Below are 56039 nucleotides of genomic sequence, written 5' to 3'. Positions count from 1 at the left end.
AGGTGAGCAAACCCAGTCGTCTCAGTCGAGACACCTACGTGGTCCTTTCGCCGGGAACAGCGATGTTTCGCTGCCACGGCAAAGACTTCCAAGTCCGGCCGGCGCGGACCATTCGTAGAACTGCGTATGGCCGCCCGCGTCGGCGCCGTTTCTCTGGAGAGTGCGGCGGACACAGATCTGACCGTACGAAGCGCGTCGACGGAGCCGGACTGCGGCCTCGTCCTCGACGAGGCGATTGTGTATTTCGTGCGGTCGACGTTGTTCCACGCCATGTCCTTCTGGCCTGATTTGATACGCTCTTGTCCGACGCGAATCATCGGCGCCGAGCGCAGCGCAATTGTGCCGTTCGCCGACGCACCGGAGATGTTCGGCCATCAGCTTCGCGTTGTCGCCGCCGTGGACTTCCGGACGACCTGCTGGCCGCGCTGGCGCGAGCCTTGCGGCGCTGAGCGATAAACCGGGCGACGTCGACGGCCGTCGCCGCGATACTGGCCGGCGTGACAGAGGTCGAGGTTGTCGTCGCCCATCAGGAGCGGGCGACCCTGCGCGTCGGCGACGTGTTCCTCAAGATCGACGCCGATCAGGCGCGCATCGACGTCGAGGTCGAAGCGATGGCCCTGGCGCCGATCCCGACGCCGGAGGTCCTGTGGCGCAAGCCGCCCGTGCTGGCGATCGCCGCCGTGCCCGGCACGGCACTCGGCCGCCTCGGCGAGCCGTTGACGGCGTCACCGGCGGCCTGGGCCGCGGCCGGCGCGGCCGTCCGGAAGCTGCACGACGCACCGCTGCCGCCATGGCCCGGCCGCAGCCGTGACGAGATCGCCACGGAGCTCGACGTCGAATGCGCCTGGCTCGTGGGAAACGAAGTCCTTCCCACCGACCTGGTCACCCGCAACCAGCGGATCGCCGAGGCCGCGCTCCGCCCGTGGACGCCGGCGTTCATCCACGGCGACCTCCAGCTCTGCCACGTGTTCGTCGCCGACGACGACGTGACCGGCGTGATCGACTGGTCCGAGGCCGCGCAAGGGGATGCCCTGTTCGACCTCGCCATCCTGACGCTGGGGCACGAGGAGCACCTCGGCGACGTCATCGCCGGCTACGGCGGCGACGTCGACCCCGACGTGATCCGCGCGTGGTGGTCGTTGCGCAGCTTGACGGCCATCCGCTGGCTGGTCGAGCACGGCTTCGACCCGTCGGCGCCCGGCTGCGAGGTCGACGTGCTGAAGGCCCAGCGGTAGCTCAGGTCCGGGCGAGGTCGAACGACTGCGTCGGGGAACCGGTGCAGGTGGCCAGGGTCAACGGCGCCGCCCCGGTGGCGGCGGTCAGGCACTTCTGGCCGACCTTGACCCCAATATAACTTAAAGGAGCGGCGTGTTTTCACTAGTGAAATGCCTAACTTATGGTTTGGGCTGTGCGCCCTCGAACAACTCCTGGAACATTGAAAAAACTGGAATTAATTTGTGGAAACCGTCTTTGACTTCGAAGAAAATATGGCTGGCTGTGATCTATAGCTTTCTATACGGGTGCGTGCCTACGCGCGCGCCAGCGTCGGGTCCGGAGGATCTGAGAGATGTTCGATAGGAAAGAAAAGAAAAACCGAAAAAAGCCCATCGGATTGTCACTGCCGTCGAAGCGGGTCGCCTGGATGCCGTCGGCGGTCCAGCCCAGGGAGCGGCCGCCGTTGTCGATCCGCAGATACGGGCCGTCGAGCCAGCGGAACCGGAACCGCTGCGCCGCCGAGCTGCCGCAGGCGTCCGTCCGGACCGGGGATCCGTCCACACAGAAGCCGCTGCCCTGGTTCACCACTCGCAGCCACGCGTTCGGATCGATCTGGTCGGTGGGCGCGTCGGTCGGCGTGCCGCCGCCCAATCAGAGCAGGCCGTCGATGATGAACCGGTCCTGTACCGGGTCCGCGAACGTCGACGACAGCGGCGTGTTCGCCGCGTAGTTCATCGCGTTGTGGCCGAAGTTGGCGTACAGCATCTTGTAGCGCTTGTTCGTCCACAGGATCGGGTAGTAGCCGCTGTACCAGGACTGGGCCGGGTCGGTGCCCACCGGGAAGCTCGACCGGTCGACCGACGCCAGCACCTCGATGTCCGGGTTCTTGCTCAGGTCGAACTGCCAGCTGTACCACTCGCTGACCGCCGCGGTCCACGTCGTGGGCAGCCGCCGCGTGGACGGATGCCGTGCGTCCGTGTGCAGGACGGCGGTGGTCGGGGACCAGGTGTTGTCGGCGTACCGCCCGGCGCCCATGAACGTGGTGTTGAACCAGGGCCAGGTGATGTCCTCGTCGTTGTAGCCCGAGTAGTGGAAGCCGAAGTACGCGCCGCCGTGCTCCACATAGCGCTGGAAGCCCGCGCGCTGGGCGGGATCCGTGGGAATGTCGTCGAGGAACATCACCACGTCGGCCCGGGACTTGGTGATATCGGTCAGCTGTGACCAGTCTTTCGTCTGTTGGTAGCTGAATCCGTAGCGCTTCGCCGCCTGGGGGAACCAGATCGCCGACTCGTTGTCGAACGCGATGTGCGCGGCGTCCGGGCGTCCGGTGTAGAAGGCCAGCACCGTGAACGGGTGGGGATGCTGCTGCACGACCGCCGCGCCCGGTAACAGGGCGAGCAGGGCCAGAATGACCCGCACCAGCTTCGACATCGGACTCCCCAGGCCGGGCGGATCGGACAGCAGCATGATCGCGACTCCGCCGCTCGCCCCGCATCGGCCAAACGACTGACCTGATCACTCCGCTCCGTCACCACACGCCGTCCTTTGTGGATCGGCCGTTCGCTCTGGGGCCCGGCGCCATCCCGGGGCGGTTCGTCCGGCATGCGTTGGGTAGGCACGGTCGTAGCAAGTGCCCTCCACCAGTGATCAAACATCTACGGCGCGACTGCGTGCGCGTGCACCGCGACGCCGACGCAACCACGCTGCCCCACGACATGACCAGCCGCCAGCTCGACGAGCTGGTTCGCTGGATCGACTGGCACTGCCACGCCCGCGGCCGCGACAACGCCGTCCCGCTGGTTGGCGGCCGGCCGTGGAAGCTGAGCGTGACGCAGTTTCGCCGCACTCTGCCTGGCACATCGCGCGGCACGGTCACTTCGAGGGCCAGGTCGTCACCGCACCCGGCGGCTGGCGCGGATCCTGTCCGGCACCTTGGGCTGACCGACACCACTTTCGGTGGCACTTTCCTCACATCTGCGCCGACGTTGCCGCCGCCGGCTTCGCGCGACGGTCCCAGATGGTGACGACGTTGACGATGAGCGAGGCGAGCACGGCCACCGCGCGTGTCTGGCCGAAACGGCGCAGGTCGGCCGGAGACCGCAGGTCGGCGTAGACGCAGAGGAACAGGTAGGTCAGAACTGGCCTGGACGTCGTCCTCCGCGGCCTGTCGATGGTCTGTGGTGACGAGCAGATTCTGGATTGCACCGGGCCGTTGTTCGACGGGCTGTATGAGTTCTGTCGCCGCGCGATGGTGCTGGGCCGGGAGCCCTCCTGACCGAGGGCGTCACCACGCAACTGCGGTCACTGGTCAGCGACGAACCCTGGCCACGACAGCTCGCCACGACCCTGACTTTAAACTGTGCAAGTCAGCTGCCCAGTGTGTCCCGCATGAGCGAGCGTTCCGTCAAGGCGACCGTGTGGGCGAGATCGGTGAAAGCGGCCGCCGCGGGCAGTTGGTAGCGGTCGCGGTGCCAGGCGATGGCGACGATCCGCGGGCTCACGCCGGCGATCGGGACGACCCGCAGCCCCGGCCGGTGCGGGTCGACCGAGAGCCACGAGATGACGGCTGCGCCGACGCCTTCGGCGGCGAGGCCGAGGATGGTGCCGTTGTGGTGGGAGCGGAACACGATCTGGTCCCGCAGCGCGGGATCGCCGAGGCGGTTCTCGATCGCGTGCACGTCACGCATCCGGGCGTAGCTGATCAACGGCTGCGTGGCCAGGTCCCGCAGCGACACCGGACCGCCGTCGAGCCCGAGCGGCGAATCGGGCCGGACCGCGACCACGTACGGATCCGCCAGCAGGTCCATCACCGCGAAGGGCCCGTCCGGCAACGGCAGCACCACGAACGTGACATCCAGCTCGCCGCGCTCGACCTGTTGCAGCAGCCAGCCGTCGTCCTCGTTCTCGGTCAGCTCGACCCGCACCGCCGGCCACCGCGCGCGGAACTCCCGCAGCACGCGGGGCAGAATCCGCACGCCCACGCTCTGGTAGCAGCCGACCCGCAGCGTGCCGGACGTTCCGCCGGCCAGTGCGTCCAGGTCGGCCGCCGCACTGGTCAGCCGAGCCCGGATCGCCTCGGCGTGCCGCAGCAGCACCTCGCCGGCCGCCGTGAGCCGCACCGGCCGCGGCCCGCCGGGCCGCTCGACCAGCGGCTGGCCCACCAGCCGTTCGAGCCGGGCGATCTGCTGGCTGACCGCGGACTGGGTGTACCCCAGCTCCTCGGCGGCCCGGCTGAACGACGCATGCCGGCCGACCGCGGCCAGCGCCACCAGGTGGCGCAGCTCGACACCGAGCGGATCCAGTCCCACGACCTCACTCTAGAAGTGCTGCTGATGGAAACGAGCACAAACCGGACTTGTCCTGATAACGCGGCGTGGTCAGGCTGGACGCACCCCGGAGAGAGGATCCCGACCATGGACCACGCCGACGTTGTCGACCTCGGCCGGTACCCGATCCACGAACTCGACAGCGATCGCGGGCGGGCGCTCGTGTTCGACTGCCGGGCCGAACTCGTCGACACCGGCGTCTGCAACCTGCCCGGCTTCGTCACCGACACGGCGGTGGCCGCAATGGCGGCCCTGGCCGAGCGGATCGCCGACAAAGCGTGGGAAACCGACCGCCCGCACACCGTCTACTTCGAGCCGGTCGACGAGTCCGTGCCGGCCGATCACCCTCGCGCGCACCAGGTCCGGTCGGCCAAGAACGGCATCGCCTACGACCACATCCCGGCCGACGCCCCGCTGCGTCGGCTCTACGAGTCCGACGACCTGACGGCGTTCATCGCCGCCGTGCTGGACAAGCCGGTCCTGCACCGCAGCGCCGACCCGCTCGACGCCTTGCAGATCACCACGTTCCGGCCCGGCCAGGAACTCGGCTGGCACTTCGACCGCAGCGAGTTCTCCGTCACCGTCATGTACCAGCAGGCCGACGCGGGCGGCGACTTCGAGTACGTCCCCGGCCTGCGGTCGGCCGACGACGAGAACCACCCGGGCGTGCGGCGGGTGCTGCTCGGGGACCGGTCCGGGATCCGAGTCCTGCCGAGCGCGCCGGGCACCCTGGCCTTCTTCCACGGTGAGCACGCCCTGCACCGGGTCACCCCGGTCCGCGGCGCCACGCCCCGGATCAACTCGGTCCTGACCTACGGCGAACGTCCCGACATGAAACTCAACGAGCTGACCCAGCAACTGTTCTACGGCCGCACGGCCTGAGCTCGGCTGGTTACGTTTTCCCGCCGCGAGCGATCTATTGCTCCGGGACCGCGGGCAGCGGAGCCGGAGCAGAGGCGGTGTGCGTGGCCGACAACCACGAAGAGGACCGGGACGACACCGTAAACAACCAGATCACCGGGCATGTCGAGGGAAACGTCGTCCAGGCCGGCCACATCGGCGTGGTGAACTTCGGGTCCAAGGTGCCGGTGGCGATGGCCGGCCTGCCGGGCGAGGTGGGCTTCACGGACCGGGAGGCCGAACGGGCCGCGCTGGCCGCGCTGCTCGATCCGGCGACCCAGGGGCAGCCGACCGTCGCGACGATCACCGGGCTGGCCGGCGTCGGCAAGACGGCGCTGGCCACGCGGGTGGCGCACGAAGCGGTGGCGGCCGGGTGGTTTCCGGGCGGGGTGCTGGTCATCGACCTGCTCGGCTACGGCCCGGACGGCACTGTCTCGGCGAACGCGGCGCTGCTGGCGATGCTGGTCGGGCTGGGGGTCGAACGACCGCCGGCCGGTCAGGCCGAGCGGGCGATCCTTTACCGCTCACTGCTTTCCGAGCTGGCCGGCCAGGGACGGCGTGTGCTGGTGTTGGCCGACAACGTCCTGGACTCGGCGCAGGTCGAGGCACTGCGGCCGGGCAGCCCGGCGCATCGGATGCTGACCACCAGCCGGGACAACCTGCCGGTGCCCGGGGCCCGCCGGGTCGAGCTGGGCGTGCTGCGGGACGCCGATGCCGTCGGCCTGGTGGCGCAGGCGCTGGAGACGGCGCTGCCCGGTGACACACGGGTCGCCGACGAGCCGCGGGAAGCCATCAGGCTGGCGCAGCTGTGTGAGGGCCTGCCGCTCGCGTTGCGGATCGCCACCTACTGGCTCACCGACCAACCCGGGCAGCGCATCGGCCGGTTGGCGCGGACCGTCGGCGCGGCCACGAACCGGCTCGACCCGCTCCACTACAACGATTCGATCGCCGTGGGGGCCGCGTTCGACACGTCCTACCGTCAGCTGCCGGCCGCCCTGTCGCGACTGTTCCGGCTGCTGTCCTTGCATCCCGGCTCGCACATCGGCCCGGGCGCGATCGCGGCGCTCGCGGACGTGCCGGAGCCGGAGGCTCAGCGGCTGGCGGAGAGGCTGTGCCGGGCCCACCTGATCGAGCCGTCGATCGTGCCCGACAACTACCGGTTCCACGACCTGGTTCGCTTTCACGCCAGGAAGTGCTGCGAGAACGAGGAACAGCCGGCCGACCGCGCGGAGGCGGTCAACCGGCTGCTGGCGTACTACCGGGCGGCGACAACGGCCGTGGGCACGCATCTCTACTCCCGGACGCCGGCCGAGCAGCGGTCGTGGCTGTTCGCCGGGCGCGGCGACGCGCTGGCGTGGCTGGAGGGCGAACGCCCGAACCTGATTCCCGTGGTGAGCCTGTCGGCCCGCACCGGGCTCGACAACCTGACCAGCGAGGTCGTGTCGGCGCTGCATCCGTTCTTCGAGCTGCGCAACCACCCGGACGAGTGGATCACCCTGGCCAAGTTCGGCCTGGCCGCGGCGCTGCGCCTCGGCGACCGGACGGCCGAGGCGCAGAGCCTCACCGCCCTGGGCCTGGCCCACCAGGAACTCCGGTGGTTCGCCGAGGCGCGCGACTTCCACGGGCGGGTGCTGGCCATCTGCCGGCATACCGGCGACCGGCTCGGGCTGGCCAAGGCCCTGCACAACTTCGGTGGAGTCGGCTACCAGCTCGGGCGGTTCGAGGAGGCCGAGGCCGCGTGGGAGGAGTCCCTGGCCATCGCGACGGAGCAGGAGGATCGCTACCTGATCTCCCGGAGCCTGAACAACCTCGCCTTCCTCGCGGCCGAGCAACGCCGGCACGACGTGGCCGAGGCCCGCTACCGGCAGGCCCTCATCTGCGCGCACGAGCTGGGCGATCCACAGGCCGAGGGCGGCGTGCTGACCAATCTCGGCGCGGTCCTCCAGCAGACCGGACGGGCGGCCGAGGCCGTCGAGTTGCACCGGCAGGCGCTCGAACTGCTGCTCCAGAGCGGGGATCGGCTGCGCGCCGGCCGCGCCCTGCACAACATGGCGTTGGCGTACCAGGAACTTGGGCAGTGGGGTGACGCCCTGGCCTGCCATCTGCGGGCGCTGCCGCTGCGCCGGGAGGTCGGGGACCGGCACGGCGAAGGCCTGACCCTGACCCAGCTCGGACGGATCCACGCCCGGCAGGGGCGGCGGAAGGAAGCCCTTGCCAGCCAGCGACGAGCGCTCGCCGCCTTCGTGCAGACCGGCGCCACCGCCGAGGCCGACGAGGTCCGTGGACTGATCGACGAGCTGAGCTAGCCTGGGCGCCATGCCCAGGACCGACGCCGCATCTCGGGTCATCGCCGCCACGCCGGACCGCGTGTACGCCGCCTTCGTCGATCCGGAGGCGCTGGCGGTCTGGTTGCCGCCGGAAGGGATGAGCGGCCGGTTCGAGCGGTTCGACGCGCGGCCGGGCGGGTCGTATCGGCTGACCCTGACCTACGCGGACGCGTCGCGGGCGCCGGGCAAGGCGACGGCCGACTCCGATGTCGTGGAGGCGCGTTTCGTCGACATCGTGCCCGGAGTGCGGGTGGTGCAGGCGGTCGACTTCGTCTCCGACGACCCCGCCTACGCCGGCACGATGATCATGACTTGGGAGGTCGCCGCCGACGTCGAGGGCACGAAGGTGGAGATCCGCGCCGACGACGTGCCGGACGGCATCTCCGCAGCGGACCACGCCGTCGGCCTGGCGTCCTCGCTGGCCAACCTGGCCGCGTACGTCACGAGGGAAGCGCCTGCTCCAGAGTGATGACCACGTCCAGCTGAGCGTGCAGGCCGGTGGTCATGATCGGGACCCGGGTCGCCCGCGAACCGGCGACCACCAGCAGGCGGGTGTTCAGGCGCCGGTGCTCGTTGTGGGCCTCGATGAGCACCGACAGGCCGGGCGAGGCCATGTAGGTGACGCCGCTGAGGTCGACGACCAGCCGCTCGGTGCTGTCACGGCGCGCCGCCGCCAGATGCTCGCGGAACAGGGGAGCGGTGTCGGTGTCGATCTCTCCGATGACCTGGAGGACCGTGCTCTGCCCTACGGTCTCCCGGCGGAAGTCGAGAACTTCGGGAGATCTTTCGGGCGTCTCAGAGGTCATAGTCGACAGATATAGCCACAAACGCCCGCGGCGAAACTCAGCCGTACGGATCGGTGATGGCCCGCAGCGCGGCGAGGGTCTCCTTGAGCTCAAGCATGCGGGCCCGGCCGAGGGCGGTTTCCCACGCCGCCTCGATCTCGCGGATCACCGGGATGCCGATCTCCACCAGGCTTTCTCCCTTGGCCGTCACGGTGACCAGGCGGGCGCGGGCGTCGTCGGGGTCCGGGACACGTCGCACGTAGCCGGCCGCCTCCAGCTGGTCGACGATCGAGCCGACGGTCTGCTTGCTGAGCTGGGAGGCCTGGGCCAGTTCGCTCAGGCGCGAGCCCTCCGGGTTGATCCGCTGGAACACGCGCGCCTGGTTCAGCGGAAGGTCGTGTCCGTGCGCCTTCAGCTCGGCCAGCACGGCCGACTCCAGGTGGCGGTAGGGGATGAACAGCAGCAGCCCCAGGTTCAGCGGCTCGTCGTCGGGCGTCATGCCCACACCCTGGCAGAAGTCCGAACTCCGGACTACTCTTGGTCCGAAGTTCGGACTAGTGAGCGAGGTGCCGCGTGCGGGAAGACGAGTACTGGACGGCGGTCCGCACCCTGCGGTTGGCCGTCGCCGACCTGCTGGACACGCTGAGCCCGGCCGAATGGGAGACGCCGTCCCTGTGTGAGGGGTGGCGCGTCCGCGAGGTCGCCGGCCACCTGTCGCTCGTGCCGACGATCACCACATGGGAGTTGATCGCGGCGGGGCCGCGCGCCGGCTTCAACCCGAACCGTATCAACACCGTGCTGGCCACCAGGTACGGCTCGCGCGGCCCGGCCCAGATCGTCGCGAGCATCCGTGACCACGCGGCCGATCGACGCACGGCGAAAGCCTTGGACACCAGGAACTCGCTGTTCGACATCATAGTGCACAGCCAGGACATCGCGAGGCCGCTGAACCGCGAATTCCCCGTGCCGGCCGAGTTCAGCCGCGCCGGCCTGGAGCGCGTATGGGCCATGGGCTGGCCGTTCCACGCCCGGCGCCGCCTGGCCGGCGTCACCCTCACGGCCACCGACACCGACTGGACCGTCGGAACCGGCCCGGAGGTCGCCGGCCCGGCGCTCGCCCTCCTGCTGCTGTCCACCGGACGCCTGGCACCGGCGCTCGACGCCCTGCACGGATCGGGGTTGTCCGTTCTGGCGTAGTGACAGGTGAACTGCCGAACGAATGGAGCGAAAAGCCTCACGACTAAACTCGCCGAACCCCTCTGGTCCGTTGTATGAGGGTTACAGGAGTCAGTCAACCAAGGATATGTGCCGGGATGGCCGGCGTGAAGCTGGACAAACTGTGGTCCCTGTTGGCGTGATGTCCTATACCCATAACCGCTTCCTGGCTTCGCTACGGCTCCATCGCACGTCTGGCGGACGCCTCGAGATGCTGGCAGATGAGCATCAAGTGTGGGCAATTTGGCTAATTAAAGATTGACGATCCCCCCAAACGCCACTGGCAATCGCTTCCTCTTACCAGCTAGTCCGCCCGGGCGGACATCTCCCTGTACGTGACATAGTTATTAACATACTCCGCGAACTGCCAACAACTTTTCTACGTGAATGCACCGTCCAATTTACCTCTGAAAGGGGCGGAAGCTAGACAAGGCATCAAGGCGCAATTAGAGACTGGCTGGTCGTTGGGTAAACCATCGCCGTCTCGTGAATTCTACTGCGGTTGTCCTAGAGCGTGGGGAGATATCTATCGTTCAACGGCACGGTCTCTGAGACAGCCGTGAGGACCTCAGGCCGCCCAACTCCTGACTCATTACATACTGATTTAAATCGATTACGGATCTCTAAGACATGCGGGCTCGCTTGAGAGAACGGAAATGAGGATGCTAGCGTGGACCCTACCACGCCTATAGTGAGGCCGGTGACGGATCTTTTTGAGGGTCCGCGTTCCAGATGTAGCCGGCGAGCTTGTCGCCCTGGGCGACGATGCCGACGACATTGCGCGCGTTGTCGATGCCCGTGGCCTCGTCGTTGTCGCCGGCTGCCCTGGGCAGGAGGCTGTACGTGCTCGGCTTGTCGGCCGGCCACACGATGATGCTGGTGTTGTCGACCGTGCCGACGATGTCGCCGCCGGCATTGATGTCCACGGCCTCGGCGTGGCTCGTGCCGGCCGGAACGGGCAGGTCCTGGTAGGCGCCGTTGACGTAGCGGACCGCGTGGGTGCCGGTGCCGTCGCGGTAGTAGCCGGCGGCCACCCCGGCCGCGTTCAGACCCATGATTCTGGTGGGTGAACTGTGGGCGGAACCGAGCAGGCGTGGCGGCGAGTTGCCGTCGATGTTCCACACCGCCGGGCTTTCCGTGATGCCGCTGTCGTTGGTCGCCATGCCGAACACGTGGGACCCGTGGTCGGTGCCGTAGCTGAGCGACTGGACGAAGCCGGGTGCGGGCGGCAGCGTCCGAACGGTCCACGAGCAGGTGGACCGGTCGGGTGCGGCCTGGGCGGTCGTCGCGCTCAGGCCGGCGAGCATTGTGACCGCCACTGCGCCGACCACGTAATGCTTTGCGCGGTAAGGCATCCGATCTCCTTCTCGGTGGGTGCTTGCACCGGGATGACGATCATGTGCCGCGGCCGGTTGTCGGCTTCCCCGTGACCTTTGCGTTGTTCCTGGCAGCCGAGTTGGCCGGTCCTCGGTGGACGGTCACGGGAAAGCCTTGGCCGCGGGGGAGATCCGGTCGACGGCCCAGACGAGCAGGGCCAGCGCGCTGAAGCCGGCGCCGAGCACGCAGACCGCGGCCCAGCCCCAGGCGCTGAAGGTGAAGGTCGCCGCGACCGCGCCGCCGCCGAAGCCGACCGAGTAGTAGACCATGTTGCTGCCGATGAGCCGGCTGCTGGCGTTCGGGTCGAGGCCGACGATCAGGTGCTGGTTGGTCACGTGGATGGCCTGGCCCGCGAAGTCGATGACGACGATGCCGACCAGCAGCGGAATCAGGGTCTGAGGCAACCACGCGATCGGCAGCCACGACACCGTGAACAGGACCAGCGTGACCCCGCTGACCAGCTGCGCCCGGCCGCGATCGGCCAGTGCCCCGGCCCGGGCCGCGCCGAACGCGCCGGCGGCCCCGACCAGACCGAACAGGCCCACGGTGGACGTCGACATGTGCCACGGAGGCCCGCTCAGCGGCAGCGCCATGGAGCCCCACAGGGCGCCGAATCCGGCGAACATGAACAACGTGATCAGGCTGCGGACGCGAAACACCCGCTCCCGCACCGTCAACGTGAACACCGACGTGACCAGGCGTCGGTAGGAGACCTGAGGCCGGTCCGGGCGTTCCGGCGGGAGCTTCAGGCCGAGGACCAGGGCGACGCCCAGCATCAGCACCGCCGACACGACGAACACCGAACGCCAGCCGAGCGCGTCCGACAGCAGGCCGGCGATCGTCCGGGCGAGCAGGATGCCGATCACGACGCCGCTGGTCACGATGCCGAGCACTCGGCCGCGTGACTCGGGGCTGCTCAGTACGGCCGAGTAGGCGATGATCACCTGCTGTACCACGGTCGCCAGCCCGACGACGCCGCTGGCGATGAAGAAGGTCACTGCCGTCGGGGCGGCGGCGGTGGCCAGCAGCGCGGCCGCCGTGATGACGGATCCGATCGGTATGAGCATCCGTCGGTTAACGAGATCGCCCAGCGGCACGATCAGGATCAGCCCGAGGAAGTATCCGACCTGGGTGACGGTGGTGACCAGGCCGAGGTCGGCCTGCGCGACGCCGAGGTCGTGGCCGATCTCCTCCAGCAGCGGCTGGGCGTAGTAGATGTTGGCGACCGCGATGCCGCAGGCGACGGCCAGCAGCACGGCGAACCTCGTGCTGATCCCGGCCGGTTGCTGCCGGACGTCGAGCGAACTCATGACTCTCCCCGAGAAGGACGGCGTGCTGGGAACGAGGTCAACGCTAGGTCGCGAGTGGATCGGGGGTATGGTCCATTTTCATGCCAGGAGCGCGGGCCAATTCGCCGGAAGAGCCGAGCACGCTCGGGGCCGATCTCCACCTCGATCACCTGGGCCTTCGCGGCCAGCACGGGCTGCGCTCGTCCCTCATGGACGCGCTGCGCGAGGCCGTGCGATCGGGCCGCCTCGCGCCCGGCGTGCAGCTGCCTTCGTCGCGGACGCTGGCCGCCGACCTGTCGATCGCCCGGAACACCGTCGCGGAGGCCTACGCCGAACTCGTCGCCGAGGGGTGGCTCACCGCCAAGCAGGGCTCGGGCACCCGCGTCGCTCGGCGGGCCGAACCGCAGAAGCCGGCCGGCGGGCCCGAGCGTGTCGTGCTCGCCCGTCCGACGCCGATCCGTCCGCCCGAGGCCAAGTACAGCCTGCTGCCCGGCAACCCCGACCTGGCGAGTTTTCCCCGGGCGCAATGGCTTTCGGCCGCCCGGCGTGCGCTGACGGCGGCCCCGAACGACGCCCTCGGCTACGGCGATCCGCGCGGTCGTATCGAGCTGCGCACGGCCCTGGCCGACTACCTCGCCCGCGCTCGGGGCGTGCACGCGACGCCCGACCGGATCCTGATCTGCGCTGGCTTCGTCCACGGTCTACGGCTGATCAGTGCCGTGTTGAGCGGTCGTCACATTTGGTCGGTCGCTGTCGAGTCCTACGGCGTCCCGCAGTACTACGACCTGTTGACCGACGGCGGCCTGCACACTCCCGCGTTGCCGCTCGACGAGGACGGCACCCGTAGCGAGGAGCTCGCCGACCTCGGTGTCGGCGCTGTGTTGCTGACCCCGGCCCACCAGTACCCGACCGGGGGCGCGCTTCGGCCGGATCGTCGGGCCGCGGTCGTCGACTGGGCGCGGTCCACCGGGGGCCTGGTGCTGGAGGACGACTACGACGGCGAATTCCGGTACGACCGGCAGCCCGTCGGCGCCCTGCAGGGACTCGACCCCGAGCGGGTCGTGTACTTCGGCACCGCGAGCAAGTCGCTGGCGCCGGGCCTGCGCACCGGGTGGATGGTGCTGCCGCGGTCGCTCGTGCAGGAGGTCGTGGCCGCGAAGGGGCACGTCGACTGGGCGCCAGGGGCGTTCGATCAGCTGACGCTGGCCGAGTTCATCACGTCCGGCGACTATGACCGGCACGTCCGGGCCATGCGTCTGCGCTACCGCCGTCGCCGCGACCAGTTGGTCGAGGCCGTCGCCTCGCAGGCTCCCGGCATCCGCGTGTCGGGCATCGCCGCCGGGCTCCATGCCGTGCTCGACCTTCCGCCCGGCACCGAGCGCGCCGTGATCGGCGCCGCCGCCAAGCTGGGGATGGCCCTCGACGGCTTGGGAGACTTCACTCATCCCTCGGTGGGTGCCACCGGTTCTGACGGCCTCGTCGTCGGCTATGCCACCCCGTCCGACAGCGCCTGGTCCGGTGCCTTGGCCACGTTGTGCCAGGTGCTGCCGCGCTGATTGGCCCAAGCTCGTGGGCGAGAATTGGGCCAAGTACATGGGACGTTGTCGCCCTAGCGTTGAGGGCATGACAACGCACCTTCCCGAGCACAGCCAGCGTCTGGACTGGATGAAGCTCGCCCCCGACGTGTTCAAGGCGCTGCTCCGCCTGGACACCGCCGCCAAGACGAACCTCGACCCCGGCCTGGTGAACCTGGTCAAGATCCGGGCCTCGCAGCTCAACCACTGCGCCTTCTGCCTCGACATGCACAGCAAGGACGCCATCGCCGAGGGCGAGACCGTCGAGCGGATCGTGCAGCTCGGCGCGTGGACGGAGTCGCGACACTTCTACACCGCAAGGGAAATCGCCGCGATCGAGCTCACCGAGGCCGTCACCGTGCTGACCGACGGCTTCGTGCCCGACGCCGTCTACGCCGCCGCGGCCGAGCAGTTCGACGAGACCGAGCTGGCGCACCTCCTCGCCACCATCACCGCCATCAACGCCTTCAACCGCTTCGGCGTCAGCACGCGCATGGTTCCCGGCCACTACACCCCGGGCGCCTGACGGATGAACGCCAAGATCAAGATCGGCCTGGCTGCGCTGCTCGCGTTCGGGAGCGTGGTGGCTTGCGGCAGTTCGCCGGCTTCCTCCAACGGCACGCAGACCAAGGCCGGCGCGATCACACGCCTGATCACGCAGAGCCTGCCCGACATCGAAGGAAAGGAGGGCATGGTCGAGATCGTCGACTTCGCGCCCGGCGAGGCCTCCCAGGTGCACCGCCACAACTGCGACCTGTTCGTCTACGTGCTGTCGGGAACCGTGGAGACCCAACTGAAGGGCGGCCGGCTCCAGACCGTCCACACGGGAGGGACGTTCTCCGAGTCCCCGACCGACATCCACGTCGTGAGCCGCAACGCCAGCGGTTCCGAGCCGGCCAAGCTGGCCGTGTTCTACGTCAAGGCGAAGGGGACTCCTCCCACCGAGATCCTCCCTGACGGGGCCAAGTAGCGGCCGTTGTCAGACGGGCTGGGTATTGTCGCGGCGTGACTGACTTCGGGCAGATCCAGCGGCGTGAACTCGGGGCGCTCGCCGAAGACCTGGGCGGGCTCGACCCGCAGCAGTGGCGGGCGGCGACGTTGTGCGCCGACTGGGACGTCGAGGAAGTCGTCGCCCACCTCGGGGCGGCGACCAGGTTCACCCTGGCGACCTGGTTCCTGAGCATGCTCGGAGCCCGGTTCGACGCGGACGTCCACAATCGACGGCGCCTGGCGGAGTTCCGGGGCGCCACCCCACAGGAGACGCTCGAACGGTTCCGGCAGGTCGGGACCATCAGGCTGCCGACGAAGTGGTCGCCGTTCGGGCTGAGCGAGGTGATCGTGCACGCCGAGGACATCCGGCGGCCGCTCGGGCTCCGGCACGCCTACGATCCCGCCGGCCTGCTGGAGGTGGCGCGTTTCCTCGCCGGCCGGGACTTCGCCGTCAAGAGCAAGACCCTGGTCAAGGGCCTGGCGCTGCGGGCCACCGACGCCGACTTCCGGACCGGTGCCGGCCCGCAGGTCGAAGGTCCGTTGCTGTCGTTCGTGATGGTGATGTCCCACCGGCCGGCGTTCCTGGCCGATCTCGGCGGTGACGGGGCGCCCGAGCTGTCCCGACGGCTGGCTCCCTGAGAGCCGGGGACCGTGTTCGCCCTGACGCTGATCCTGCTGGCCGGCCTGGCCGGTCCGCTGCTGGCGACCCCCACTCGGTGGCGGCTGCCGATCGTGGTCGGCGAGATCCTGCTGGGGGTGCTCATCGGGCGCACCGGCGTCGGATGGGTGCACCCCGAGGACCCGGTGCTGACCTTCCTGGCCAGCCTCGGTTTCGCCCTGGTGATGCTGATCGCCGGCAGCCACGTGCCGCTGCGCAACCCCGCGATGCGGGCCGGCCTGCGCCGGGGTGCGCTGCTCGCGGGCCTGGTCGGGGTGCTGGCCGTGCCGGCCGGGCTGGGCATCGCCGCCCTGGTCGGCACCGGCCACGGCCTCGTCTACGCGGTGCTGCTGGCCTCCAGCTCGGCGGCGCTGGTGATGCCGGTGCTCGACGAGCACGAGCCGACCACCTCGGCGGCGCTGGCCACCATCGTGCACGTCGCGATCGCCGACACCGTCTGCATCATCGTGCTGCCGCTGGCCGAGGAACCCGCTCGCGCCGGGCCCGCCGCTCTCGGCGTGCTGGCGGTGATCGCGGCCGGCGGCCTCTGGTACGTGGGGATGCGGCGGCTGGGCGTGCTCGGCGTGCGCTCCCGGCTGCACCGCCTGAGCAAGGCCCGCGACTTCGGGTTGGAACTGCGGATCGAGCTGATCGGCCTGTTCGGGCTGGCCGGCCTGGCTCAGCTGCTGGGCGTGTCGGTCATGCTGGCCGGCTTCGTCAGCGGCCTGGCCCTGGCCGCCCAGGGCGAGCCGCGGCGGCTGGCCCGGCAGCTGTTCGCGGTGGCCGACGGGTTCCTGGGCCCGGTGTTCTTCGTGTGGCTGGGAGCGTCGCTGGACCTGCGTGAACTCGGCGACCGGCCGCTGATGCTGGCCCTGGCCGGATTGTTGGTGCTGGGCACGGTGGCCGTGCACGCCGCCGCTCGGCTGGCCGGCCAGCCGCTGCCGCTGGCGGTGCTGGCCGGCGCCCAGCTCGGCGTGCCCGTGTCCGCCGTGACGATCGGTACCGACCAACACCTGCTGGCCCCCGGCGAGGCCGGGGCGATCCTGGCCGCCGCCCTGATCAGCGTCGGTGTTACTGCCCTGGCCGCATTCCGGCTCAGAGCCGCTACGGGAACTACGTAGCTGCCATGTCGTGGGTACGGCGGTTCACGACGACGCCGACGGCCGTGAGCGCGAGGCCGATCACGCCGAAGGCGACGCCGGCTGCGGCCGGGGCGCGGTAGCCCAAGCCCGCCCCGATCACCACGCTGCCCACCGCCGCGCCCAGGCTGTTGGCCACGTTCGTGGCCGACTGGTTCAGTGCTGCGCCCATCAACTGTGCGCCCGGGGCCGCCGCGATGAGCCGGGCCTGCAGCGCCGGGGCCAAGAACAAAGTCGTTGCGCCGACCAGGAAAGCGCCGACGAACAAGCCCGCAGGCTGACTGCCGACCAGCCAGACGAGCGCCGTCGCGAAGATCATGCCCGTGAAGCCGAGCAGCATGGCGCGCTGCGGCTGCCGGTCGGCGTACCAGCCGCCGACCACGTTGCCTGCCGTCATGCCCAGGCCGACGGCGACCAGCACCCAAGCGACCGCGGTTTGCGGCAGCCCGGTCACCGCAGTGGTCATCGGGGCGATGTAGCTGGTCGCGGCGAAGAATCCGGAGAACCCGAGCGCGGCGGTCACGGCGACCAGCCACACCTGCGGCCTTCCTAGCGCGTGTAGCTCCGCGGCCGGCGACCCGCCCGCGGTCGACGCCTTCGGCGCCGTCGCGGCCACGGCGATCAGCGCCAGCACGAAAACTCCGGCGATCACCACGTAGGCGACACGCCAGCCCGCGTTCTGCCCGAGCAGAGTGATCAGCGGCACGCCCGCGACATTGGCCACTGTCAGTCCACTCAGGACGATCGCGAATCCCCGGCCTTCGGTGCCCGGCCCCATCATCGACGCCGCCAGCAGCCCGGCCGCGCCGAAGTACGCGCCGTGCGGCAGGCCGGCCACGAACCTGGCCACCAGCACCAGTTCGAACGTCGGCGCCACCGCCGAGCCGATCGTGCCGAGCACGAACAGCACCAGCAGTCCGATCACCAGCCGGTTGCGGCGCACCCTCGCCGTGACCACGGCGATCAGCGGGGCCCCGACCACCACGCCCAGCGCGTAGGCCGTGATCATCCAGCCCGCGTGGGCCACCGCCCGGGACGGCTCCTGGGTGTACTCCGCCCCGAGCACGTCCTGGGCGATCTGGGGCAGCAGTCCCGACGGCACGAACTCCGTCAGTCCGATCCCGACCGAGCCGAGCGCCAACGCGAGCAACGCCGGCCAGCGGCGGGGAGCATCCACTCCGGCCACTCTAGCCGCTCGTTGACTAAACGGAGAGTTCTCCGCTAACGTCGACGGCGTCCACGGTGGACACGAACGGAGAGAGCGATCATGGCTGAAGTCCTGGTGACCGGCGGTTCCGGCTACATCGGCAGCTGGTGCGTGCTCGACCTGCTGGCCGCGGGGCACTCGGTGCGCACCACCGTCCGCGACCTCGCGAAGGAGCCCGCGCTGCGCGCGATGCTGGCGCGCGGCGGGGCCGAGGGTCCGCTTCGGGTGCTGCCGGCCGACCTCCAGAGCGACGCCGGCTGGCGCGAGGCCGTCGACGGCTGCGACTACGTCCTGCATGTGGCGTCGCCCACCCTCACCAGCGTGCCGCGCCACGAGGACGAGATGATCGTGCCGGCCCGTGACGGCGTCCTCCGGGTGCTGCGGGCCGCCCGCGACAGCGGCGTTCGGCGCGTCGTGCTGACCTCGGCCATCGGCGCCGTCGCCTACGGCCATCCCGATCGCTCCACGCCGTTCACCGAGGACGACTGGACCGACGTGGACGCCGGTATCCCGCCGTACCAGAAGTCCAAGACCCTGGCCGAACGCGCCGCCTGGGCCTTCATCGCCAGCGAGGGCAACGGTCTCGAACTGGCCGCCGTCAACCCCGTCGGCGTGCTCGGTCCCGTGCTCGGCCCCGACTACTCGCCGTCCCTCGGACTCCTCAGGCGCATGCTCGACGGCGAGGTGCCGGCCAGCCTGAAGTTCGCCTCCGGCTACGTCGACGTGCGCGACGTCGCCGACCTTCACCTGCGCGCCATGACCGACCCGGCCGCCGTGGGGGAGCGGTTCATCGCCCAGTCCGGGCCCAGCCTGTGGGTGCGGGACATCGCCCGGATCCTTCGGGAAAGGTTGGGGGAGCGGGCGAGCAAGGTCCCCACCCGTGAGCTCCCCATCTGGCTCACGCGCACCGTGGCCCGCGTCAATCCCGAGCTGCGGCTCATCGTTCCCCAGCTGGGCAAGAACTTCGACGCCACCTCCGCCAAGGCCCGGCGCCTCCTCGGCTGGCAGCCCCGGCCCATCGAGCGGACCATCGTCGAGACCGCCGAGAGCCTGCTCGCCCTGGGCGTTCCCGCCTAGCCCGGGCCGTACGATGACGGCCATGCCCCAGCGCAGCGACGCCCAGGCCAACCGTGCCCGGATCCTCGAGGTCGCCCGCGATCTGCTGACCTCCGACGGCGACGCTTCGCTCAACTCCATAGCCAAGGCCTCCGGCGTCGGCCCCGGCACGCTCTACCGGCACTTCCCCACCCGCGAGGCCCTGGTCCTCGCCGTCTACCGCGCCGAGGTCCAGCGCCTGGTCGACTGGGCCCCCGAGCTGGTGGCCACCGAGCCCCCGCTCACCGCCCTCCGCCGCTGGTTCGAGCGCCTCGCCTCGCAGATCCGCCTCAAGCACGGCCTCGGCGACGCCCTGAGCGCCGCCGCCCAGGACTCCGTCACCAGCGAGACCTACGCCCCCGTCATCGGCGCCATCTCCCTCATCCTCCAGGCCGGCGAGCGGGACGCCTCCATCCGCCCTTCCCTCGACCCCGACGACGTCCTCATGCTCATGAGCTCGGTCTGGCGCACCCCCCTCACCCCCGCCGGGCAACGCCAGTCCTCCCGCCTCCTCGACCTGGTCGTGGACAGCCTCCGCTCCTGACCCGCGCCGAGGCGGATGATGGATCGGCTGCACGGGCAACCTTCGGTGGTCTTTCCGCCGGCGCGAGGCCCACGGCTGAACATGGTCATCGCCTGCCCCGTGTGAAGCGGCACAGTCCTGCACACGAGGAGGAGGTCACCGTGAACCCGGGCAGATTCCGGTCCCTCGACCTGCTTCGCGCCGTCGCCGTGTGTCTGGTCGTGTACTGCCACCTGGTCGGCATCTGGCTGCACCAGCACGACATCCACTCGGTCACGGCCGCCGTGTTCGAGGGGTTCGCCGTCGATCCGCTGGCCGTCGCGCTCAACGTCGGCAACCTCGGCGTCGTGATCTTCTTCCTGGTGAGCGGCTTCATCGTGACGCACACCGGTTTCGCCGAAAGTCCACGGCAGTACGCGATCAAGCGCCTGCTGCGGATCTACCCGATGCTGACGGCCGCGGTCCTGGTGTCCGCGGCGCTGTTCACCGTCGGCCTCCAGCCGTTGTCCACCGGGGACGGCACGTCGGTCGACCCGGTGAGCCTGCTGACCAACATGTCGCTGGCCAACTACCTCATGACGCCACGGGTCGTGCTGGTCGACGTCGGCTGGACGCTGATCATCGAGGTGTTGTTCTACACACTGCTGTTCGTGGCCCTTCCGCTGCTGCGTCGGGCGACCTCACCGGCCATCCTCGGCGAGCTCGGCGCCGTCGCCGCTGTGCTGGCATCGGCGCACCTGGGCGGACCGTCCTACGCCCTGCTCGCCGTCGACGTCGGCTACCTGCCCGCGCTTCTGCTCGGCCAGGTCGTCTGGGCGGTGCGCAGCCGCCGCATTCCCCCGTGGGCGGGATCGGTGCTCGGCGTCGTCGCCGTCTCGGAGTACGTCTGGGCCGGGCTGCCCGGAATGGGGCGCCAACCCACCGTCTACCACTACAACCTGACCCTCGCGCTCGGCTTCGCGGTGTTCCTGGCCGCGTTGCTCGCCGAATCGAAGCTGCGCCCCATCGCCTTGATCGGATACCTGGCCGACCGCAGCTATTCCCTGTACCTACTGCACGGTCTGCTCGCAGTGGCGCTTATGAACGTTCTGTACCCGCTGGTCGGGTACCCGAGCGCGCTTGTCGTTGGCCTCGCCGTCACCGTGTCGGCCGCGCACGCGAGCCACCGCTGGGTCGAGCGTCCAGCGATGCGCCTCGCGCGCCGGATGACCAGCACAAAACGGCGAGCTCAGGCCCGCGGCTCCTCATCGAGCGTGCCGACCTCGTCCGGAGCGGGCATGTGACGGATGCTGTCGCTGCCCTTGTGGTCATGGGCCCGGCTGTATCGCGTATCCAGAACCTTGCCCAGCTTGTGCGCCGCCCCGGAGTACGCGTCGTCCACCGTGGCCGCGTGGTGGGTGACCGCGACCGGTTGCTTACCCCCGGGCCGCGCCTCGATCACGCACTTCATGTCCTCCGGCTTGCCGCCGCTGTCCTCGCTGAGGTGCACCTCCACCCGGGTCAACCACCCGTCGAACCGGGACAGGCTGCCCTCCAGGTCGGTGGTCACGAAGGCGGCCAGGCGCTCGCCGCCGTGGATGTTGTGGTCGGTGTTGACCTGGATCTGCATGAGCACCCTCCGAAGCGGGACAATGATGAGCTCGGTCTATACCACGGGGGCGGCCGGCTCAAACTCGCCGCGCTCACCGGCCTCGATCGGTGATCAGCTCGCGACGAAGCGGCGGTTCTGGAGCGTGACCAGGCGCTCCATGTAGGCGACGCCGCGGTCGCCGACGGTGAAGGCGGCGTCGGCCCAGTCCTCGGTGATGTCCATCAGCTCGGCGCGGGTGATGGCCAGGACGCGGTTGCGGGTGCGGACCAGCGCCTTGACGCTGTTGAGGCGGGGTCGGAACCGGTCGAGGAGCGCGAGGGTGGCGCGGTGGCCGTCGCCCGGCTCGGCGACGGTGTCGACGAGGCCCCGGTCGGCGTGCCACCGCACGGGCCGGCGCGCGCCGTGCACCAGCAGCTGCTCGGCGGCGGGGATGCCGGCGCGCCGGGCGATCAGGGAATACGCCCCCATGCCGGCGAAGTGGTTGAACCGCATCTCCGGGAACGCCATCGTGACGCCGTCCTCGGCGACCAGGAAGTTGTGCGCCAGCGCGCATTCATAACCGCCGCCCAGCGCGTCGCCGTCGACCAGGGCCACGGTCAGGGCCCCGATGCCGAACCCGGTCATCAGCTCCCAGACCACGTCCACGGCCGCCCGGGCGTACGCGCGCAGCACCGCGTGATCGCCGTCCTTGATGGCCCGGGCGAACAGCGGCAGGTCGCCGCCCGCGTTGAACATGCCGGGGCAGGACGACGCCGTCATCCAGAAGTCCACGTCGAGGCCCGAGTCCCGGACCAGTCGCCCCAGCCGCAGGATCTCGTCCAGCAGCCCGGGGTTGAAGGTCGGTCGCGGATGCGCCCGCATCACCATCCACAGCGCCGCGCGCTCCTTGTCGAACCGGACCTCCAGCTGGGTGAAGTCGTTCGTGCCGGGCAGCGCGGGCATGTCGGCCAGGTCGTCGGTGTTCAGGGACCTCTCCTTCCAACGGGTGCCGTCGGGACTGATCGCGGGCGGTATCCGCGGGGTTACGACACGGAAGGATGAACCCGATCGGCGGAACCCTGGCCACAGCGGAGATCGAGGTCCGTACCGGCGTCTAGCGCCTCCAGGCGTGCCGTATCGCCATGTACGCGATGACGCCGCAGCCCACGCCGACGAACAGCAGCGCGTACATGACCGCGAGGAACGAGTCGCTCGGCTCCTGGCCGGCGACGCTGGCAGCTTGGACGAGGAGGGCATTCATCTCGCCTGGGTGCCCGTCGGGGCGCGCGTTACACGCGGCAAAGGGGCTAACGCGGATGCCGTCGGACGCGATCTACTACAGTGATGTAGTAGTCATGTCTCGAACGAAGGCGAGGACAATGTCCGCACCGAGCTACCTGGAGATGGCCGTCGTCGGCCTGCTCCAGGGCGTCAGCGAGCTCTTCCCGGTCTCCAGCCTGGGCCACTCCGTGCTGCTGCCGGCCCTGATCGGCGGCCACTGGGCCACCGACCTGGACATGTCCACGCAGGGCTCGGCCTACCTCGACACGCTGGTCGCCATGCACGTGGCCACCGCCGCGGCGCTGGTGATCTTCTTCTGGCGCGACTGGGTCCGCATCGTCGGCGGACTGCTGACCTCCGTTCGGGACCGCCGGATCGCCACGCCCGACCAGCGCCTGGCCTGGCTGCTCGTCGCCGGCACCATCCCGGTCGGCATCGGCGGCCTGGTGCTGGACAAATTCATGCGCGAGCACCTGGGCAAACCAGTGCCGGCGGCGGCGTTCCTCCTGCTCAACGGCGTCATTCTCTTCGCCGTCGAACGGCTCTACCGTCGCCAGCGCCGCGCGGCGCGAGACCCGGAGGCGACGATGGTCATGTCCGCGGCGCCGACCGAGGCGATGGCCACTGTGCCCAGCGAGGTCGCGAGCGACGTCCGCCTGTCGAAGCTTGGCGTGTGGGAAGCGGTGGGCGTCGGCGCCAGCCAGATCCTGGCCCTGTTGCCCGGGATCAGCCGCTCCGGCGCCACCATCGCCGGCGGCCTGCTGCGTGGGCTCCGCCACGACGACGCCGCCCGCTTCGCGTTCCTGCTGGCCACGCCGGCCATCGCCGGCGCCGGCCTGCTCAAGCTGCCCGAGCTGGCCCGCCCCGAGATGCACGACGCGATCGGCCCCACGATCGTCGGCAGTGTCATCGCTGGCGTCGCCGCCTACATCTCGGTGCGATTCCTCGTGCGCTACTTCGAAACCCGCACCCTCACGCCGTTCGCGATCTACTGCGTGCTCGCCGGCCTGGGCTGCCTCGGCTACTTCGCGCTCGTTCAGCCCTGACGTCGGCGGGCCCGCCGCAGTTCGAGGCCGACGGGGATCAGGGACACGATGACGACCAAGGCGATGATCGGCAACAGGTACTGGTCGATGCCGGGGATGCTGGTGCCGAGGGCGTAGCCGGCGAGCGTGACGCCGATCGTCCACACGAGACCGCCGACGACCTGCCAGAGCGTGAAGACCTTGGTGGGAATGGACAGGACGCCGGCGACCGGGTTGAGCACGGTGCGGACGATCGGGATGAAGCGAGCGAGCACGATGGCCTTGCCGTGGCCGTACCGCTCGAACATCTCCTCCGCGCGGGCGATTCCCTTGGCGAGGTGGGTGTTGTGGCTGCGGGCGAGCAACGCCCGGCCGCCGCGTCGGCCGATCTCGAAGCCGACCTGGGCCCCGGCGAGCGCGCCGACGGCCGCGGCCAGCAGCACCAGCGGCAGGGACAGATGCGTGGCGCCGCTGGTCGCGCACAGCACGCCGGCGGTGAACAGCAGCGAGTCGCCGGGCAGGAAGAAGCCGATCAGTAGCCCGGTCTCGGCGAAGGTGACGATCAGGACGCCGAGCACGCCGAGGCTGCTCAGCCAGAACGACGCGGACAGGAAGGCCAGACTCACGGTTGACTCCACTGTGGACGGGTGTGTTCACGGGCGAACAGGCCGATGCCGAGGGTGCTGGCGATCATCGCGAACCACGTCGACCGCGTCGGCCGAGCCCCGGCGGAACGCGCGGCCAGTGCAGCCGTCAAGGCGATGGCCAGCCAGATCAAGGGGTGATCCTCCCGTCAGCTACTACAGTCGTGTAGTAACTGCCGCCAATCTACTACAGTGGAGTAGGAGGTGGATCCATGCCGCGTCGAACCAAGGGCAGCCTGGAGCGAGAGGTGCGCGCCGTGCTGACGGCCGCGTCGCAACCGCTGACTCCGGGGCAGGTGCGGGACGCCCTCGGCGGCGACCTGGCGTACACCACGGTGTTGACCGTGCTGTCGCGGCTTTTCGAGAAGGGCGAGGTCGCTCGCGAGACGCTCGGCCGCGGCTACGCCTACACCGCGCCGTACGACGCGGCCGAGCTGGCGGCCCGCCGGATGGCGCTGATGCTCGACGACGAAGCCGATCGGGAAGCCGTGCTGACCCGGTTCGTCCACGGCCTTCAGCCCGAGGACGAGCACCTGCTGCGCGGGTTGCTGAGCCAATGACCACGTCTGTCGTGGCCGCGCTCGCGGCGATGCTGCTGTTCGTGGCCTTCGGCCCGAGGCTGGGTGACCGGCTGCCACCGGCGGCTGCCACCGTCGTGCTGACCGTAGGCAGCGTGATCGTCGCCGGGTCGACCGGGCTCGTCCTCGCGGTGCTCGCGCTGACCTGGCTCGGGCAGGTGCCGCTGATCGCCTCCATGGCCGACTGGTCGGCGGCCGAGTTGGACGCCTCCAGCCCGATACCCGAGTTCATCGCCGTCGGCGGGTTGGCGTTGCTTCTGGCGGCCGGCCTGCGGCTGCTGATCCGGGCGGTCGGACGTGGACGCGCGCTCGTCGAGGTGCGGCGTGCTCATCGAGGGGCGCCGGCCCTGGTGATCGTGGTGGACAGCGATCGCCCTGACGCCTTCGCGACGCCTTCGCCGGGCGGCCGGATCGTCGTCACCTCGGCGTTGACCGAGGCGCTGTCTCCCGCCGAGCAGCGGGTGGTGGTTGCCCATGAGTGGGCGCACCTGCGGCTCGGGCACACGTGGTGGCTCCTGCTGGCCGATCTCGCCGAGGCGGTCAACCCGTTGCTGCGCCCGACCACTGGCGTCGTGCGGCACGCCGTCGAGCGCTGGGCCGACGAACACGCCGCGCGTGAGGTCGGGAATCGCGAACTTGTCGCGCGGACGATCGCCCGCGTCGCTCTGCTCCGCCACGACGCCGGCAACCCCGCGGTGATCCCGGCCGCCACTGGCGGCCAGGTGCCTCGACGGGTTCGGGCGCTGCTCGCGCCGAGCCCCGGCCGCCGACCGTGGCTGGCCGCCGTGCTGGTGGTGCTGTTGATGTGCAGCGCCGTGACGACGGTCGCCGTCGAGCGGACCGGAGATGCCCTTTTCGATGGCGTCGGGACCGTCCAGGAACGTTGACCTGGCGTCATGGCGTGTGCTGGACGACCACCTGTGGGTACGGCGTCGTCCGACCGGCAAGCAGGGGTTCGGGGTGTCCGCTGGTCACTTGCCGGACGAACGCGGCCAGGTAGGCGTTCGTGATGGCCAGCGCGTCGTCGCCGTCGATGGCACCGAGCGCGAGTTGTGATCGGACCGGAGCGGCGATGTAGTAGGCGCCGTAGTCGCTGAAGTTGAAGTGTTCGGCGCCGTTGAGCTGGTAGCACCACGTCGGTCCGCTGCTGGCGGCCACCAAGGTTCGGGCGGTGTCGAGGCTGGACCGGTCCGATGCGGTCGTGGGTTGGCAGGTTCCGGTGATGCAGGAGTTCTCGCTGGCCACGAGGAGCATTGGCTTGATCAGTCCGGTGTGGACGACCGGGCCGTACTGCGTGCCGTCGAGGTCGGCGGCCCCGACGCAGTGCTGGTCCGTCCGGCAGGCCTCAAGCGCGGCGGCACCCCCGAAGGAATGGCCGAGGTAAACGACTTTCGTGGCGTCGACGTGTCCGGCGAAGCGGCCGGCGTCGGCCTGGACCGCCGCGAATCGGTCGTCGGCCGCCCACACCTCGATCAGTCGGTCGCCCGCGGCCTGGGCCTGGCCCGCGTGCTCATCGGCTCCGTCGAACGCCTTCGGATTGCCGGCCTCGGTCGTGGACACGGGTTCGCCGCCCAGAACGGTCAGGTTCGCGCTGTAGGTGGGCGTGACACCGACGACGAGATATCCGTTGCTGGCAAGGCTTTCCGCGAGAGCGGTGTACTGCGGCGCGGCGAACCCCAGGCCGGGTTCGAGCACGGCGATGGGGAACCGGCCCTCGGCCACGGGGGCGTCGGTGAACGCGTGCGCATGCACGTGGTCGAAGCCGGTCTCGGCCAGTCCGACCGGCCAGCTCAGGTGGAGGCCGGCCCAGGCGTCGGGTGCATAGGCCGCGGGAGTGGGGGAGGGGCCGGGCGCTGCGGGGTACCAAAGCCAGGCGGACAAGCGCCGAGGCGCGCCAGGTTGCGGGGCGAGCGGATCGACGCGGGCGCTGTCGGTCCATTGGACCGTGGCTCGGCCGACGGGATACGGGCCGGTAGGTGCGGGCAGTGTGACCGGTTGGGCCGACCTGACGGCGACGTAGGCGACATAACCGCCGGCTGCCAGGACGACCGTGAGTGCCAGCACGAGCAGGTGACGCAGCCATCGCCTCATGCCGCCCATAGTACGCACCGCGTACTACGTGTCACGTACTATGCTGGGATCGGCACGAAGGAGGCGCATGCGCGGCAACGACGCACAGATGCTGGTACTGACCGTCCTCGCGGCGGAACCCCTGCACGGCTACGCCATCAACACGGCGATCGAGGCGCTGACCGGGAGCCGGCTCGGGGCGGGCAGCCTCTACGGCGCGCTCGCCCGTCTCGAATCCCATGGCCTGATCGAGCCGGACTCGGCGGACACCGACGAACGGCGGACCGTTCGCATCACCGACGCCGGGCGGAACACCCTGCGGGCTGAACTTGAGCAGATGGCCCGGGTCGCCCAGGCCGGCCTGCGCGCGCTGGGCTTCGCATGAGAGTGTCGACGGCGTTGGTTCGGCTCTACCCGCCGGCGATTCGTGAGCGGTGGGGCAGCGCCATCGCCGAGGAGGTCGGCCGCGCCGGCCCGCGCTCATGGCTCAACAGCGCCATCGGGGCCGGCAGGCTGTGGCTGCACCCCGGTGACTGGCCGGAGACCACCGAGGGGGAAACGTCCCGTGTTGTGGCCACTGCGCTCGTCGCCGTCAGCGTGGTGCTGACGCTGTGGTTGCGCGCGGCCGGTGTCGGCTCGCTGTCCGCGACCGTTGACCGGCCCGCGAGCAGTGCCTGGCTGGTTCCGATCTTGGCCGGGTTCGCCCTCGCCACGCCACTCCCGCGGCGCTCAGGGCTCGGTCGCCTTGTCACGATCGTCATCCGCACCCTGGCCGCGCCGGCCCTCTCGTTCGGTTTCCTGTGCCTGCTGGCCAATCTCGGCGCATTCGACCACCCGGCCGGCGTGACGCGCGTCCTGTTCGTGGGCTGCTACTGGGCGACGCTCTTCTTCGGCGGGATCAGGATCTGCGTGCTCGTGGCGCGCGCCGGTCGCGTCGTGGTCATGCCGAGCGCGCATCGGCTGCACATCGCTCTGCTTCTCGTCGCGACCGGGTTGGCCTTCGCGGCGGCGCAGTCTCTTGCCTTGGCGCTGCGTACATCTTTTGACCTGGGTTCCGTGATGCTGATCTGCGCCCTGGCCACGTCGGCGGCCGCGCTGCTCGTCACCGGCCTGGACCTCCGCCGCCGGCGGCCATGAACCTGCTGGCAGGTAACCGGACCTTGTCCCGTCGGTCCGCGTCTGCCTTGTCACCACGCCCCGGTCGATTGCCACAGAAGCGTTGTCCGCACTGACATTCGTTATCTCCTCGATACGCTTCGTTGGCTCGGCGCAACGCAGTGATAGACGCTTTCGAAGCGGTCGAGCGTCTTTTCCATCGAGTGCTCGGCGATGAGGTCGCGGCCGGCGGCTCCCATCCGGACTCGGGCCGGTCCGTCCGCAAGGAGACAGCGCAGTCGGTCGGCGAGGGCGGCGACGTCGCCGGGCGGGTAGAGCCAACCGGTTTCGCCGGGTCGCACCAGATGTGGCAGCGCCATCGCGTCGGCGGCGACGACCGGCTTGCCGGCGGCCAGCGCGTCCATCGTGGCCAGGCTCTGCAGCTCGGCGACCCCCGGCATGCAGAAAACGTCGGCCCGCTGATACGCCGCGATGAGCGCTTCCTCGTCGACGTAGCCGTGGAAGGTGACGGCGCCGGCGATGCCCAAACGGCCGGCCAGTTCCTGCCAGGCGCGGCGACACCTCCCGTCGCCGACGATCTCGACGCGCACCCGGACGCCATGGCGGATCCGGTGCACGGCAAGGAGAAGGTCCCCGACCCGCTTCTCCTCGTCCAGCCGGCCGACGAACAACACGTGCGGAACACGCCGGCCGGCTGCCGGCGTCGTGGTGGCGAAGCGGTTGAGGTCGATCCCGCACGACACTGCGATCGCCCACGGAATTCCCTGGTCCGCCAACAGTTGCACGGCCCGCGGCGTCGGGGCGGTCACGACCTGGGCGTGGCGGAGCACTCGTCGCAGATCCCACCAGCCCAGCTTCGAGACGAGCGGTTGCAGGGCTTTCGGCAGATGGAGGTAGCCGTGCAGGTTCTCAGGCATGAAGTGGTTCGTGGCGACCAGCGGGATGCGGCATCGACGTGCGGCGGCGGCAAGCCCGCGGCCGACCAGGAAATGCGCCTGGATGTGGACGAGGTCGGGCGCGAGCTCGTCCACTAGGGCCTGCGCGGCCCGGAATGCCCGTGGTGGGCTGCATATCCGAAACGTGGGGTGCACCGGTGTGAGCATGGACGCGATCCGGTGCACCGTCACATCGCCGACGGCCGCAGTGTCCGATCGTCCGGTCGTCGACGGGCACAACACGTGCACGTCATGACCACGCTCGGCCAGTCCGGCGGCAAGCCTCGCCGCGAAGTTCGCCGCGCCGTTGACATCGGGCGGATAAGTGTCGGCCCCCATGACGATCCGCAGCTGCGGCACCGGGGTGGTGGCGCCGGCCGGCCCAGCCGAAGCGAGCGAGGTCATGCCGGCCAAACTACTACGGCAATGTAGTAGTTTGCTGTCCGCGCGCTGTCGGTTCGAGCAGCTTCCCCGAATGGGAACCCAACCCCAACACGGGAAACCCGCTGGGAACCGACTCGGACGAGGACCTGAGGCCGGCCCACCAGACGATCCACCGAACGGCCGCCTGTCCGAGCCGCATCGTGCTGCCGGTCATTCCGCGCTAGAAAGCCGTGCGAGCCATCAGGTCTGGCGCGGGCACTGCCGTCGCCCGCGATCGAATCAGTCCCAAGTGGACAGTCGGGCGCGCGGCAGTCACGGTCGGTCGCGGCCGCACCGCGTGTCTCACGTCGTCTTCCCGGGCGGGCAGGGCGGGAGCACGATTCGAAAGATTCGGAGACAGCGTCGAAACTACGTCCGGTCGCCGGTTCGCGTCAAGGGGGCCGGTCCGGCCGTCGATGGCCTACCATCCGATGCCATGGGTGTCGAGGAAACCGGTTCCACAGCCGAGGTTTCGGCGGCCTCGGGCGGCCTCCCGAGGCTGGCCGACATCGCGAGGACGGCCGGGGTCAGCACGCCGACAGTTTCGAAGGTGCTCAACGGCCGGGCTGACGTCGCTCCCGGCACGCGGGCCCGGGTCGAGGAGCTGCTGCGCGCGCACGGCTACCGGCGCAGGCGCGGCGGCGCGCAGTCGTCGAAGCTGTTCGACCTGGTCTTCCACGAGCTGGAGAGCGCGTGGGCGATGGAGGTCATCCGGGGTGTGGAGAACGTGGCCCGCCGCGAGGGCATGAGCATCGTGCTGTCCGAGTCGGCCGGCCGCCTCACCCCGGGGCAGACCTGGGTGGACGGCGTGCTGGCCCGCCGGCCCGGCGGCGTGGTGCTGGTGCTGTCCGATCTGGACCGGACCCAGCGGGCCCAGCTGACCAGCCGGGACATCCCGTTCGTGGTGCTGGACCCGGCCGGCGACCCGGCCGACGGCGTGCCCGCGGTCGGTGCCAACAACTGGCTCGGCGGCCTGACCGCCACCCGGCACCTGATCGAATTCGGCCACCGGCGGATCGCCATGCTCGGCGGGCCGTCCCGGATGATGTGCAGCCGGGCGCGGGTCGACGGCTACCGCACGGCGCTGGAGACCGCCGGGATCGGCGTCGATCCGGCGCTGGTGCGGGAGGGGAACTTCCACCACGAGGCCGGCTACGCTGCCGGCCGGGCGCTGCTGTCCCTGCCCGACCGGCCGACCGCCGTCTTCGCCGGCAACGACCTGCAGGCCCTCGGGTTCTACGAGGCGGCCCGTGAGCTGCGGCTGCGCATCCCCGACGAGCTCAGCGTGGTCGGCTTCGACGACCTGCCGCTGGCCCGCTGGGTCGGTCCGCCGTTGACCACGGTGCGCCAGCCGCTGGTGGAGATGGCCGAGACCGCCTGCCAGCTGGCGCTCGACCTTGGCCGGGGTCACCGGCCCGCGGCCACCCGGGTCGACCTGGCCACCACGCTGGTGGTCCGCAACAGCACCGCGCCGCCGGCGGGCCGCTGACACCCGCGACACGAGCGTCGAAACTTTCGATCGTCCGGCCCGACCAGCCGGACGACCACAGTCCAGTGTGGACGAAAGCTGGATTACCGAAATATCAACGAAAGTTGTTGCCCACGCGACGTGACCGGGTCGACACTGCTCGACACCACACGGTTTCCTCACTGAGGAGGAACATCGCCCATGGACCACAACCCTCCGTTTCCGATCGGTCGCCGAGCCGTGCTCACCTCGGGGGCGCTGTTGGCCGTCTCCGCGCTGGCGCTGCCGGTCACCGCGAACGCCGACACCACGATCACCACCAACCAGACCGGCACCAACAACGGCTACTACTACTCGTTCTGGACCGCGGGTGGCGGCTCGGTCGCGATGACGCTGTCCGGCGGGGGCAGCTACCGCACGACCTGGAGCAACTGCAACAACTTCGTCGCCGGCAAGGGATGGAGCAACGGCGGACGGCGCAGTGTGCAGTACTCGGGCAGCTTCTCGCCGTCCGGCAACTCCTATCTGTCGCTCTACGGCTGGACGTCCAATCCGCTGGTGGAGTACTACATCGTCGACAACTGGGGCACGTACCGGCCGACGGGCACGCACAAGGGCACGGTCAGCAGCGACGGCGGCATGTACGACATCTACGAGACGACCCGGTACAACGCCCCGTCGGTCGAGGGCACGCGCACGTTCAACCAGTACTGGAGCGTTCGGCAGAGCCGGCGGACCGGCGGCACCATCACCACCGGCAACCACTTCGACGCGTGGGCCCGCGTCGGCATGAATATGGGCAGCTTCAAGTACTACATGATCCTCGCCACCGAGGGCTACCAGAGCAGTGGCAACTCGTCCATCTCGGTGAGCTGAGCCGTGATGCGAACGACCACGCTGCTGCTCGCGGCGGCCCTGACCGCCTTGCTCACCCCAGGAATCGCGCACGCCGCGCCCTGCTCCGGCTATGTCGGGCTGACCTTCGACGACGGCCCGTCGAACGCTCACACCCCGGCGATCCTCAATGCCCTGCGACAGAACGGGTTGCGGGCGACGATGTTCAACGAGGGCCAGTACGCCGCCGCCTACCCGGCGCAGGTCCGCGCCGAGGCCGCGGCCGGCATGTGGATCGGCAACCACAGCTACACCCACCCGCACCTGACCCAGGAGAGCCAGGCGCAGATGGACAGCGAGCTTTCCCGCACGCAGCAGGCGATCGCCGCCGCCGGCGGCGGCACGCCGTCGCTGTTCCGTCCGCCGTACGGGGAAACCAACTCGACGCTGCGGGCGGTCGAGGCCAGCCACGGCCTGACGCAGATCATCTGGGACGTCGACTCGCAGGACTGGAACGGCGCGAGCGTCGACGCCATCGTGCAGGCCAACGCCCGGCTGACCAACGGGCAGATCATCCTGATGCACGAGTGGCCCGCCAACACCCTCGCCGCGATTCCCCGTATCGCGCAGGGACTCACCAGCCGTGGCCTGTGCGCCGGGCGGATCTCGCCGCAGACCGGCCGCGCCGTCGCCCCATAACCACGTCATCCCGCCACGCATGAGGGGACCACTGTGTCCAGAACCAGCAATGTGCTCGCCGCCACCGCCGTGCTGGCCGTCGGCGGGCTGCTGCTCGCCGGCGTGACCGACCCGGCCGGCGCGGCCGGCACCGGACTCAAAACCCTGGCCGAGGCCAAGGGGATCTACTTCGGCACCGCGCTCACCCAGTCCAACCTGAGCAACGGCACCCTCACCGCCGTGGCCGGCGCCCAGTTCGACATGGTCACGCCCGGCAACGAGATGAAGTGGGACACCACCGAACCGTCCAACGGCAGCTACAACTTCGGGCCGGGCGACCAGATCGTCTCCTTCGCACAGTCGCACGGCATGCGGGTGCGCGGGCACAACCTGGTGTGGCACAGCCAGTTGCCGGGCTGGGTCAGCAGCCTGCCGAGCAACCAGGTGCAGGGCGCGATGGAGGCGCACATCACCACCGAGGCCACTCACTACAAGGGCAAGGTCTACGCCTGGGACGTGGTCAACGAGCCGTTCAACGAGGACGGCAGCCTGCGCGCCGACGCTTTCTCCAACGCGATGGGCAGCGGCTACCTCGCCGACGCGTTGCGCACCGCGCATGCCGCCGACCCGAATGCCAAGCTGTACCTGAACGACTACAACATCGAGGGCCAGAACGCCAAGAGCGACGCCATGTACCGGCTGGTGTCGCAGTTGAAGTCCCAAGGCGTGCCGATCGACGGCGTGGGGCTGGAGAGCCACTTCATCGTCGGCCAGGTGCCGTCGAGCATGCGGGCCAACATGCAGCGCTTCACCGCGCTGGGCCTCGACGTCGCCGTGACCGAGCTGGACGATCGCATCCAGCTGCCGGCCAACAGCGGCACCCTGGCCCAGCAGGCCACCGACTACGCGGCCGTGGTGAACAACTGCCTCGCGGTCAGCCGCTGTGTCGGCGTGTCCCAGTGGGGCGTCGGTGACGCCGACTCGTGGATCCCCGGGACCTTCCCGGGTCAGGGCGCTGCGACCATGTACGACAACAACTACCAGCCCAAGCCGGCCTACGATGCGACGTCGACCGCCCTCGGTGGCTCGACCACGACAACGACGACAACGACGACAACGACGACAACGACGACAACGACGACAACCACCACGACGACCTCGCCACCGCCGAACTCCACGTGCACGGTCACGGATTCGGTGAACGCCTGGAACACCGGCCTCACCGAGAGCGTCACGGTCACCAACACCGGCACCGCGGCGATCAACGGCTGGTCGTTGGCCTTCACCCTGGCCGGGGGCCAGACGGTCACCTCGGCGTGGAACGCCACGATCAGCCCGGCCGGCGGCCAGGTGACCGCGAAGAACGTGGGCTACAACGGGTCCGTGGCCCCCGGGGCCTCCGTCTCGTTCGGTTTCCAGGCCACTCACACCGGCAACACCTCCGCGCCCGGCGACTTCACCCTGAACGGAACTCGCTGCGCCTGAACGGGATCCGGCCCCGACCGTCGCGGTCGGGGCCGGTCCAGCTCAGAACGAGGCGAAGTGGGCCCGGATGCCCGCGCCGAACGCCGTGGGCGTGCCGTCGTACGAGGTGATCAGCGCCGGACCGGTCGAGCAGTCCCAGGTGTTCCAGGTCCACGCCAGGTAGGAGGCGGCGTGCCGGTCCAGCCAGCTCATCAGACCATCCACATAGGAGTGACCGCAGTCGTTCTCGCCGATCTCGCCGGCGACCAGCGGCACCTGGGCCGCCACCGGCGCGATCTGGCTGTCCCAGCAGGACGACGACGAGCAGGTGTTGAAGTTGTAGGAGTGCCAGGACGCGGCCAGGTTGTGCCGCGGGTCGGTGGGCGCGTAGGTCAGCCACTGGGAGAGGTCGTTGGTGTACGCCAGGCCGCCCACCATGATCACATTGTCGGCGCCCGCCGCCCGCACGGCGTTGACCAGGGACTGGGTGCCGGCGACGGAGTAGGTGATGCCCGGGCAGGTTCCGCCGTCGCGCAGGCAGGTCCAGCCGTTGGCGGTGGCGCGGTCCGGGTACGGCTCGTTGAACAGGTCGAACACCGTGGAGTCGTCGCCCTTGAAGGCCGTCGCGACCTGGCTCCAGAACGTCGGCGCGTACTGCGCGTCCGGCATCGGCTTCTGGCAGGTGGCGTTGACGTCCGAGCAGCCGGCGGAGTTGCCGGTGTACTGGCCATGGGTCCAGTGCAGCTCGACGATCGCGGCCAACCCGTTCTGGTGCAACAGGTTCACATAGTCCTTGATCGCCTTCTGGTACGTCGCCCCGGCGTACTGAGGCTTCACGTCGGACAGCGCCAGCCAGCAGTCCTCGTTGAGCGGCACCCGCACGGCGTTGGCGTGCCAGCTCTTGATGGCCGCGACCGACGCCGCGTCCACCGGCCCGTCGAAGATGCCGTTGCCCTGCACGCACGCGAACTCGGCGCCGGACCGGTTGACGCCGTGCAGCGTCACGGTCTTCCCGTCGGCGTCCACGAAGTGGTTGCCGGACACCTGTAGCGCCGGGGCGGGACCGTCGGGCGGTGGGGGAGGGGCGGTTCCGTTGCAGGGGCTGCCGTTGACGGCGAAGTCGGTCGGTTCGGCGTTGCTGCCGCTGTAGGCGAAGTTCGCGCCGGTGGTGACCGAGCCGCTCGGCGGCACGGTCGCGTTCCAGGGCAGGCCGGCCACCGTGACCGCCTGGCCGGACTGTGACCACGTGCCGTTCCAGCCCTGCTGGAGGGTCTGGTTGCCGGCGTAGGAGTAGGTCAGCCGCCAGCCGTTGATCGGCGAGCCGCCGAGGTTGCCGATGGTCACCGAGGCGGTGAAGCCGGCGCCCCAGTCGTTGACGGTGTAGTCGACCTTGCAGGCAGGCGTGCCGTCGGCGCCGGCGGTCGGCGCGGAGATGCCGACCAGTGCGAAGGTCGCGGCGAGCAGGGTTGTCGCGGTGGTGCCCAATCGCATTGTTGCTCCTCGGTGGCAGGGGACACCGACTGGGAGCGCTTCCAGAGTAGCGAGAGCGTAACGCTGGCACGACTGGCTGTAAACGAATCTCGGCCGTACGGCGTAAAATGGGGCCGACGAATGACGGAAGTCTGCGGTATGTGTGGTGAATGTGAGCTCGGAATCTGGCGATCAGGTTGCTTGCTCGTTACAGTCGGCTCCGACTGGAAGCGCTTCCAGAGCGATCGGTCAGCACTCCCTCAACGCCGCGAGGAGTACTCCGCACATGCCTGCAACCGCATCACCCGGCTCCCGTCGCACCCGCCTGATCTCCGGACTGTCCGCGCTCACGGCACTCGGACTCACCGCGGGCTTCCTGGTCGCCACCGGCGGCGCGGCCGCGGCCGCGACCGCCTGCAAGGTCGACTACTCGGTCAACCAGTGGAGCACCGGGTTCACCGGCTCGGTCACCGTCACCAACCTCGGCGACGCGATCGGCAACGGCTGGACCGTCGGCTGGGACTTCGCCGGCAACCAGCAGGTGCAACAGGGCTGGAGCGCCACCGTCACGCAGTCCGGCCAGCACGTCACCGCCGTCGGCCCGGATTGGGCGAAGTCCCTGGCCACCGGCGCGTCCGCGACGTTCGGCTTCAACGCCGCCTACTCCGGCACGAACGCCGCCCCTGCCTCCTTCACGCTCAACGGGACCACCTGCACGGGAACCGCGCCACCCACCACGACGACGACAACAACCACCACCACGACAACCACCACGACGACCGGCAACCCGCCGCCGCCCGGAACCCACGTCGACAACCCCTACGCCGGCGCGAAGGGCTACGTGAACCCGGACTGGTCGGGCGAGGTCACCGCCGCCGCGGCGACCACGGGCGGCACGCTCGGCGGCAAGATGGCCAAGGTGGCCACCACCTCCACGGCGGTGTGGCTGGACCGGATCGCGGCCATCGCCGGCACCGCCAACCAGCGCGGACTGCGGGCCCACCTGGACGCGGCGCTCGCGCAGGCCACCGGCGGCACTCCGGTGGTCGCCCAGTTCGTGATCTACGACCTGCCCGACCGTGACTGCGCGGCCCTGGCGTCCAACGGCGAACTCCAGGTCACCCAGGACGGTCTGAACAAGTACAAGTCGCAGTACATCGACCCGATCGCCGCGATCATGGCCGACCCGAAGTACGCCGCCCTGCGCATCGTGGCCATCGTCGAGCCGGACTCGCTGCCCAACCTGGTCACGAACACGTCGATGGCCAAGTGCGCGGAGGCCCAGTCCAGCGGCGCCTACGTGCAGGGCATCCAGTACGCGCTGAACAAGCTGCACGCGGTCAACAACGTCTACAACTACATCGACATCGCGCACTCGGCCTGGCTGGGCTGGGACAGCAACCTTCAGCCGGCGGTCAACCTGATCACGCAGACCATCAGGGGCACCACGGCCGGTGTGAACAGCGTGGACGGCTTCATCAGCGACACCGCCAACGACACGCCGGTGACCGAGCCGTACCTGACCGACCCGAACCTGACCGTCGGCGGGCAGCCGCTCAAGTCGGCCACCTTCTACCAGTGGAACCCGTACTTCGACGAGTCCCACTACGACACCGCGATGTACAACGCGTTCGTGGCGGCCGGCATGCCCAGCAGCATCGGCATGCTGATCGACACCTCCCGCAACGGCTGGGGCGGCTCGGCCCGGCCGACCGGCGCCAGCGGGTCCACCGTGGACTCCTACGTCAACTCCGGCCGGATCGACCGGCGGCTGGCCCGCGGCAACTGGTGCAACCAGGACGGCGCCGGCCTCGGCCAGCGACCCACCGCCAGCCCCGCGCCGCACTTCGACGCCTACGTGTGGATCAAGCCGCCGGGTGAGTCGGACGGGGCCAGCACGTCGATCCCGAACGACGAGGGCAAGGGCGCGGACCCGATGTGCGACCCGACGTTCCACGGCAGCCAGCAGGCCAACGGCGGCAACCTGACCGGGGCCCTGCCCAACGCGCCGCTGTCCGGGCACTGGTTCCAGGACCAGTTCGCGCAACTGGTGACCAACGCCTATCCGCCCGTGCAGTAGAGACCGCTCCCGCCCCGGGCGGCCCCCGGGGCGGGAGTTTCCATTCCCGGAAAGGAATCCCTGCGCATGCGTCGACGACTGCGGGTCGCCCTCGGCACCGCGGCGGCGCTGATCGCCGCCATGATCACCCCGACAACCCCCGCCAACGCGGCGGCCGTGGCCTGCACGGTCGTCTACACCACCAACGACTGGTCCAACGGCTTCACCGCCAACGTCGCACTGACCAACAACGGCCCGGCGCTGACCAGCTGGTCGCTGGGCTGGACGTTCCTGGACGGCCAGCAGATCCAGCAGGGCTGGAACGCCACGGTCACCCAGTCCGGCGCCAAGGTCACGGCGAACAGCCTGAGCTACAACGGAAACCTGCCGACGGGTGCGTCCACGTCCTTCGGCTTCAACGCCAGCAAGGGCTCGGCCAACCGGCCGCCCACGGACTTCGCCGTGAACGGCACCGCGTGCACCGGGGCGAACCAGGCCCCGACGGTGTCGCTGACCTCGCCGAAGTCCACCGACTCCTACAACGCGCCGGCGACGATTCCGCTGGCCGCCACGGCGTCGGACAGCGACGGCACGATCAGCAAGGTCGAGTTCTACGCCGGCGACACGCTGCTGGCCACCGACACCACCGCGCCGTACGCCGGCAGCTGGACGACCGTGCCCGCCGGCACGTATTCCATCACCGCCAAGGCGTATGACGACAAGGGCGCGTCGACCTCCAGCAGCCCGGTGTCGGTGAAGGTGTTGTCCGGACCGACGATCGTGGCCTCGCCGGCGGCGGTCAACGTCAAACAGGGCTCGACGGCCACCTTCGGCGTGAGCCTGGCCAGCGCCCCGACCGGCAACGTCACGGTCGGCGTCGCCAGGACCTCCGGCAGCGCCGACCTCACCGCGTCCCCGAGCAGCCTGACGTTCACGCCGTCGAACTGGCAGACCGCGCAGAACGTCACCGTCACCTCGGCCGACAACGGGGGCGACCTCGGCTCCGCGGTGTTCACCGCGACGTCCACCGGGTACGCGGCCGGCACGGTCACCGTGACCGAGGTCTCGAAGTCCACTTCGGACTATCAGGTGGAGTTCCTCAAGGAGTACAACAAGATCAAGGATCCGAACAGCGGCTACTTCCGCAAGTTCGGCAACCTGCTGGTGCCCTACCACTCGGTGGAGACGCTGATGGTGGAGGCCCCGGACTACGGGCACGAGACCACCTCCGAGGCGTTCAGCTACTACCTGTGGCTGGAGGCCTCCTACGGCCGGATCACCCAGGACTGGGCCCCGTTCAACGCGGCCTGGACCTCGCTGGAGACCTTCGCCATCCCGTCGGACGCCGACCAGCCGACCAACTCCGGCTACAACGCCAGCAAGCCGGCGACCTACGCGGCGGAGTACCCGAGCCCGACCAAGTACCCGTCGCAGCTGCAGTCCGGTGTGGCGGTCGGCAGCGACCCGATCGCCGGCGAGCTGAAGTCCACCTACGGCACCAGCAGTGTCTACGGCATGCACTGGCTGTTCGACGTGGACAACATCTACGGCTTCGGCCACTGCGAGGACGGCACCAACACCACGCCGGCCTTCATCAACACCTTCCAGCGCGGCTCGCAGGAGTCCGTGTGGGAGACCGTCACGCAGCCGTCCTGCGACATGATGAAGTACGGTGGCAAGAACGGCTATCTGGACCTGTTCACCGGGGATTCCAGCTACGCCAAGCAGTGGAAGTACACCGACGCGCCGGACGCCGACGCCCGCGCCGTGCAGGTGGCCTACCAGGCCGAGCAGTGGGCCAAGGCCCAGGGCAAGTCCTCGGCCGTCGCCGACGTCGTCAAGAAGGCGTCCAAGATGGGCGACTACCTGCGCTACTCGCTGTTCGACAAGTACTTCAAGAAGATCGGCAACTGCGTCGGCCCGAGCACCTGCCCGGCCGGCAGCGGCAAGGACAGCGAGCACTACCTGATCTCCTGGTACTACGCCTGGGGCGGCTCGGCCGACACCTCCAACGCGTGGGCGTGGCGGATCGGCGACGGCGCGGCGCATCAGGGCTACCAGAACCCCCTGGCGGCGTACGCGCTGTCGACCGACCCGGGTCTGAAGCCGCTGTCGGCGACCGGCTCCAGCGACTGGGCGACCAGCCTGGGCCGGCAGCTGGAGTTCCTGCAGTGGCTGCAGTCCAGCGAGGGCGGCATCGCCGGTGGCGCCACCAACAGCTGGGACGGCCAGTACGGCACGCCGCCGTCCGGCGACCCGACCTTCTACGGCATGTACTACGACCAGCAGCCGGTCTGGCACGACCCGCCGAGCAACCAGTGGTTCGGCTTCCAGACCTGGGGCATGGAGCGGGTCGCCGAGTACTACCAGACGACGAAGGACCCGCGGGCCAAGAAGGTGCTGGACAAGTGGGTGCCGTGGGCGATCGCCAACACCACCGTCGGCGCCGGGGGCTCGTTCCAGATCCCGTCCGACCTGACCTGGACCGGCGCCCCGGACACGTGGAACGCCACCAGCCCGGGCGGCAACACCGGGCTGCACGTGGCCGTGAAGAACTACACCCAGGACGTCGGTGTGGCCGGTTCGCTGGCCAAGACGCTGATGTACTACGCGGCCGGCTCCGGTGACACGAAGTCGAGGACCGTGGCCGAAGGGCTGCTGACGGCGCTGACCGCGCACGAGGACAGCCTGGGCATCGCGGTGCCCGAGACCCGCACCGACTACAACCGCTTCGACGACACCTACGACGCGGCCGCGGACCAGGGCCTGTACGTGCCGCCGGGCTGGACCGGGACGATGCCCAACGGCGACCCGATCAACTCGAACTCCACGTTCCTGTCGATCCGGTCCTTCTACAAGAACGACCCGGACTGGTCCAAGGTCCAGTCCTACCTGAACGGCGGGCCCGCGCCCACGTTCACCTACCACCGGTTCTGGGCGCAGTCGGACATCGCGACCGCGTTCGCCGTCCACGTCGAACTGTTCGGATGAGGTAGGCATGAAGCGATGGCTCGCTGCCGTCGCCGCCGCGGTCGGGCTCGCCGTCGTCACGGTGAGCCCGGCCCCAGCGGCGCCCAGCAGCACTGATGCCGGCACCGGTAGTGGCTACTACCACACGGTCGGCTCGCAGATCGTCGACTCGACCGGCGCGCCGGTCCGGATGACCGGCCTGAACTGGTTCGGCGCGGAGACCGCCAACTACACCTTCCACGGCCTGTGGTCGCGCAACTACAAGGACATGGTCGACCAGATGGCGTCCCTGGGCTACAACACCGTCCGGGTGCCGTACTCCGACCAGCTGTTCGACCCCGGCTCCACGCCCAACAGCATCGACGCCAACTCCAACCCGGAGCTGATCGGCCTGTCCGGCATCCAGGTCCTGGACAAGGTGATCGACTACATCGGCCGCAAGGGCATGCGGGTGGTGCTCGACCAGCACCGTCCGGACAGCGGTGCGCAGTCGCCGCTGTGGTACACCGCGCAGTACCCGGAGAGCCGCTGGCTCTCCGACTGGACCATGCTCGCCCAGCGGTACAAGGGAAATCCGACCGTGGTCGGCATGGATCTGCACAACGAGCCGCACACGATCCAGGGTGGTGGCGGCGCCTGCTGGGGGTGCGGCGCCACCGCCACGGACTGGCGGCTGGCCGCCGAGCGGGGCGGCAACGCCATCCTCGCGGTCAACCCGGACGTGCTGATCATCGTCGAGGGCATCGACTGCGTGTCCGGCACGGGCGATCCGCAGTGCGGCTGGTGGGGCGGCAACCTCTCGGCCGCCGCCCAGTACCCCGTTCGACTGTCCAAACCGGACAAGCTGGTCTACTCGGCGCACGAGTACGCCACGTCGGTGTTCCATCAGACCTGGTTCGACGACCCGACGTTCCCGGCGAACATGCCGGCGCTGTGGGACCACTTCTTCGGCTACCTGGTCAAGCAGCACATCGCGCCGGTGCTCGTCGGCGAGTTCGGCAGCACCCTGTCCGATCCGAAGGACAAGGTGTGGCTGCAGAACCTGTTGGCGTACATGGGAACCGGGCCGACCGGGATGAGCTTCACGTACTGGTCGTGGAACCCGGACTCCGGCGACACCGGCGGGATCCTGAAAGACGACTGGAAGACCGTCGACCAGAACAAGCAGTCGATCCTCCAGCCGTACCTGATTCCGCCGGTCGGGGGCGGAGGCGGCTCCACCCCGCCGCCGCCACCGGCCTCCTGCACGGTGGCCTATCACGTGGACAGCAGTTGGAGCACCGGCTTCAACGCCACCGTCACGCTGAAGGACACCGGCAGTTCGCCGCTGACCAACTGGAGCCTGGCCTGGACCGAGCCCGGCGGCGTGCAGATCGTCAACGGCTGGAACGCGACGGTGAGCCAGAGCGGCCCGACCGTCACCGCGAAGGCCCCGGCGTGGGCGCCGACCCTGGCCGCCGGGGCCAGCGCGTCGATCGGCTTCCAGGCCAACGGATCCTCCTCGGCACAACCGACCGGTTACGCCGTCGACGGCACCACCTGCGAGGTGAACTGACGTGAAGATGTGGAAGTCGCTCGCCGTGCTGGCGGCGAGCCTGGGCCTGGTGCTGCTGGGGGCGGGACCCGCCTCGGCGCACGGCGCGATGATGAAACCGGGCAGCCGCACGTTCCTGTGCTGGCAGGACGGGCTCAGCTCGACCGGCCAGATCGTGCCGCAGAACCCCGCCTGCTCGGCGGCCGTGTCCGTCAGCGGCGCGAACTCCCTGTACAACTGGTTCGCCGTGCTGCGTTCCGACGGGGCCGGCCGCACCCGCGGCTTCATCCCCGACGGCAAGCTGTGCAGCGGCGGCAACCCCAACTACGCCGGCTTCGACCAGGTCGGCGACTGGCCGATCACCCATCTCACGGCCGGCGCGAACTTCGACTTCGCCTACAACGCCTGGGCGGCCCATCCCGGCTGGTTCTACACCTACGTCACCAAGGACGGCTGGGATCCGAGCAAGCCGCTGACCTGGGACGAGTTGGAGGACCAGCCGTTCCTCAGCGTCGACCACCCGCCGGTGACCGGGCAGGTCGGCACCGTGAACGGCCAGTACGACTGGTCCGGGGCCCTGCCGGCGAACAAGACCGGCCGGCACATCATCTACTCGGTGTGGAAGCGGTCCGACAGCACCGAGACCTTCTACGGCTGCTCGGACGTCACCTTCGACGGCGGGCACGGCGAGGTCACCGGCGTCAAGGACGCGCCACCGCCACCGCCGCCCGGCGACGGCGACCACGGCTGCATGGCCGAGTTCGACATCACCAACCAGTGGAGCGGCGGCTACCAGGCCACCGTCCAGGTGATGAACCACGGCACCGCGCCGATCAACGGCTGGACCGTCAGCTGGACGCAGCCGGCGGGGCAGACGGTGGGCAGCGTGTGGAACGGGACGATGACGCAGGCCGGCTCGCTCACGGTGGTCCGCAACGCGGACTGGAACCGGACCGTGCCGGCCGACGGCTCGACCACGTTCGGGCTCACCATGAACGTGACCGGGTCCAATCCCGCTCAGCCCACGGTGAACTGCTCCTCGCCGTGACGAGACCGACGCCCCCGGCACCCCGGCCGGGGGCGTCACCTCGACGCTGTCACTTCGGATTCAGGCCCCGGTCGTGCAGCCAGGCCAGCTGCGTGGCCGGGTTGGAGCCATAGCCGCCACCGTGGTCGGCGAAGGGCCAGACGGTCATGGTGCGATCCGCGCCCGTGTAGTTGTTGAAGGCGGCGTAGACGGTGGAGGGCGGGCAGATCGGGTCCATCAGGCCGACGCTGAACAGCGCCGGCGCCGTCGCCCGCGCCGCGAAGTGCACACCGTCGAAATAGGACAGTGTGGCGAAGGCCGGCACCACATTGTGCCGGCTGTGCCAACGCAGGTACTTGGCCAGTTCCACATACGGCCCTTCGCCGGTGATCTCCACCGCATGGCGGAAGTGGCACAGGAACGGCACATCCGGCATCACCGCGGCCACGCGGTCCGGCGCCAACCCGGCGACGGCCAGTGCGAGACCGCCGCCCTGGCTGCCGCCCGCGATGATCACCCGATCCGAATCCAGGCCCGGCAGTTGCGGGACTGCGTCCACGGCGCGGACGCAGTCGGTCATCAGGCGCCGGTAGTAGTAGTGGTCGGGGGAGTCGATGCCGCGGGTCATGAAGCCCCCGGCCCACTGCGTGCCGTCGCCCTCGCCGCGGTCCGGGGTGTCGTGCCCCTGTCCGCGGCTGTCGACGACGAGCTGGGCGTACCCGGCGGCGGACCACAGCAGGTGGTCGGTCGGCAGCCCGCGGCCGCCGCTGTAGCCGATGCACGTGACGACGACCGGCAGCGGACCGTTCGCGTCGCGGGGGCGCAGCAGCCATGCCGCCACTGGTTCGCCGTTCCAGCCCGGGAAATGCACGTCGTCCACCTCGACGGTGCGCAGCCGATGCTGGTCGGTGACCCGGTCGGCTTTGACGGCCCCGCCGTGGGCACGCGCCTCGGCGAGCGTGCGGTTCCAGAAGCCATCGAAATCCCGCGGCGCCGGGATCGTGGGGCGGTAGTCCACGAGTCCGTCGAGAGGGGAGTCGGTCAAAGGCATTGAGTTCCTCAGCTGGCCGAAGTGAACCGGAAGGCGGTGAGGCGGAAGTCACCGTGCAGGGTCAGTCGGAGATCGTGGACGCCGGCCAGCGGCGCCGGCAGCTCGGCGGCCACGGTCGACCATGCGTAGCGGCCGCCGGTCACCGGCACCTCGATCTCCGCCACGAGCCGGTCGCCGATGCGGAATTCCAGGCAGGCCAGGCCCGAGCCGGCGTTCTCCCGGCTGACCTCGGCCTCGACCCGGACTGCGTCGGACAGATCGGTGGAGTGGAACCACAGCGTCCCGGCTCCGGCGACCGCGTCGCCGGTTTCGCGAGTGGCGTCGACGATGGTGATGTCCGCGTAGTCGTCGAAGTCGACGCCCAGGATGCGGCGATCCACGACACGCCGGGGCCCGGGAGCCGGGCCGCTCACCGCGAGCGGCGCGGTGAGCACGACATCACCGGCGGAACGGGCGACCAGCACCTCGTACCCGCCGGGATCGGCCGTGAAGGCGTTGGTGGCGACGTCCCAGTGGGCCAGCGCCTCGGCCGGCAGGTGGAAGGTCAGCTCGCGGCTCTGGCCGGGGTCGAGCCGGACCTTGCGGAAGTCGGCCAGTCGCAGGTGCGGCGCCTGGTAGCGGGCATCCAGGGCACGGACGTAGAGCTGGACCACCTCGCTGCCGGCCCGGGAACCGGCGTTGGCCAGCGTCACCGCGACGTCCACGGAACCGTGCTGCCCCATGACTTCGCTGGACAGGCGGAGCTCGCGGTAGGCGAAGTCGGTGTAGGACAGACCGTGGCCGAAGGGATACAGCGGGGTTGCCCGGTGGTACTGGTACGTCCAGCCCGCCTTGACGATGTCGTAGTCGAGGGAGTCCGGGAGCTCGTCGTCGCCCCGGTACCAGGTCTGCGGCAGCCGGCCGGCCGGGTCGGCCTGGCCCAGCAGGACGGCGGCCAGCGCGCTGCCTGATTCCTGCCCGCCGTGGGACATCCACACCACGGCGGGCAGGTGCTCGTGTGCCCAGTCCAGGGCGAAGGGGTAGCTGCTCATCACGACCAGCGCCGTTTCCGGGCGGACCTCGGCGACGGCGCGCAGCAGCGCCTCCTGGCCCGCGGGCAGGGCGATCCCCGCGCGGTCCTGCGTCTCGCGGCCGTTGACGAGCGGGTGGTTGCCCAGCACGACCACCGCGACATCGGCCGCCTCCGCCGCGGCCCGTGCCTCCGCGATGCCGTCGCGCAGCAGTTCACGGTGCCAGCGCTCGGCGTCCGCCGGCGTCTCGGCCGTGACGGTGACCCGGCCGTCGCCGTCCACGGCGGCATAGCGTCCAGTGAGGACACTGCGCAGCAACACGGCGTCGCCATCCCGCTCCAGACGGAAGGTTTCGCGCACCTCCCAGCTCTTGAGCAGCTCCTTGTCGGCGGCGAGCGTGGAGTCGTCCCGCAGGCTCAGGTAGCGGCCCGTGTCGGCGTCGCGCAGGGTCAGGGCCTCACCGCCCCAGTCGACGACGTCGAAGGTGCCGAGCGGCTCGCCGGACGTGCTCGACCGCAACGTGATCCGGTCCGATCCGTCCACACAGGACACATCGTCGAGCTCCGCGCGCAGGCCGTCGGCCACGGTGATCCGGTACGGCAGGGTGCCGCTGTACCAGTCCTCGCACAGCATGTCCGCGAGTGGGCCGATCACCGCGACCCGTGGCGCGGCAAGGGGCAGCAGGCCGTCGTTGCGCAGCAGCACGATGGATTCGACCGTCGACCGCCGGGCCAGGTCCCGGTGCTCGGCGCAGTCGATCACCTCCGGCCCGATGCCCGCGTACGGGTCGAGGTCCGGGTCGAACTCGCCGAGCCGGAACCGGATCGACAGCTGTCGCCGCACGGCTCGGTCCACATCGGACTCGTCGATCAGGCCGCGCCGCAACGCCTCACGCAGCCGGCCGATCGGCACGCCGCTGTCGTCGCCGTGGTCGGTGAAGCTGTCGATGCCGGCCTTGAGCGCGGCGGCGTGGGACTCGGCGTGGTCGTCGAAGTAGTGCTCCGGGTCGACCAGGTTGGACGGCGCCTCGGCGTCGCTGACCACGAACAGCTCCTGGTCGGCCCAGCCGCGGAGGGTCTCGATGAGCGGGGTGACGTGGCAGGGGCGCCCGTTGACCAGGTTGTACGCGGCCATGGCGCCGGTGGCCGCACCGGATTCGACCACCGGCCGGAAGGCGGCGAGGTCGTACTCGTGCAGCACCCGCGGCCGCACGCCGGAGGAGGTGGTGCAGCGGTCGTCCTCGTTGTTGTAGGCCAGGAAGTGCTTGAGCACCGGCGCGGTGCGCAGGTACCGCGGGTCGTCACCGGTGAGGCCGCGGCAGTAGGCGATCGCCAGGCGCGCGGTGTGCACCGGATCCTCGGAGTAGCCCTCTTCGTTGCGTCCCCAGCGCGGGTCACGCAGCAGGTTCACCACCGGCGCCCATGCCTGCAGGCTGTGCGGCCCGTCGCCGACCAGGGGTGGGCGGTGGTGGTGGAAGGCCCGCTGCTCGACCGACACGGCTTCGGCGACGGCGCGCAGCAGCTCCTCGTCCCACGTCGCGCCCAGGCCCACGGCCTGCGGGAACACCGTCGCCGGTCCGAGCCAGGCGACGCCGTGCAGGGCCTCGGTCCCGGTGCGGAACGCACCGAGCCCGAGCCGGGGCACCGCCGGCGCGTACTGGTGGAGCATCGCGATCCGCTCGTCGGGCGTGAGCCGGTCGACGAGATCGTCGATGCGCTTGTCCAGCGGTAGCGCCGAGTCACGGAAAAGCAGGCGGTCGGTAGTGGGCACGGCCGGGGAACTCACGTGGCAAACCCCTCGTCGCAAACCGGAATTTAAGCGGTTCGAACCGTGACATGCGGCCGCGACGCTGTCAACGCCGCTGGTAGTGGGTTTTTCGGACTCATCGAAATGGTTGTCGAACGCGGATGTGTGTCGCTAGTCTCACCGTCAATTCAAGCGCTTCGACACTTCAACGCAGAAGGATCGCCGCCACCATGGGTAACGAGTTGAGCCGCAGACACTTCCTGGGTGCCGCCGCCGCCATCGCGGGGACCGCGGCGGCGACGCCGCTGCTGTCCGCCTGTGGCGACGGCGCGCAGCAGACCACCGGCGCGAACAGCGAGGCCGGCCTGAAGGCCGCGCTGCCCGCCTACGTGCCGAACACGCCGGTCAAGCCGGACATCCCGTCGGTGGCGGGCGGACCGGACGTGCTGACCGATCCCGGCTTCCTCAGCTACCCGGCCAACCCGGTCGCCACCGTCTCCGGCAAGCCGGGCAAGGGCGGCAGCTACACCGCGGTCACGCCGCTGTGGGGCACCGTGCCGACCGCCGACAACTCCTTCTACCAGGCCATGAACGCGGCGCTGGGCGTCACCCTCGCGATGAAGCCGGCCGACGGCAACAACTACGCCACGATCATCCCGACCATGACCGCGGCCCGGAAGCTGCCGGACTGGATCCAGCTGCCGAGCTGGTGGAACCCGAACTTCAACGTCGGCGAGCTGGCCGGCACGCAGCTGGCTGACCTGACGCCGTACCTGGCCGGCGACAAGGTCAAGAAGTACCCGAACCTGGCGGCGATTCCCAGCGGCGCGTGGCGGGCCGGCGCGTGGGGCGACAAGCTGTACGGCATCCCATCGTTCTCCAGCGGCTTCGCCGTCGCCGGTGTCGTCTTCCACCGCCGCGATGTGCTGGAGGCCAAGGGCATCACCGCCGACCAGGTGCGCTCCGCGGCCGACCTGATGAACCTGGGCAAGGAGCTCACCAACGCCAAGGCCGGCGTGTGGGCCTTCGACGACGTGTGGACGTACATGTTTCCGTCGTGGAACCTCCCGCTGAAGTGGGCGGTCGACGGCGGCAAGCTGGTGCACAAGTACGAGATGCCGGCGTTCCTGGACGCGATGGAGTGGCACTACACGCTGGCGACGTCCGGGTACCTGCACCCGGACGCGATCGCCGGCGACAACGCGAACGCCGTCACCCGTTTCTATGCCGGCAAGACGCTGATCGGGGGCGGCGGCGCCGGCGCGTGGAACCTGGCCGACCACCAGTCCGGCGTCGCCGCGAACCCGAACTACCGCCGCGGCGCGTTCAACGCGCTCGCCGCCGACGGGAAGTCCGCGCCGCGCATCTTCCTCGGCGCGTCCACCAGCGAGATCAGCTACCTGAACGCGAACCTGAAGCCGGCGCAGATCGAGGAGCTGCTGGCGGTCGCGAACTACCTGGCCGCGCCCTACGGCACCGCCGAGTACACGATGGTCAACTTCGGGGTGGAGGGGCAGCACTACACCCGGCAGAACGGCGTGCCGACGGCCACCGACGAGGGCAAGAAGGACGTGCAGGCCCAGACCTTCCCGTTCCTGGCCTCGCCGTCGGCGGTGGTCAGCAACCCGGGCGGCGACGTCGTCACCAAGGACTACACCTCCTGGCAGATCGCCAACGTGAAGGCCTTGACCAAGCCGGTGTTCTGGAACATGAACATCACCATGCCGCAGTGGGCGTCCACCGCCGACGCGGCGCAGGCCGTCGAGGACACCGTGAAGGACTGCTACCACGGCAAGAAGAAGGTCTCGGACGTGCAGGCGGCCATCAGCACCTGGAAGTCCAGCGGCGGCGACCGGCTCAAGCAGTGGATGACCGACAACGTGCTGAACAAGTACGGCACGGGCCAGTGAGCACCAGCTCGATGAGCTCCGGTCCGATGAGCACCGGCCGGCCGCGGTTGAGCCGGCTGACCCGGCTGCGGCGCGACCGGTCGCTGCTGCTGATGACCGTGCCCGCGGTCGTGCTGCTGCTGGTGTTCAACTACGCGCCGCTTTTCGGGCTGGTGACGGCGTTCCAGGAGTACGACCCGCTGATCGGCGTGTGGCACAGCGGCTGGGTCGGGCTGGAGCAGTTCGGCCAGCTGCTCGGCGACCCGCTGTTCTGGGAGTCGACGGTCAACACGCTCTACCTGAGCTTCGTGCAGCTGGTGCTGTTCTTCCCGATCCCCATCGCGCTGGCCCTGCTGCTCAACTCGGTGCTGTCCGAGCGGCTGCGCAACTTCGTGCAGTCCGTGGTCTACCTGCCGCACTTCTTCTCGTGGGTGCTGGCCATCACGATCTTCCAGCAGATGCTGGGCGGCGCCGGCGTGCTCAACCAGTTCCTGCGTGGCCACGACATCGGCACCTGGGATGTCATGACCAACCCGCACACCTTCGCGCTGCTGGTCACCTCCCAGGCGATCTGGAAGGAAGCCGGCTGGAGCATCATCGTGTTCCTGGCCGCGCTGGCCGCGATCAACACCGACCTGTACGAGGCGGCCGCGGCGGACGGGGCGGGGCGGTGGCGGCGGATGTGGCACATCACCCTGCCGGGCCTGCGCGGCGTGGTCGTGCTGATGCTGGTGCTGCGGCTGGGCAACGCCCTGTCGGTGGGCTTCGAGCAGTTCCTCGTCCAGCGCGACGCCGTGGGCCACGACGCGGCCGACGTGCTGGACACCTTCTCCTTCTACTACGGCATCGCCACCGGCAACTACAGCTACGGCGCGGCGGCGGGTCTGTTCAAGAGCATCATCTCGCTGCTGCTCATCTGGGGCGCGAACAAGCTGGCGCACGCCTTCGGCGAGGACGGGTTGTACCGAAAATGACGATGACGATCGAACGCGGTCCGACGACGTCCGCCGCGCCCCGGGCCGTGGCGCGGCGCGGGAACCGGGCGCCGTGGGAGGAACCGCCGACCACGGTCGGCCAGGCCGCCAAGGGGCTGACCCTCGGCACGATGCTGGCGGTGGTCGTGGTGCCGCTGTGGATCATCGTGGTGACCAGCCTGTCCACGCCGGGCGCGGTCAATCGCGCCGGTGGCCTGGTGATCTGGCCGGACGGGCTGACGCTGGAGCCGTACCGGGAGATGCTCGGCGATCCGACCGTGCGCACATCGCTGCTGGTCAGCCTGGGTATCACCCTGGTCGGCACCCTGGTGTCGATGGCGGTGTCGGTGCTGTGCGCCTACGGCCTGTCCCGGCCCCGCTCGCTGGGGCACCGGTTCCTGTTGTTCCTGCTGATCGTCACCATGTTCGTCAGCGGTGGCCTGATCCCCAGTTTCCTGGTGGTGACCGGCCTCGGCGGCTACGACCAGTGGTGGGCGCTGATCCTGCCCAGCGCCGTCTCCGTGTTCAACATCCTGGTGCTGCGGTCGTTCTACTCGAGCACCTCGGCCGACCTGGTCGACGCGGCGCGGATGGACGGCGCGGGGGAGTGGCGGATCCTGTGGTCGGTGGTGCTGCCGACCTCGCGGGCGGTGACCGCGGTGATCGCGCTGTTCTACGCGGTCGGCTACTGGAACTCCTTCTTCAACGTGATGCTGTACATGCCGACCGACAGCGCCAAGTGGCCGCTGCAGTACGTGCTGCTGACGTTCGTCAACCGCGGCAACGGGCTGCCGGGCTCGGTCAACTCCGGTTTCGGCAGCACCCACGCCCAGACCGCGCCGCTGTCGCTGCAGATGGCGGTGGTGGTGTTGACCCTGGTGCCGCTGCTGATCGTGTATCCATTCGTGCAGAAGCACTTCCGCGCCGGTGTGCTCACCGGCGCGATCAAAGGCTGACCCGAGGAAGCAGGAGCACCACCGATGGCGACACTCGCCGATGTGGCCAAGCACGCGGGCGTCTCGGCCAGCACCGTCAGCTACGTGCTCAGCGGCAAGCGCTCGATCTCCGAGCAGACCCGCCGCCGGGTCGAGCAGTCCGTCATCGAGCTGGGCTACCACCCCAACGCCGGCGCTCGCGCGCTGGCCGCCCGCCGCTCGCACATCGTCGCCCTGGTGGTGCCGCTGCGTGCGGACGTGTACGTGCCGATCATGATGGAGATCGCCATCTCGGTCACCATGGCGGCCCGCCGGCACGGCTACGACGTGCTGCTGATCACCAACGACGAGGGCGTCGACGGGGTGCGGCGGGTCGCGGCCAGCGGGCTGGCCGACGGCGTGATCCTGATGGACGTCGAGCTGGACGACGAGCGCATTCCGGCATTACGGGCCCAGGGCACGCAGGCCGCGCTCATCGGACTGCCCGACAACACGGCCGGCCTTTCCTGTGTGGACCACGACTTCACCGCCGCGGGCGCGCTGTGCGCGGATCACCTGGCCGACCTCGGCCACCGCGAGATCGCGTTCATCGGCTACGGCGCGGGCGTCTACCACCGGCATGCCGGCTACGCCGAGCGCACGCTGACCGGCTTCCGCACCCGGGCCGATCAGCGCGGCCTGCGGTTCCTGCACCGGTCCTGCGAGGGCACCTACGAGAGCACGGCCGGCACGCTGGCCCGGATCCTGGCCGACCGTCCGGACACCACCGGTTTCGTGGTGCAGAACGAAGGCGCGATCGGCCCACTGCTCAACCTGCTGCGCGGAATGGGCCGCACGGTGCCGGAGGACGCCTCGGTGGTGGCGCTGTGCCCGGAGCAGCTGGCGGAGCAGTACTCGCCCCGGCTCACCGCGGTGACCGGGCCGACCAAGCAACTCGGCCGCGTCGCCGTCGAACAGGTGCTGGGCCGGATCGCCGCCGCCGGCCGCGGCGACCGGCCCGGCGACGAACTCGTCCTGCTCACCCCCGTCCTGACCGTCCGCGAGAGCACCGGCCCCGCCCCGCGCTAGAGCCGCACCGCAAGACCGTGCCGGGCGCACGGTCTGGTTCCGCGCGCCCTGAACAAGGAGCACCACATGCACTTCCGCGACCTCGGCGACGCCCTCGAATGGCGGGCCCACGGCGAGACCCTGCGCATCGAGCCCTGGGGGCCCGACGCCGTCCGGGTCCGGGTCGCCTACGGCGGACCGCTCGTCGACGACCTACCCGGCGCCCTACTGGCCGCCCCACCGCACGGCGGCAAGGCGGAGATCTCCGTCAACGAGCACTACGCCGCTGGCCAACGGCGCCTTATCACGAGTGGGGGGGTATGCAAGATAGCACTCGTTTCTATATTGCTAGGGGTACGCAACGTTCGGTGCGATCCACGAGTTCAAGCCACACAACCTAAGCAGTAGTGGAAGGGTGGTAGAATGAAACTTTCATTCTGCTGGTTTTCTTAGCTTCGAACCTAGGTATTATAGGTCATCACATTAGACTCAGAACTTCCTTCCTGCGCACCGAGGACGGCAGTGAGCTGCTGGCCGAGCAGCCCGCCCACTTCTGGTGGCCCGGCCCCCGCCTGGCCACCGCCACCGGCAACGGCTACCACCGCCTCGAACAGCGTTTCCAGGCCTACCCCGGCGAGCGGCTGTACGGGCTGGGCCAGCACACCCACGGCCGGCTCGACCAGAAGGGCGCGGTTGTCGACCTCGTCCAGCGCAACGGGGAAGTGACCATCCCGCTGCTGGTTTCCGACCGCGGCTACGGGCTGCTGTGGAACTCGCCGGCCATCGGCCGCGTGGAGCTGGCCGAGACCGGCACCCGCTGGGTCGCCGACAGCGCCCGCCAGATCGACTACTGGATCACCGCCGGCCGGCCCGCCGACGTGCTCCGCCGCTACGCCGACGCGACCGGCCACGCCCCCGAGCTTCCCGAGTGGGCGGCCGGGTTCTGGCAGTGCAAGCTGCGCTACCGCACGCAGGAGGAGCTGCTGGAGGTAGCCCGCGAGTACAAGCGCCGCGGCCTGCCGCTGTCGGTGATCGTCAGCGACTTCTTCCACTGGACGCATCTGGGCGAGTGGCGCTTCGACCCGGCCGAATGGCCCGATCCGGCGGCCATGGTCCGCGAGCTGGACGAGCTGGGCGTGAAGCTGATGGTGTCGGTGTGGCCGTCGGTCTCGCCGGGTAGCGACAACTTCCACCCGATGCTGGACCGGGGCCTGTTCATCGGCTCCGAGTACGGTCCGGTCGCGCACGCCGACTGGCCGGACAAGGGCCTCGGCGCCTACTCCGCGCAGGTCGCCTTCTACGACGCCACCAACCCCGAGGCCCGGGACTACGTCTGGGAGCAGATCCGCCGCGGCTACCACGAGCTCGGCGTCAAGGTCTTCTGGCTGGACGCGTCCGAGCCGGAACTCAAGCCCGGCCACCAGAACGGCCTGCGCTACCACGCCGGTCCCGGCCTGGAGGTGGGCAACCTCTACCCGCGGGAGAACGCCCGCATGGTGCACGACGGCCTGCGGGCGGCGGGGGAGACCGAGATCGTCTCGCTCAACCGCTCGTCATGGGCCGGCGCGCAGCGCTACGGGGCGGCGCTGTGGTCCGGCGACATCGGCACGGACTTCGCGTCGCTGCGCACGCAGATCAAGGCCGGACTGAACGTGATGATGTCCGGGATCCCTTGGTGGACAACGGACATCGGCGGCTTCCATGGCGGCGACCCGGACGACCCGGCCTACCGCGAGGTGCTGGTGCGGTGGTTCCAGTACGGGACCTTCTGCCCGCTGTTCCGCCTGCACGGCTTCCGCGGCCCGTCCCAGGTCCTCGAACCGGCGATGACCGGCCTGCCCAACGAGGTCTGGTCCTACGGCGACGAGGCCTACGAGATCCTCGCCGAGCACATGAGGCTGCGCGAGCGCCTTCTGCCGTACGTCATGGCCCAGATGCGGGCCGCCGCCGATACCGGCCTTCCGCCGATGCGCCCGCTGTTCCTGGAATTCCCGGACGACCCGGGGGCATGGCTCGTCGAGGACGCCTTCCTGCTCGGCCCCGACCTGCTCGTCGCGCCGGTCACGGCGGCCGGCGTCCGGGACCGGGCCGTGTATCTGCCCGGTGGCGCGCGTTGGACGGACGCGTGGACGGGGGCGGAGCACGAGGGCGGCCAGATGGTCACCGTGGCCGCTCCGATCGACCGGATCCCGTTGTTCCTGCGCGATGACGCCCGGCTGCCGATTCGGGTGGAGTCATGACGACGCGGCGTCTGGTGCGGCGGCTCGGCGGGCTGGCGTTCGGCGGGGACTACAACCCCGAGCAGTGGGACAAGGCCGTGTGGGAGGAGGACGACGAGCTGATGCGCCGGGCCGGGGTCAACCTGGCCACGGTCGGCGTCTTCTCCTGGGCCCTGCTGGAGCCGACGGAGGGCCACTTCGACTTCGGCTGGCTCGACGCCCACCTGGATCGCCTGCACGCCAACGGGATTGCCGTCGACCTCGCCACGCCCACGGCATCCCCGCCGCCGTGGTTCACGCTGGCCCACCCGGACGCGCTGCCGGTGAGTTCCGACGGCACGAAGCTGGTGCACGGCAGCCGTGACACCTACTGCCTGGCCGCCCCGGCCTACCGGGGCGCTGCCCGGCGGGTCGCCCTGGCGCTGGCCGAGCGCTACGGCGACCACCCCGCGGTGGCGATGTGGCACGTCCACAACGAGTACATGACCCTGTGCTGGTGCGACCACGTCGCGGCGTCGTTCCGCGTGTGGCTGCACGCCCGACACGGCTCGCTCGACGCGCTGAACGAGGCGTGGGGCACGGCCTTCTGGAGCCAGCACTACACGAGCTGGGACCAGGTGCTCCCGCCGCGTGCGACGCAGTGGCACCACAATCCCGCGCAGACACTGGACTTCAGCCGGTTTTGGTCCGACGAGGCCCTCGCCGCCTACGTCGACCAGCGCGACGCCATCCGGGCCCACAGCGACCGGCCGGTGACCACCAACCTGATGGTGCCCGGCTATCAGAACCTCGACCTGTGGGCGTTCGGCCGGGAGGTCGACGTCGTGACCATCGACCACTATCCGATCGCGCCCGGCGTCGACGCGGCCGCCGACACCGCGTTCGGGGGAGACCGCGCCCGGTCGTTCGGCGGCGGCCGGCCGTGGCTGTTGATGGAACAGGGCACGAACACCGTCTACGCCGGCGATCGGGTGCTGGCCAAGGAACCGGGCGAGATCCTGCGGCACAGCCTCGGCCACGTCGCGCACGGCTCGGACGGGGCGCTGTTCTTCCAGTGGCGGCAGTCCCGTGCCGGCGCCGAGATGTGGCATTCGGCGATGGTGCCGCACGCCGGCGCGGACAGCCGCATCTTCCGCGAGGTGACGGCGCTGGGTTCGGCCCTCGGCCGGCTCGGGGAGCTGGCGGGGTCGACCGTGCGGGCGGAAGTGGCCGTGCTGCACGATTCCGACTCGTGGTGGGCCATGAACAGCGACGGCCTGCCGTCGGCGGAGCTCGACTACCTCGGCGCGCTGCGCCGTGCGCACCGAGCGCTGTGGGATGCCGGCGTCACCACGGATTTCGCCCGTCCCGACGACGAACTGAGCCGGTACCGACTGGTGCTGGCACCGGCGTTGTTCCTGCTTTCCGATGCCAGCGCGGAAAACCTGCGCCGCTACGTCGCCGGCGGCGGCACGTTGCTGGTCCAGCACTTCAGCGGCGTTGTCGACGCCCGCCTGCACGCCCGCCTCGGTGGCTATCCCGCCGCGCCTCTGCGTGCGGCGTTGGGCATCCGCGTCGATGAGTACCGTCCTCTGGGCCGTGGCGAGCAGGTCGTCCTCTCCGACGGCTCGCACGGCACGGCCTGGAGCGAATCCGTGCGCCTCGACGGGGCGGAGGCCGTCGCCACGTACACCGGCGGCATGCTGGCCGGCGGCGCGGCGCTCACCCGGCATCGCTTCGGCGACGGCCACGGCTGGTACCTGTCCACCCGGCTCGACGACGCGAACTACGCCGTGCTGGTCGACCGGCTGCTGGCCGGGACCGGCGTCGGGCCGGATCTGCCGGACCTGCCGTTCGGCGTCGAAGCCGTCACCAGGCACGCCCAGGACGGCCGGCGGTGGCTCATCGTGCTCAACCACACCGCCGATGTCGTGCCCCTGCCGGCGCCCGGCCACGACCTGCTCACCGATGCGACGGCGCATGAGCTGCCGCCCGGCGGTTGCGTCGTGCTGCGTCTGCCCTGAGTTCTCCGGCCCGGCTCGCGAGAAAGGCTGCCGTGACCAACACGATCCACTGGGGCCACAACGCCCTGGAAGTCGAGCTCGGCATCGACGAGGACAACGCCGTGCGCCTCAGCCTGCCGGGAGGCGAACAGGCCGCCGCGCCGCTGCCGTTGGTGGAGGTCACGGCGGCCGGCCACGGGCGGCGCTGGTCGAGCGATCGACTGGTGGACACGGCCATCGGCGCACGGCTGCGGTACCGGACGCACAGCGCCTTCCGTGACGGCGACTGGCATGTGCTGACGGTCGATCTGCACGACCCGCTCACGGGCCTGGCGGCGCAGGTGGTGTTCCGGTCCCCGGACGGGATTCCCGTGCTGCGCGGCGAGGTCGTGCTGCGCAACGAGGGGGAGTCCACCCTGC

Annotated in this window: 54 protein-coding genes and 1 pseudogene (1 of these 55 cut by a window edge); 35 read left to right on the top strand and 20 right to left on the bottom strand. The window is 69.9% G+C overall.

Features of this window, described 5'->3' with window-relative positions:
- Positions 1 to 34, bottom strand: the 5' end (the start) of a protein-coding gene (locus KUTG_RS03910; protein ID WP_157494315.1) for an RICIN domain-containing protein. The gene continues 497 nt to the left of window position 1, outside the view; 34 of the gene's 531 nt are visible here — the first part of the coding sequence; it begins with the start codon at positions 32 to 34; the stop codon falls past the left edge of the window.
- A 92-nt stretch (positions 35 to 126) separates the two neighbouring features.
- On the opposite strand from KUTG_RS03910, the gene KUTG_RS03905 reads away from it, so the two are divergent.
- Together KUTG_RS03905 and KUTG_RS03900 are read left to right on the top strand one after the other, a co-directional pair.
- Complete coding sequence (locus KUTG_RS03905) at positions 127 to 456, top strand: hypothetical protein (RefSeq protein ID WP_043714958.1); 330 nt, start codon at positions 127 to 129, stop codon at positions 454 to 456.
- A 41-nt stretch (positions 457 to 497) separates the two neighbouring features.
- Entirely contained in the window at positions 498 to 1235 is a 738-nt protein-coding gene (locus tag KUTG_RS03900; protein ID WP_043714956.1) for a phosphotransferase family protein, read from the top strand.
- 277 nt (positions 1236 to 1512) lie between these two features.
- On the opposite strand, the gene KUTG_RS03895 is transcribed toward KUTG_RS03900, so the two are convergent.
- From KUTG_RS03895 to KUTG_RS03880, 4 genes are all read right to left on the bottom strand, one after another.
- Positions 1513 to 1866, bottom strand: coding sequence for an RICIN domain-containing protein (locus KUTG_RS03895; RefSeq protein WP_043714954.1), 354 nt, complete (start codon positions 1864 to 1866; stop codon positions 1513 to 1515).
- Positions 1867 to 2682, bottom strand: coding sequence for a ThuA domain-containing protein (locus KUTG_RS03890; protein ID WP_232240645.1), 816 nt, complete (start codon positions 2680 to 2682; stop codon positions 1867 to 1869).
- Between the two features lie 501 nt (positions 2683 to 3183).
- Entirely contained in the window at positions 3184 to 3420 is a 237-nt protein-coding gene (locus tag KUTG_RS57970; RefSeq protein ID WP_157494314.1) for a hypothetical protein, read from the bottom strand.
- 161 nt (positions 3421 to 3581) lie between these two features.
- Positions 3582 to 4523, bottom strand: a complete 942-nt coding sequence (locus tag KUTG_RS03880; RefSeq protein ID WP_052393882.1) for a LysR family transcriptional regulator — start codon at positions 4521 to 4523, stop codon at positions 3582 to 3584.
- Between the two features lie 105 nt (positions 4524 to 4628).
- On the opposite strand from KUTG_RS03880, the gene KUTG_RS03875 reads away from it, so the two are divergent.
- The 3 genes from KUTG_RS03875 to KUTG_RS03865 all read left to right on the top strand — a co-directional run bounded on the left by KUTG_RS03875 (position 4629) and on the right by KUTG_RS03865 (position 8237).
- Positions 4629 to 5423 (top strand): HalD/BesD family halogenase, encoded by a 795-nt coding sequence (locus tag KUTG_RS03875; protein ID WP_043714950.1) that lies wholly within the window; start codon positions 4629 to 4631, stop codon positions 5421 to 5423.
- Between the two features lie 83 nt (positions 5424 to 5506).
- A complete protein-coding gene (locus tag KUTG_RS03870) occupies positions 5507 to 7747 on the top strand; it encodes a tetratricopeptide repeat protein (protein WP_043714948.1) in 2241 nt (746 codons plus the stop codon).
- A 10-nt stretch (positions 7748 to 7757) separates the two neighbouring features.
- On the top strand, positions 7758 to 8237 hold the full coding sequence (locus KUTG_RS03865) for an SRPBCC family protein (RefSeq protein WP_043714945.1): 480 nt from the start codon (positions 7758 to 7760) through the stop codon (positions 8235 to 8237).
- Here KUTG_RS03865 and KUTG_RS03860 read toward each other — a convergent pair.
- Both KUTG_RS03860 and KUTG_RS03855 read right to left on the bottom strand, forming a co-directional pair.
- Entirely contained in the window at positions 8209 to 8574 is a 366-nt protein-coding gene (locus KUTG_RS03860; RefSeq protein WP_052393878.1) for an STAS domain-containing protein, read from the bottom strand. The genes KUTG_RS03865 and KUTG_RS03860 overlap by 29 nt on opposite strands.
- A gap of 37 nt (positions 8575 to 8611) precedes the next feature.
- Positions 8612 to 9052 carry a MarR family winged helix-turn-helix transcriptional regulator gene (locus KUTG_RS03855; RefSeq protein WP_232240644.1) on the bottom strand — a complete coding sequence of 147 codons (441 nt, stop codon included), beginning with the start codon at positions 9050 to 9052 and terminating at the stop codon, positions 8612 to 8614.
- Between the two features lie 74 nt (positions 9053 to 9126).
- On the opposite strand from KUTG_RS03855, the gene KUTG_RS03850 reads away from it, so the two are divergent.
- Positions 9127 to 9750, top strand: a complete 624-nt coding sequence (locus KUTG_RS03850) for a maleylpyruvate isomerase family mycothiol-dependent enzyme (RefSeq protein WP_043714943.1) — start codon at positions 9127 to 9129, stop codon at positions 9748 to 9750.
- Between the two features lie 704 nt (positions 9751 to 10454).
- Here the strand turns inward: KUTG_RS03850 and KUTG_RS03845 are convergent.
- On the bottom strand, positions 10455 to 11123 hold the full coding sequence (locus KUTG_RS03845) for a hypothetical protein (protein ID WP_157494313.1): 669 nt from the start codon (positions 11121 to 11123) through the stop codon (positions 10455 to 10457).
- A gap of 123 nt (positions 11124 to 11246) precedes the next feature.
- On the bottom strand, positions 11247 to 12455 hold the full coding sequence (locus tag KUTG_RS03840; protein WP_043714939.1) for an MFS transporter: 1209 nt from the start codon (positions 12453 to 12455) through the stop codon (positions 11247 to 11249).
- An 80-nt stretch (positions 12456 to 12535) separates the two neighbouring features.
- Between KUTG_RS03840 and KUTG_RS03835 the strand changes: the two genes are divergently transcribed.
- The 5 genes from KUTG_RS03835 (at position 12536) to KUTG_RS03815 (ending at position 16777) form a co-directional block, all read left to right on the top strand.
- The gene (locus tag KUTG_RS03835; protein ID WP_043714937.1) at positions 12536 to 13990 is read left to right on the top strand and encodes a MocR-like pyridoxine biosynthesis transcription factor PdxR; all 1455 of its coding nucleotides are present in this window, start codon (positions 12536 to 12538) and stop codon (positions 13988 to 13990) included.
- Positions 13991 to 14057: 67 nt separating this feature from the next.
- Positions 14058 to 14534 (top strand): carboxymuconolactone decarboxylase family protein, encoded by a 477-nt coding sequence (locus KUTG_RS03830; protein ID WP_043714936.1) that lies wholly within the window; start codon positions 14058 to 14060, stop codon positions 14532 to 14534.
- 3 nt (positions 14535 to 14537) lie between these two features.
- Complete coding sequence (locus KUTG_RS03825) at positions 14538 to 14978, top strand: cupin domain-containing protein (RefSeq protein ID WP_043714934.1); 441 nt, start codon at positions 14538 to 14540, stop codon at positions 14976 to 14978.
- A gap of 35 nt (positions 14979 to 15013) precedes the next feature.
- Positions 15014 to 15637, top strand: coding sequence for a maleylpyruvate isomerase family mycothiol-dependent enzyme (locus KUTG_RS03820; protein ID WP_052393877.1), 624 nt, complete (start codon positions 15014 to 15016; stop codon positions 15635 to 15637).
- 12 nt (positions 15638 to 15649) lie between these two features.
- Complete coding sequence (locus tag KUTG_RS03815) at positions 15650 to 16777, top strand: cation:proton antiporter (protein WP_043714932.1); 1128 nt, start codon at positions 15650 to 15652, stop codon at positions 16775 to 16777.
- On the opposite strand, the gene KUTG_RS03810 is transcribed toward KUTG_RS03815, so the two are convergent.
- Complete coding sequence (locus tag KUTG_RS03810) at positions 16770 to 17972, bottom strand: MFS transporter (protein ID WP_198046997.1); 1203 nt, start codon at positions 17970 to 17972, stop codon at positions 16770 to 16772. The two genes, KUTG_RS03815 and KUTG_RS03810, sit on opposite strands and share 8 nt — an antisense overlap.
- 90 nt (positions 17973 to 18062) lie before the next feature.
- Between KUTG_RS03810 and KUTG_RS03805 the strand changes: the two genes are divergently transcribed.
- The 3 genes from KUTG_RS03805 to KUTG_RS03795 all read left to right on the top strand — a co-directional run bounded on the left by KUTG_RS03805 (position 18063) and on the right by KUTG_RS03795 (position 20903).
- Positions 18063 to 19079, top strand: coding sequence for an SDR family oxidoreductase (locus KUTG_RS03805; RefSeq protein ID WP_043714929.1), 1017 nt, complete (start codon positions 18063 to 18065; stop codon positions 19077 to 19079).
- 22 nt (positions 19080 to 19101) lie between these two features.
- The gene (locus KUTG_RS03800; RefSeq protein WP_084578866.1) at positions 19102 to 19641 is read left to right on the top strand and encodes a TetR/AcrR family transcriptional regulator; all 540 of its coding nucleotides are present in this window, start codon (positions 19102 to 19104) and stop codon (positions 19639 to 19641) included.
- 140 nt (positions 19642 to 19781) lie between these two features.
- Complete coding sequence (locus tag KUTG_RS03795; RefSeq protein WP_198046996.1) at positions 19782 to 20903, top strand: acyltransferase family protein; 1122 nt, start codon at positions 19782 to 19784, stop codon at positions 20901 to 20903.
- On the opposite strand, the gene KUTG_RS03790 is transcribed toward KUTG_RS03795, so the two are convergent.
- From KUTG_RS03790 to KUTG_RS57965, 3 genes are all read right to left on the bottom strand, one after another.
- Positions 20849 to 21229, bottom strand: coding sequence for an HPF/RaiA family ribosome-associated protein (locus KUTG_RS03790; RefSeq protein ID WP_043714925.1), 381 nt, complete (start codon positions 21227 to 21229; stop codon positions 20849 to 20851). The two genes, KUTG_RS03795 and KUTG_RS03790, sit on opposite strands and share 55 nt — an antisense overlap.
- Positions 21230 to 21322: 93 nt before the next feature.
- Positions 21323 to 22153, bottom strand: coding sequence for a crotonase/enoyl-CoA hydratase family protein (locus KUTG_RS03785; protein WP_043714923.1), 831 nt, complete (start codon positions 22151 to 22153; stop codon positions 21323 to 21325).
- A 151-nt stretch (positions 22154 to 22304) separates the two neighbouring features.
- On the bottom strand, positions 22305 to 22451 hold the full coding sequence (locus KUTG_RS57965; RefSeq protein ID WP_157494312.1) for a hypothetical protein: 147 nt from the start codon (positions 22449 to 22451) through the stop codon (positions 22305 to 22307).
- Positions 22452 to 22569: 118 nt separating this feature from the next.
- On the opposite strand from KUTG_RS57965, the gene KUTG_RS03780 reads away from it, so the two are divergent.
- Complete coding sequence (locus KUTG_RS03780) at positions 22570 to 23517, top strand: undecaprenyl-diphosphate phosphatase (RefSeq protein ID WP_043714921.1); 948 nt, start codon at positions 22570 to 22572, stop codon at positions 23515 to 23517.
- Here KUTG_RS03780 and KUTG_RS03775 read toward each other — a convergent pair.
- Together KUTG_RS03775 and KUTG_RS57960 are read right to left on the bottom strand one after the other, a co-directional pair.
- Entirely contained in the window at positions 23508 to 24122 is a 615-nt protein-coding gene (locus tag KUTG_RS03775) for a DedA family protein (RefSeq protein ID WP_369794432.1), read from the bottom strand. The two genes, KUTG_RS03780 and KUTG_RS03775, sit on opposite strands and share 10 nt — an antisense overlap.
- The gene (locus tag KUTG_RS57960) at positions 24119 to 24274 is read right to left on the bottom strand and encodes a hypothetical protein (RefSeq protein ID WP_157494311.1); all 156 of its coding nucleotides are present in this window, start codon (positions 24272 to 24274) and stop codon (positions 24119 to 24121) included. The genes KUTG_RS03775 and KUTG_RS57960 overlap by 4 nt, the downstream gene beginning before the upstream one ends.
- Positions 24275 to 24352: 78 nt before the next feature.
- Between KUTG_RS57960 and KUTG_RS03770 the strand changes: the two genes are divergently transcribed.
- Together KUTG_RS03770 and KUTG_RS03765 are read left to right on the top strand one after the other, a co-directional pair.
- Entirely contained in the window at positions 24353 to 24700 is a 348-nt protein-coding gene (locus KUTG_RS03770; RefSeq protein WP_043714917.1) for a BlaI/MecI/CopY family transcriptional regulator, read from the top strand.
- A complete protein-coding gene (locus tag KUTG_RS03765; RefSeq protein ID WP_052393875.1) occupies positions 24697 to 25605 on the top strand; it encodes a M56 family metallopeptidase in 909 nt (302 codons plus the stop codon). Before KUTG_RS03770 ends, KUTG_RS03765 begins: the two co-directional genes overlap by 4 nt.
- Positions 25606 to 25612: 7 nt before the next feature.
- Here KUTG_RS03765 and KUTG_RS03760 read toward each other — a convergent pair whose 3' ends face one another.
- Positions 25613 to 26809 (bottom strand): alpha/beta hydrolase, encoded by a 1197-nt coding sequence (locus tag KUTG_RS03760; RefSeq protein ID WP_052396518.1) that lies wholly within the window; start codon positions 26807 to 26809, stop codon positions 25613 to 25615.
- Positions 26810 to 26876: 67 nt separating this feature from the next.
- Between KUTG_RS03760 and KUTG_RS03755 the strand changes: the two genes are divergently transcribed.
- Together KUTG_RS03755 and KUTG_RS03750 are read left to right on the top strand one after the other, a co-directional pair.
- Entirely contained in the window at positions 26877 to 27173 is a 297-nt protein-coding gene (locus KUTG_RS03755) for a PadR family transcriptional regulator (RefSeq protein WP_043714915.1), read from the top strand.
- Positions 27174 to 27358: 185 nt separating this feature from the next.
- Positions 27359 to 27925 carry a hypothetical protein gene (locus KUTG_RS03750; protein WP_232240643.1) on the top strand — a complete coding sequence of 189 codons (567 nt, stop codon included), beginning with the start codon at positions 27359 to 27361 and terminating at the stop codon, positions 27923 to 27925.
- Positions 27926 to 28026: 101 nt separating this feature from the next.
- On the opposite strand, the gene KUTG_RS03745 is transcribed toward KUTG_RS03750, so the two are convergent.
- Positions 28027 to 29244, bottom strand: coding sequence for a glycosyltransferase (locus KUTG_RS03745; protein WP_084578862.1), 1218 nt, complete (start codon positions 29242 to 29244; stop codon positions 28027 to 28029).
- Between the two features lie 454 nt (positions 29245 to 29698).
- Here KUTG_RS03745 and KUTG_RS03740 point away from each other — a divergent pair, with 454 nt between their 5' ends.
- The 4 genes from KUTG_RS03740 to KUTG_RS03725 all read left to right on the top strand — a co-directional run bounded on the left by KUTG_RS03740 (position 29699) and on the right by KUTG_RS03725 (position 33727).
- The gene (locus KUTG_RS03740) at positions 29699 to 30751 is read left to right on the top strand and encodes a LacI family DNA-binding transcriptional regulator (protein ID WP_084578860.1); all 1053 of its coding nucleotides are present in this window, start codon (positions 29699 to 29701) and stop codon (positions 30749 to 30751) included.
- A gap of 180 nt (positions 30752 to 30931) precedes the next feature.
- Positions 30932 to 31606 (top strand): glycoside hydrolase family 11 protein, encoded by a 675-nt coding sequence (locus KUTG_RS57955; RefSeq protein ID WP_043714911.1) that lies wholly within the window; start codon positions 30932 to 30934, stop codon positions 31604 to 31606.
- A 6-nt stretch (positions 31607 to 31612) separates the two neighbouring features.
- Positions 31613 to 32263 (top strand): polysaccharide deacetylase family protein, encoded by a 651-nt coding sequence (locus KUTG_RS57950; RefSeq protein WP_043714909.1) that lies wholly within the window; start codon positions 31613 to 31615, stop codon positions 32261 to 32263.
- A gap of 33 nt (positions 32264 to 32296) precedes the next feature.
- The gene (locus KUTG_RS03725; protein WP_043714907.1) at positions 32297 to 33727 is read left to right on the top strand and encodes an endo-1,4-beta-xylanase; all 1431 of its coding nucleotides are present in this window, start codon (positions 32297 to 32299) and stop codon (positions 33725 to 33727) included.
- Positions 33728 to 33769: 42 nt separating this feature from the next.
- Here the strand turns inward: KUTG_RS03725 and KUTG_RS03720 are convergent, their stop codons facing one another.
- Complete coding sequence (locus tag KUTG_RS03720; protein WP_084578858.1) at positions 33770 to 35197, bottom strand: cellulase family glycosylhydrolase; 1428 nt, start codon at positions 35195 to 35197, stop codon at positions 33770 to 33772.
- A gap of 265 nt (positions 35198 to 35462) precedes the next feature.
- Here KUTG_RS03720 and KUTG_RS03715 point away from each other — a divergent pair, with 265 nt between their 5' ends.
- From KUTG_RS03715 to KUTG_RS03700, 4 genes are all read left to right on the top strand, one after another.
- On the top strand, positions 35463 to 37256 hold the full coding sequence (locus KUTG_RS03715; protein ID WP_052393874.1) for a glycoside hydrolase family 6 protein: 1794 nt from the start codon (positions 35463 to 35465) through the stop codon (positions 37254 to 37256).
- Positions 37257 to 37322: 66 nt separating this feature from the next.
- Positions 37323 to 40226 carry a glycoside hydrolase family 48 protein gene (locus KUTG_RS03710; protein WP_043714905.1) on the top strand — a complete coding sequence of 968 codons (2904 nt, stop codon included), beginning with the start codon at positions 37323 to 37325 and terminating at the stop codon, positions 40224 to 40226.
- A gap of 7 nt (positions 40227 to 40233) precedes the next feature.
- Positions 40234 to 41760, top strand: coding sequence for a cellulase family glycosylhydrolase (locus KUTG_RS03705; RefSeq protein ID WP_043714903.1), 1527 nt, complete (start codon positions 40234 to 40236; stop codon positions 41758 to 41760).
- A 7-nt stretch (positions 41761 to 41767) separates the two neighbouring features.
- Positions 41768 to 42787 (top strand): lytic polysaccharide monooxygenase auxiliary activity family 9 protein, encoded by a 1020-nt coding sequence (locus KUTG_RS03700; RefSeq protein ID WP_043728155.1) that lies wholly within the window; start codon positions 41768 to 41770, stop codon positions 42785 to 42787.
- Positions 42788 to 42836: 49 nt separating this feature from the next.
- On the opposite strand, the gene KUTG_RS03695 is transcribed toward KUTG_RS03700, so the two are convergent.
- Positions 42837 to 43811, bottom strand: coding sequence for an acetylxylan esterase (locus KUTG_RS03695; protein WP_304413662.1), 975 nt, complete (start codon positions 43809 to 43811; stop codon positions 42837 to 42839).
- A gap of 14 nt (positions 43812 to 43825) precedes the next feature.
- The gene (locus tag KUTG_RS03690; protein ID WP_063753477.1) at positions 43826 to 46612 is read right to left on the bottom strand and encodes a glycoside hydrolase family 3 protein; all 2787 of its coding nucleotides are present in this window, start codon (positions 46610 to 46612) and stop codon (positions 43826 to 43828) included.
- A gap of 191 nt (positions 46613 to 46803) precedes the next feature.
- Between KUTG_RS03690 and KUTG_RS03685 the strand changes: the two genes are divergently transcribed.
- The 8 genes and pseudogenes from KUTG_RS03685 to KUTG_RS60685 all read left to right on the top strand — a co-directional run.
- Positions 46804 to 48483: an ABC transporter substrate-binding protein gene (locus KUTG_RS03685; RefSeq protein ID WP_043714898.1), complete on the top strand. Its 1680-nt coding sequence runs from the start codon at positions 46804 to 46806 to the stop codon at positions 48481 to 48483.
- A gap of 11 nt (positions 48484 to 48494) precedes the next feature.
- On the top strand, positions 48495 to 49436 hold the full coding sequence (locus tag KUTG_RS03680; RefSeq protein ID WP_084580976.1) for an ABC transporter permease: 942 nt from the start codon (positions 48495 to 48497) through the stop codon (positions 49434 to 49436).
- A gap of 2 nt (positions 49437 to 49438) precedes the next feature.
- A complete protein-coding gene (locus tag KUTG_RS03675; protein WP_157494309.1) occupies positions 49439 to 50392 on the top strand; it encodes a carbohydrate ABC transporter permease in 954 nt (317 codons plus the stop codon).
- Positions 50393 to 50416: 24 nt separating this feature from the next.
- Positions 50417 to 51439 (top strand): LacI family DNA-binding transcriptional regulator, encoded by a 1023-nt coding sequence (locus tag KUTG_RS03670; RefSeq protein ID WP_043714895.1) that lies wholly within the window; start codon positions 50417 to 50419, stop codon positions 51437 to 51439.
- A 413-nt stretch (positions 51440 to 51852) separates the two neighbouring features.
- Positions 51853 to 52140: pseudogene (locus KUTG_RS65915) on the top strand (hypothetical protein); the annotation flags it as partial.
- Positions 52141 to 53658, top strand: coding sequence for a glycoside hydrolase family 31 protein (locus KUTG_RS03665; RefSeq protein WP_232240641.1), 1518 nt, complete (start codon positions 52141 to 52143; stop codon positions 53656 to 53658).
- Positions 53655 to 55640 carry a beta-galactosidase gene (locus tag KUTG_RS03660; protein ID WP_043714893.1) on the top strand — a complete coding sequence of 662 codons (1986 nt, stop codon included), beginning with the start codon at positions 53655 to 53657 and terminating at the stop codon, positions 55638 to 55640. Before KUTG_RS03665 ends, KUTG_RS03660 begins: the two co-directional genes overlap by 4 nt.
- A gap of 32 nt (positions 55641 to 55672) precedes the next feature.
- Positions 55673 to 56039, top strand: a 367-nt coding sequence (locus tag KUTG_RS60685; protein ID WP_043714891.1) for a hypothetical protein, incomplete at its 3' end; no start/stop codon positions are given.

Origin of the sequence: Kutzneria sp. 744, from assembly GCF_000568255.1 — a bacterium.
In the GTDB taxonomy this organism is placed as follows: domain Bacteria; phylum Actinomycetota; class Actinomycetes; order Mycobacteriales; family Pseudonocardiaceae; genus Kutzneria.
This window is presented reverse-complemented; position numbering and strand designations above follow the sequence as displayed.

What these genes read in the sequence shown, in the direction of transcription:
- KUTG_RS57950 (WP_043714909.1), top strand. Translation starts at nt 31,613, where the DNA reads ATGCGAACGACCACGCTGCTGCTCGCGGCGGCCCTGACCGCCTTGCTC.
- KUTG_RS03860 (WP_052393878.1), bottom strand. Translation starts at nt 8,574, where the DNA reads ATGACCTCTGAGACGCCCGAAAGATCTCCCGAAGTTCTCGACTTCCGC.
- KUTG_RS03890 (WP_232240645.1), bottom strand. Translation starts at nt 2,682, where the DNA reads ATGCTGCTGTCCGATCCGCCCGGCCTGGGGAGTCCGATGTCGAAGCTG.
- KUTG_RS03710 (WP_043714905.1), top strand. Translation starts at nt 37,323, where the DNA reads ATGCGTCGACGACTGCGGGTCGCCCTCGGCACCGCGGCGGCGCTGATC.
- KUTG_RS03905 (WP_043714958.1), top strand. Translation starts at nt 127, where the DNA reads ATGGCCGCCCGCGTCGGCGCCGTTTCTCTGGAGAGTGCGGCGGACACA.
- KUTG_RS03840 (WP_043714939.1), bottom strand. Translation starts at nt 12,455, where the DNA reads ATGAGTTCGCTCGACGTCCGGCAGCAACCGGCCGGGATCAGCACGAGG.
- KUTG_RS03660 (WP_043714893.1), top strand. Translation starts at nt 53,655, where the DNA reads ATGACGACGCGGCGTCTGGTGCGGCGGCTCGGCGGGCTGGCGTTCGGC.
- KUTG_RS03765 (WP_052393875.1), top strand. Translation starts at nt 24,697, where the DNA reads ATGACCACGTCTGTCGTGGCCGCGCTCGCGGCGATGCTGCTGTTCGTG.
- KUTG_RS03845 (WP_157494313.1), bottom strand. Translation starts at nt 11,123, where the DNA reads ATGCCTTACCGCGCAAAGCATTACGTGGTCGGCGCAGTGGCGGTCACA.
- KUTG_RS03780 (WP_043714921.1), top strand. Translation starts at nt 22,570, where the DNA reads ATGTCCGCACCGAGCTACCTGGAGATGGCCGTCGTCGGCCTGCTCCAG.
- KUTG_RS03720 (WP_084578858.1), bottom strand. Translation starts at nt 35,197, where the DNA reads ATGCGATTGGGCACCACCGCGACAACCCTGCTCGCCGCGACCTTCGCA.
- KUTG_RS03685 (WP_043714898.1), top strand. Translation starts at nt 46,804, where the DNA reads ATGGGTAACGAGTTGAGCCGCAGACACTTCCTGGGTGCCGCCGCCGCC.
- KUTG_RS03680 (WP_084580976.1), top strand. Translation starts at nt 48,495, where the DNA reads ATGAGCTCCGGTCCGATGAGCACCGGCCGGCCGCGGTTGAGCCGGCTG.
- KUTG_RS03670 (WP_043714895.1), top strand. Translation starts at nt 50,417, where the DNA reads ATGGCGACACTCGCCGATGTGGCCAAGCACGCGGGCGTCTCGGCCAGC.
- KUTG_RS03700 (WP_043728155.1), top strand. Translation starts at nt 41,768, where the DNA reads ATGTGGAAGTCGCTCGCCGTGCTGGCGGCGAGCCTGGGCCTGGTGCTG.
- KUTG_RS03715 (WP_052393874.1), top strand. Translation starts at nt 35,463, where the DNA reads ATGCCTGCAACCGCATCACCCGGCTCCCGTCGCACCCGCCTGATCTCC.
- KUTG_RS03785 (WP_043714923.1), bottom strand. Translation starts at nt 22,153, where the DNA reads ATGCCCGCGCTGCCCGGCACGAACGACTTCACCCAGCTGGAGGTCCGG.
- KUTG_RS03790 (WP_043714925.1), bottom strand. Translation starts at nt 21,229, where the DNA reads ATGCAGATCCAGGTCAACACCGACCACAACATCCACGGCGGCGAGCGC.
- KUTG_RS03745 (WP_084578862.1), bottom strand. Translation starts at nt 29,244, where the DNA reads ATGACCTCGCTCGCTTCGGCTGGGCCGGCCGGCGCCACCACCCCGGTG.
- KUTG_RS03830 (WP_043714936.1), top strand. Translation starts at nt 14,058, where the DNA reads ATGACAACGCACCTTCCCGAGCACAGCCAGCGTCTGGACTGGATGAAG.
- KUTG_RS57965 (WP_157494312.1), bottom strand. Translation starts at nt 22,451, where the DNA reads ATGAATGCCCTCCTCGTCCAAGCTGCCAGCGTCGCCGGCCAGGAGCCG.
- KUTG_RS03875 (WP_043714950.1), top strand. Translation starts at nt 4,629, where the DNA reads ATGGACCACGCCGACGTTGTCGACCTCGGCCGGTACCCGATCCACGAA.
- KUTG_RS03805 (WP_043714929.1), top strand. Translation starts at nt 18,063, where the DNA reads ATGGCTGAAGTCCTGGTGACCGGCGGTTCCGGCTACATCGGCAGCTGG.
- KUTG_RS03675 (WP_157494309.1), top strand. Translation starts at nt 49,439, where the DNA reads ATGACGATCGAACGCGGTCCGACGACGTCCGCCGCGCCCCGGGCCGTG.
- KUTG_RS03760 (WP_052396518.1), bottom strand. Translation starts at nt 26,809, where the DNA reads ATGAGGCGATGGCTGCGTCACCTGCTCGTGCTGGCACTCACGGTCGTC.
- KUTG_RS03835 (WP_043714937.1), top strand. Translation starts at nt 12,536, where the DNA reads ATGCCAGGAGCGCGGGCCAATTCGCCGGAAGAGCCGAGCACGCTCGGG.
- KUTG_RS03770 (WP_043714917.1), top strand. Translation starts at nt 24,353, where the DNA reads ATGCCGCGTCGAACCAAGGGCAGCCTGGAGCGAGAGGTGCGCGCCGTG.
- KUTG_RS03740 (WP_084578860.1), top strand. Translation starts at nt 29,699, where the DNA reads ATGGGTGTCGAGGAAACCGGTTCCACAGCCGAGGTTTCGGCGGCCTCG.
- KUTG_RS03800 (WP_084578866.1), top strand. Translation starts at nt 19,102, where the DNA reads ATGCCCCAGCGCAGCGACGCCCAGGCCAACCGTGCCCGGATCCTCGAG.
- KUTG_RS03755 (WP_043714915.1), top strand. Translation starts at nt 26,877, where the DNA reads ATGCGCGGCAACGACGCACAGATGCTGGTACTGACCGTCCTCGCGGCG.
- KUTG_RS03705 (WP_043714903.1), top strand. Translation starts at nt 40,234, where the DNA reads ATGAAGCGATGGCTCGCTGCCGTCGCCGCCGCGGTCGGGCTCGCCGTC.
- KUTG_RS03865 (WP_043714945.1), top strand. Translation starts at nt 7,758, where the DNA reads ATGCCCAGGACCGACGCCGCATCTCGGGTCATCGCCGCCACGCCGGAC.
- KUTG_RS03825 (WP_043714934.1), top strand. Translation starts at nt 14,538, where the DNA reads ATGAACGCCAAGATCAAGATCGGCCTGGCTGCGCTGCTCGCGTTCGGG.
- KUTG_RS57955 (WP_043714911.1), top strand. Translation starts at nt 30,932, where the DNA reads ATGGACCACAACCCTCCGTTTCCGATCGGTCGCCGAGCCGTGCTCACC.
- KUTG_RS03855 (WP_232240644.1), bottom strand. Translation starts at nt 9,052, where the DNA reads ATGACGCCCGACGACGAGCCGCTGAACCTGGGGCTGCTGCTGTTCATC.